The organism is Micromonospora sp. DT227 (assembly GCF_049841835.1).
Classification (GTDB): domain Bacteria; phylum Actinomycetota; class Actinomycetes; order Mycobacteriales; family Micromonosporaceae; genus Micromonospora.
Genome location: NZ_JBNCLA010000015.1, coordinates 1 through 57,671, shown reverse-complemented (window position 1 = coordinate 57,671; position 57,671 = coordinate 1). Strand labels below are relative to the sequence as shown.

The 57,671-nt window shown below is 72.4% G+C and carries 31 protein-coding genes and 1 pseudogene (1 of these 32 running past the window's edge); 14 read left to right on the top strand and 18 right to left on the bottom strand.

The features are described from left to right. From ACLQ2W_RS31740 to ACLQ2W_RS31730, 3 genes are all read right to left on the bottom strand, one after another. A protein-coding gene (locus tag ACLQ2W_RS31740) for an amino acid adenylation domain-containing protein (protein WP_425791359.1) crosses the window boundary here: on the bottom strand, positions 1-1,375 show its 5' portion. 1,250 nt of this gene lie to the left of the window's left edge; 1,375 of the gene's 2,625 nt are visible here — the first part of the coding sequence; the start codon lies at positions 1,373-1,375; its stop codon lies beyond the left edge, outside the window. A gap of 5 nt (positions 1,376-1,380) precedes the next feature. After that, positions 1,381-2,388 carry a class I SAM-dependent methyltransferase gene (locus ACLQ2W_RS31735; protein ID WP_425791314.1) on the bottom strand — a complete coding sequence of 336 codons (1,008 nt, stop codon included), beginning with the start codon at positions 2,386-2,388 and terminating at the stop codon, positions 1,381-1,383. A gap of 140 nt (positions 2,389-2,528) precedes the next feature. Next, positions 2,529-3,320, bottom strand: coding sequence for a thioesterase II family protein (locus ACLQ2W_RS31730; RefSeq protein WP_425791312.1), 792 nt, complete (start codon positions 3,318-3,320; stop codon positions 2,529-2,531). A gap of 100 nt (positions 3,321-3,420) precedes the next feature. On the opposite strand from ACLQ2W_RS31730, the gene ACLQ2W_RS31725 reads away from it, so the two are divergent. Further along, the gene (locus ACLQ2W_RS31725; RefSeq protein WP_425791310.1) at positions 3,421-4,224 is read left to right on the top strand and encodes a DUF1206 domain-containing protein; all 804 of its coding nucleotides are present in this window, start codon (positions 3,421-3,423) and stop codon (positions 4,222-4,224) included. 44 nt (positions 4,225-4,268) lie between these two features. Here ACLQ2W_RS31725 and ACLQ2W_RS31720 read toward each other — a convergent pair whose 3' ends face one another. Further along, positions 4,269-7,358: a discoidin domain-containing protein gene (locus ACLQ2W_RS31720; RefSeq protein WP_425791308.1), complete on the bottom strand. Its 3,090-nt coding sequence runs from the start codon at positions 7,356-7,358 to the stop codon at positions 4,269-4,271. A 209-nt stretch (positions 7,359-7,567) separates the two neighbouring features. On the opposite strand from ACLQ2W_RS31720, the pseudogene ACLQ2W_RS31715 reads away from it, so the two are divergent. Then, a pseudogene (locus ACLQ2W_RS31715) lies at positions 7,568-8,911 on the top strand (beta-1,3-glucanase family protein); the annotation flags it as partial. Between the two features lie 332 nt (positions 8,912-9,243). After that, positions 9,244-12,609 (top strand): CARDB domain-containing protein, encoded by a 3,366-nt coding sequence (locus ACLQ2W_RS31710; RefSeq protein ID WP_425791306.1) that lies wholly within the window; start codon positions 9,244-9,246, stop codon positions 12,607-12,609. 108 nt (positions 12,610-12,717) lie between these two features. On the opposite strand, the gene ACLQ2W_RS31705 is transcribed toward ACLQ2W_RS31710, so the two are convergent. After that, positions 12,718-13,542 carry a peptidoglycan-binding domain-containing protein gene (locus ACLQ2W_RS31705; RefSeq protein ID WP_425791304.1) on the bottom strand — a complete coding sequence of 275 codons (825 nt, stop codon included), beginning with the start codon at positions 13,540-13,542 and terminating at the stop codon, positions 12,718-12,720. A 107-nt stretch (positions 13,543-13,649) separates the two neighbouring features. Then, positions 13,650-14,966, bottom strand: a complete 1,317-nt coding sequence (locus ACLQ2W_RS31700) for a family 43 glycosylhydrolase (RefSeq protein WP_425791302.1) — start codon at positions 14,964-14,966, stop codon at positions 13,650-13,652. Between the two features lie 182 nt (positions 14,967-15,148). Between ACLQ2W_RS31700 and ACLQ2W_RS31695 the strand changes: the two genes are divergently transcribed. Beyond that, positions 15,149-17,284 (top strand): discoidin domain-containing protein, encoded by a 2,136-nt coding sequence (locus ACLQ2W_RS31695; protein ID WP_425791300.1) that lies wholly within the window; start codon positions 15,149-15,151, stop codon positions 17,282-17,284. A gap of 51 nt (positions 17,285-17,335) precedes the next feature. On the opposite strand, the gene ACLQ2W_RS31690 is transcribed toward ACLQ2W_RS31695, so the two are convergent. The 5 genes from ACLQ2W_RS31690 to ACLQ2W_RS31670 form a co-directional block, all read right to left on the bottom strand. Continuing rightward, positions 17,336-17,632, bottom strand: a complete 297-nt coding sequence (locus ACLQ2W_RS31690) for a hypothetical protein (protein WP_425791298.1) — start codon at positions 17,630-17,632, stop codon at positions 17,336-17,338. 215 nt (positions 17,633-17,847) lie between these two features. Beyond that, positions 17,848-17,982, bottom strand: coding sequence for a hypothetical protein (locus ACLQ2W_RS31685; protein ID WP_255562982.1), 135 nt, complete (start codon positions 17,980-17,982; stop codon positions 17,848-17,850). Then, a complete protein-coding gene (lanKC, locus tag ACLQ2W_RS31680) occupies positions 17,979-20,612 on the bottom strand; it encodes a class III lanthionine synthetase LanKC (RefSeq protein WP_425791296.1) in 2,634 nt (877 codons plus the stop codon). Before lanKC ends, ACLQ2W_RS31685 begins: the two co-directional genes overlap by 4 nt. A gap of 229 nt (positions 20,613-20,841) precedes the next feature. After that, the gene (locus tag ACLQ2W_RS31675) at positions 20,842-22,023 is read right to left on the bottom strand and encodes a carbohydrate-binding protein (protein WP_425791294.1); all 1,182 of its coding nucleotides are present in this window, start codon (positions 22,021-22,023) and stop codon (positions 20,842-20,844) included. Between the two features lie 19 nt (positions 22,024-22,042). Beyond that, positions 22,043-23,314 carry a chitinase gene (locus tag ACLQ2W_RS31670; RefSeq protein ID WP_425791292.1) on the bottom strand — a complete coding sequence of 424 codons (1,272 nt, stop codon included), beginning with the start codon at positions 23,312-23,314 and terminating at the stop codon, positions 22,043-22,045. Positions 23,315-23,592: 278 nt separating this feature from the next. On the opposite strand from ACLQ2W_RS31670, the gene ACLQ2W_RS31665 reads away from it, so the two are divergent. After that, entirely contained in the window at positions 23,593-24,885 is a 1,293-nt protein-coding gene (locus ACLQ2W_RS31665) for a cation:proton antiporter (RefSeq protein WP_425791290.1), read from the top strand. 100 nt (positions 24,886-24,985) lie between these two features. On the opposite strand, the gene ACLQ2W_RS31660 is transcribed toward ACLQ2W_RS31665, so the two are convergent. Then, positions 24,986-25,399 carry a hypothetical protein gene (locus ACLQ2W_RS31660; RefSeq protein ID WP_425791288.1) on the bottom strand — a complete coding sequence of 138 codons (414 nt, stop codon included), beginning with the start codon at positions 25,397-25,399 and terminating at the stop codon, positions 24,986-24,988. Positions 25,400-25,514: 115 nt separating this feature from the next. Between ACLQ2W_RS31660 and ACLQ2W_RS31655 the strand changes: the two genes are divergently transcribed. After that, the gene (locus ACLQ2W_RS31655) at positions 25,515-26,663 is read left to right on the top strand and encodes a glycosyltransferase (protein WP_425791286.1); all 1,149 of its coding nucleotides are present in this window, start codon (positions 25,515-25,517) and stop codon (positions 26,661-26,663) included. Here ACLQ2W_RS31655 and ACLQ2W_RS31650 read toward each other — a convergent pair. Further along, a complete protein-coding gene (locus tag ACLQ2W_RS31650) occupies positions 26,647-27,687 on the bottom strand; it encodes a ketoacyl-ACP synthase III family protein (protein WP_425791284.1) in 1,041 nt (346 codons plus the stop codon). The two genes, ACLQ2W_RS31655 and ACLQ2W_RS31650, sit on opposite strands and share 17 nt — an antisense overlap. A 127-nt stretch (positions 27,688-27,814) precedes the next feature. Here ACLQ2W_RS31650 and ACLQ2W_RS31645 point away from each other — a divergent pair, with 127 nt between their 5' ends. Next, positions 27,815-28,597 (top strand): thioesterase II family protein, encoded by a 783-nt coding sequence (locus ACLQ2W_RS31645; protein ID WP_405090198.1) that lies wholly within the window; start codon positions 27,815-27,817, stop codon positions 28,595-28,597. Here ACLQ2W_RS31645 and ACLQ2W_RS31640 read toward each other — a convergent pair. Genes ACLQ2W_RS31640 through ACLQ2W_RS31630 form a run of 3 tightly spaced genes read right to left on the bottom strand, consistent with a single transcriptional unit; the run spans position 28,567 to position 31,416 of the window. Then, on the bottom strand, positions 28,567-28,803 hold the full coding sequence (locus ACLQ2W_RS31640) for an acyl carrier protein (RefSeq protein ID WP_405090199.1): 237 nt from the start codon (positions 28,801-28,803) through the stop codon (positions 28,567-28,569). The genes ACLQ2W_RS31645 and ACLQ2W_RS31640 overlap by 31 nt on opposite strands. Continuing rightward, positions 28,800-30,677 carry an HAD-IIIC family phosphatase gene (locus ACLQ2W_RS31635; RefSeq protein WP_425791281.1) on the bottom strand — a complete coding sequence of 626 codons (1,878 nt, stop codon included), beginning with the start codon at positions 30,675-30,677 and terminating at the stop codon, positions 28,800-28,802. The genes ACLQ2W_RS31640 and ACLQ2W_RS31635 overlap by 4 nt, the downstream gene beginning before the upstream one ends. Beyond that, a complete protein-coding gene (locus ACLQ2W_RS31630) occupies positions 30,667-31,416 on the bottom strand; it encodes an O-methyltransferase (RefSeq protein WP_425791279.1) in 750 nt (249 codons plus the stop codon). The genes ACLQ2W_RS31635 and ACLQ2W_RS31630 overlap by 11 nt, the downstream gene beginning before the upstream one ends. Positions 31,417-31,693: 277 nt before the next feature. On the opposite strand from ACLQ2W_RS31630, the gene ACLQ2W_RS31625 reads away from it, so the two are divergent. From ACLQ2W_RS31625 to ACLQ2W_RS31605, 5 genes are read left to right on the top strand one after another with little or no spacing between them, the layout of a single operon-like run. Beyond that, positions 31,694-43,216 (top strand): amino acid adenylation domain-containing protein, encoded by an 11,523-nt coding sequence (locus tag ACLQ2W_RS31625; protein WP_425791277.1) that lies wholly within the window; start codon positions 31,694-31,696, stop codon positions 43,214-43,216. After that, entirely contained in the window at positions 43,213-43,431 is a 219-nt protein-coding gene (locus ACLQ2W_RS31620) for an MbtH family protein (protein WP_425791275.1), read from the top strand. The genes ACLQ2W_RS31625 and ACLQ2W_RS31620 overlap by 4 nt, the downstream gene beginning before the upstream one ends. A gap of 14 nt (positions 43,432-43,445) precedes the next feature. Further along, a complete protein-coding gene (locus ACLQ2W_RS31615) occupies positions 43,446-44,204 on the top strand; it encodes a thioesterase II family protein (protein ID WP_425791273.1) in 759 nt (252 codons plus the stop codon). Continuing rightward, positions 44,191-45,951, top strand: coding sequence for an amino acid adenylation domain-containing protein (locus tag ACLQ2W_RS31610; RefSeq protein WP_425791271.1), 1,761 nt, complete (start codon positions 44,191-44,193; stop codon positions 45,949-45,951). Before ACLQ2W_RS31615 ends, ACLQ2W_RS31610 begins: the two co-directional genes overlap by 14 nt. Positions 45,952-45,960: 9 nt before the next feature. Continuing rightward, complete coding sequence (locus ACLQ2W_RS31605) at positions 45,961-47,214, top strand: cytochrome P450 (RefSeq protein ID WP_425791269.1); 1,254 nt, start codon at positions 45,961-45,963, stop codon at positions 47,212-47,214. 1 nt (position 47,215) lies between these two features. Here the strand turns inward: ACLQ2W_RS31605 and ACLQ2W_RS31600 are convergent, their stop codons facing one another. Beyond that, positions 47,216-48,967: an AMP-binding protein gene (locus tag ACLQ2W_RS31600; RefSeq protein WP_425791267.1), complete on the bottom strand. Its 1,752-nt coding sequence runs from the start codon at positions 48,965-48,967 to the stop codon at positions 47,216-47,218. A 156-nt stretch (positions 48,968-49,123) separates the two neighbouring features. On the opposite strand from ACLQ2W_RS31600, the gene ACLQ2W_RS31595 reads away from it, so the two are divergent. After that, positions 49,124-50,488, top strand: coding sequence for an NAD(P)/FAD-dependent oxidoreductase (locus ACLQ2W_RS31595; protein WP_425791265.1), 1,365 nt, complete (start codon positions 49,124-49,126; stop codon positions 50,486-50,488). Positions 50,489-50,501: 13 nt separating this feature from the next. On the opposite strand, the gene ACLQ2W_RS31590 is transcribed toward ACLQ2W_RS31595, so the two are convergent. Further along, positions 50,502-51,650, bottom strand: coding sequence for an acyl-CoA dehydrogenase family protein (locus tag ACLQ2W_RS31590; protein WP_425791263.1), 1,149 nt, complete (start codon positions 51,648-51,650; stop codon positions 50,502-50,504). Between the two features lie 295 nt (positions 51,651-51,945). Here ACLQ2W_RS31590 and ACLQ2W_RS31585 point away from each other — a divergent pair. Continuing rightward, on the top strand, positions 51,946-57,671 hold a 5,726-nt coding region (locus ACLQ2W_RS31585), incomplete at its 3' end, for an amino acid adenylation domain-containing protein (RefSeq protein WP_425791261.1).

The following is a 57,671-nucleotide window of genomic DNA, read 5'->3' as shown; positions in this document are numbered from 1 at the left end:
CGACCGTCGGGGCGCGTCTCGGCCGGGGCACGACGTAGCCGACCAGGCGCGGCCCGGCGTCGGCGTCGGGCACGGTCACCACCACCGCGTCGTGCACCGCCGGATGCTCGCGCAGCACGGCCGCGACCTCGCCCGGTTCCACCCGCACGCCCCGGACCTTGACCTGGTCGTCGACCCGGCCCCGGAACTCCAGGAACCCCTGCGGCGCGACCCGCACCAGGTCGCCGGTGCGGTAGAGCCGGCCGCCCGGCCGCTCCGGGTCGGGCCGGAAGCGTTCCGCGGTGAGCGCGTCGTCGCCCAGATAGCCCAGGCCGACCGCCACCCCGCCGAGCCACAGCTCACCGGTGTCCCCGTCGGCGACCGGCCGGCCCTCCTCGTCGCGCACGTGGGCGACCACGCCGTCGACGAGCCGGCCGATCGGGGCGATGCTGCCCGCGTACGGCTCCGCGCAGTCCCAGTAGGACACGTTGATCGACGTCTCGCTCGGGCCGTACCCGTTGAACAGCCCGCACGGCAGCACCTCCCGCAGCCGCCGGACCAGCCGCATGTCAAGCGCCTCACCGCCGCACAGCACCCGCCGCAGCGTCCCGCAGCCGGCGAACTCCGGCTCGTCCAGCACGTGCCGCAGCATGGTCGGCACGAAGTGCGCGGTGGTGACCGCCTCCCGCCGGATCAGCCGGACCAGGCCGAGGCTGTCAAAGGGCAGCCCCGGACCGGCGACGACCACGACGCCGCCCGCGACCAGCGGGGAGAAGATCTCGTGCACCGACGCGTCGAACCCGATCGACGCCTTGTGCAGCACCCGGTCCTCGGCGGTGAAGCCGAACCGGTGGTGGCCCCAGGCCAGCCGGTTGACCAGCCCGGCGTGGTGCAGCACCACCCCCTTCGGCCGGCCGGTGGAACCCGAGGTGAACAACACCAGGGCGGCCTGTTCCGCGGGCGGCGCCCAGCCCGCGCGGTCCGGCGGGTCGAGGCCCACCCCCACCTCGGCGGTACGCACGTCGCGCCAGAGGGTGCCCGCCGGTGCGGCCACCGTCGCGGGCCGGTCCGCGTGGAGCACGACGCGCGGGGCGGCCAGGGCGAGCATCTGCTCGGCCCGGCCGGAGGGCAGCTCGGGATCGACCGGGACCGCGACCGCGCCCGCCCCGAGCGTCCCCAGCAGCGACGTCACGTAGTCGGCGGACCGGTGCAGGTGCAGGCCGACCCGGTCGCCCGGCCGGACGCCGGCCCGGCGCAGCAGCTCCGTCGTCGCGTCGGCCCGCTCCCACAGTCGCGCGTAGCTCAGCTCACCGTCGGGGGCGACGACCGCGATCCGGTCGGCGGCCGGGCCGGTGGGCCGGTGCACCAGATCGGGCAGGTAGCGCGGATCGGACATGGTGGTCACGCCGTCCTGGTCGCGGTCGCGACGATCGCCATCCGGGGCACCTCGGCGACGAACTGCCCGTCGGCCCGGTGGACCACCGGCCGGACCGGGATGCCGTCCCGACCACCGATCGCGGCCAGGTAGCCGGTGTGGTCGAAGTGGTGGGTGAGCAACCGCCACACCGCGTCGTCGCCGATCGTCGCGAAGAAGTCCCGGACGCCGTACATGTCGCCGACGTAGTCGCGCATCCCGGCGTACGCGGCCCGCTCGGTGTCGGCGCGCACGATCAGCGGGTCGTACAGGTCGACGACGCGCACCGGCAGGCCGGCGTCGGCGAACAGGCCGGCCAGCTCCGCGCGGGTGAAGTGCCGGTAGTCATGGCCGCCGGCGGCGTGCGGATGCACCACCTCGGCGAAGAACCCGGCCATCGGGCTGGACTCGTCGAAGTCGTGCAGCACGATCCGGCCGCCGGGGCGGACCACCCGGGCCGCCTCCGCCACCGCCGGTGGCCGCCGGTGCGCCGGGATGTGGTGGGTGCCGTACGCCAGCAGCACCGCGTCCACGCTGCCGTCGCGCAGGAAGAGGAAGTGTGCGGCCTGGCGGACGGCGGGCAGGCCGTGCGCGAGCGCCCGGTCGACCATGTGGCCGGACACGTCACCGGTGACGAACGTCAGTTTGGACTCGAAGCAGGCGGACTGGCTGCTCGCGGCGCGGGCCACGGTGCCGTCGCCGCCGAGCACGTCCAGGATCACGGTGACCGGCTCGGCGTCCGCCGGGATGGCCAGCTCCAGCAGGCGCCGCATCCCGGTCCAGCGCACCAGCGTGTCGCGTTGGGCCCGGCGGTACGAGTCGCCCCGGCCGGTGGAGTCGGTGTCGAACTCGCTCACCGTGGCGGCCAGTTCGGCCAGCGCCTCGGCCGCGCCCGGTCGTCCGAAGTCGAGCATCCCGCGCAGGTGGGGGTGGAGTGCCGCCACCGCGTGCAGGTAGTCGCGCAGGACCAGGGACGGCAGGTACGGCCGGCTCATCAGCACCTCGGCGCGCTACGGTGTGCCGCCTCGGCAGCGGCGTTCCTCGACGAAGGAATGGCGAACTCTAGCACCGCGTCTCGTCGGTCCACCATGTCCGCCGGCCGGCATCGTGGAAGCCCCCGCGCGCCGGTGGGTCCTTACCTGTCCTTTGTCGCGGAATGCGCCGGAGCGGTGTGACAGGTGACGATGCGTCGCATCAGGTCCAGGATCTCCGACCCGTGCTCGGCCAGGAAGAAGTGCCCCCCGGCGTACACGTGGACCCGCGGCGGGGCCGCGCAGTCCCGCGCCCACCCGGCCGCCCGGTCCGGGTCGACGTGCTCGTCGCGGTCGCCGAGCAGCACGTGCACCGGCAGCTCCAGCGGCGGTCCCGGACGGTAGGCGTACCGCTCGGACAGGGCGAAGTCGGCCCGGATCCCCGGCAGGATCAGCTCCATCAGCTCCCGGTCGGCCAGCAGCGCGGCCGACGTGACCCCGAAGTCGCGCAGCGCCTCGATCAGGTCGGTGTCGTCGAGCTCGTGGCAGCGCCGCGCGACCCGCCGGGTCTGCGGCCCCTCGGCGCCGCTGACCAGCAACGCCAGCGGATCGGGGCCGCCCCGGCGACGCAGCTCCCGGGTCACCTCGAACGCCACCAGCGCGCCCAGGCTGTGCCCGAACAGCAGGAACGGGCCCGACGCCCGCTCGGTGACCGCCGTCGTCAGCTCCGCCACCAGCTCGGTCAGATCGTCGACGGGCGGTTCGTGCAACCGGGCGCCCCGGGCCGGCAACTGCGCGACCCGCACCGACAGCTCCGGCGGGGCCGCCTCCTGCCAGGGCGTGAACGACGCGGCGATGCCACCGGCGTACGGGAAGACGAACACCTCGGCCCCGCCGGCCGTCCCGGTCGCCGACTCGAACCAGCGGTCCGCGCCGCCCGCGCTCCCCAGGGACATGACCACGAGCATAGACACGGCGTCACCGACACCGGGTACGCCGACGTGCGCCAGGGGTCGGCGAGGTTTCGCCGGAGCCGCCACGGGTGAATGTCGGCGCATGTCATCGCTGTCCTCGCGGGCTCGCGGCACCGTCTCCCGCGCCGCTGACAATCCCACGCTGGAGCGTCTCACCCGGGCCGGCTTCATCGGCTACGGCATCCTGCACCTGCTCTTCGCCTGGGTGATCGTCCGGGTGGCATCCGGCGGGCCGGCCGCCGACGGCGACCAGTCGGGCGCCATGCAGGAGATCGCCGACGAGCCGTTCGGCCTGGTGCTCGTCGTGGCGATCGTCGTCGGGCTGGTGGCCATGGCGGTCTGGCAGGTGCTGGAGATGCTCCGGGAGCGCCGGCCGACCGAGCGGCTGGCGTCGGCCGGCCGGGCCGCGTTCTACCTCTACCTCGCGTTCAGCGGGGTGAAGGTGGTGCGCGGCAAGAAGTCGTCAAGCGCCGACACCCAGCAGGACACCGCCGAGGGTCTGCTCGCGTCGAGCGGCGGACGGATCGCCGTCCTCGTGGCGGGCCTGGTCCTGGCCGGGCTCGGGGGCTGGTTGGCGTTCGTCGGAGTCACCGGGCGCTTCGAGAAGCACCTGCGGGTCGGCGAGATGGCGGCGGCGACCCGGCGGCTGGTGCGCCGGCTCGGCACGGCGGGTTTCGTGGCCAAGGGGCTGGCGTACGGGATCGCCGGGGTGCTGTTCGTCCTGGCGGCGTGGCGGTACGAGCCGGACCGGGCGCGCGGGCTCGACGCGGCGCTGCGGACGCTGGCCGGCGAGCCCTACGGCACCGCGCTGCTGCTCGTGGTCGCGGCCGGCTTCGCGGCGTACGGGCTGTTCGCGGTGACCGAGGCGCGCTTCCGCAAGGTGTGAGCCGGGGCGCGCGCCGACACCGGCGCGCGCCCCCGCCCGTGCGCTCAGAAGCCGGTCAGCCCGGCGCCGTAGGGGTAGAGCGGATTGCCGTACGTCGTCGCCGGGGGCTGGCCGGCGTCGATCGCGGCCCGGATCTGCCCCCGCTCGGTCGCGGTCGCGCCCAGGTCGTACGGCAGGTCCCACGACTCGACCGCGTCGGTCGGGGTGTCGGTGCCGCCCGGACGCAGCACGTCGGAGAGGTTGCGGGGCAGTTGCCAGGGCAGCTTGCCGCGCGGCTGGTAGTCGCCGAAGAGCAGGCCGGCCAGGGCCGGGCCCATCTCCTCGCCGCCCCGGTAGGTGACCACGACGGCGCTGGCCAGGTCCCGCCACTCGGTGATGACGTAGGGCCGGGGCAGCACCAGCGCCACCACCACCGGGATGCCCCGGGCGCGGAACTTCTGGATCACCGCGAGCTGGTCCGGCGGCAGGTACGGCTGTTCCTTGGGCCAGTTGGTGGCGTGGGTGTAGGAGGCCTCGCCGACCGCGACCACCGCCAGCTTCGGGTTCGGGCTGTCGTCCTGGTGCACGGTCACCCCGGCCTCGGCGGCCCGGTCCCGGATGGCGTCCAGGATGGTCCGCGAGCCGTACTCGGCGTGGAAGAAGCTGGTCCACACGCAGCAGGAGCCGCCGTCGGCCGCCCGTGGACCGGCGACCACGATGTCGTCACCGGCGGCGAGCCGCACCGGCAGCGTGCCGGCGTCGTTCTTCAGCAGGGTCATCGCCTCGCGGGCGGCCTGGCCGGCCAGCGCCGTGTACGCCGGCTGGTGGAAGCGGTACGGGCCGTTGACCGGGTCGCCGTACGGGGCCTCGAAGATGCCGAGCTGGAACTTCAGCCGTAGCACCCGCCGGACCGCGTCGTCGATGCGCGACGCCGGCACGTTGGCCACGAAGTCGGCGATCGAGAAGCCGGCCGCGCCCGGGTCGGCGCCGCCCATCACGTCGGAGCCGGCCTTCGCCGCGCCGATCCAGGAGCCCGACGGCAGCCAGTCGGTGGTGATCAGACCCTGGTAGCCCAGGTTCTGCCGCAGGTAGGCGAGGATCTTGGCGCTGTCGCCGGCGCCGGGGCCGCCCGGGTCGAGCAGTGAGCTGCCCGCGTATCCGGGCATGATGTTGACCGCGCCGGCCTCCATGGCCGCGCGGAACGGGATCATGTGGTATTTGATCGTCACGTTGTCGTAGACGATCAGGGCCTCGCCGCCGGCGCCCTCGCCGGGCCAGTGCTTGACCGTCGCCAGCACCGAGTGCGGGTTCAGCTCCGGGCCGCCCTGGAGGCCGGCCACCAGGGCGCGGACCTGGGCCGCGGCGACCTGCGCGTTCTCGCCGTTGCCCTCCTGGATCCGGGGGTAGATCACCTTGGTGCCGACCTCGGCCAGCGGACCGAGGACGCCGCGGGTGCCGACCTCCAACTGTTCCCGCCGCTGCACGTCGCCGAGTTGGTAGTCGAGGGGGTAGTTCCTCGCCGCGGCCAGCGCGCTCTGCATCGGGTACGTCGTCTGGTAGCCGTGGATGGTGTCGCCCGCCGAGACGAACGGGATGCCCAGCCGGGTGCCGGCCGAGGCGAGCAGTTGGCTGTGCAGGTCCGCCGCCTGCGCGGGACCGAAGTGCCAACCCGATCGGGGGTACGCCTGGGCGTTGTAGAACAGCTGGTACGCCTTCTCCTCGGGCGTCATCCGGGCGAGCAGGTCGTCCACCCGGCTCGACACCGGCAGCCGCCAGTTCTCGTACGGTTCGATGGCGCCGCTGCGGTTGAGGTCGCGGGCGCCGGCGACGACGCCGATCCCGTCGGCGACGTTCTCCAGCACCGGCAGGTAGACGCTGAAGCGCCGGATGGTCGAGGTGACAGGCGTGCCGCCGACGGTGGTGACGTACCACTGGTAGGTCCAGCGGTCCGGCAGGTCCCAGCTGGGCGTGTAGGTCGTGCCGGTCGGCTCGGCGACCTTGGTGTAGAGGTCGAGCAGGTTGCCGGCGGCGGTGAAGTCGTAGTCGGTGCGACTGATGTTGATCCACACCTGGTAGCGGATCGCGCCGGCGACCGCCGCCCAGCTCAGCGCGGGCCGGCGGGTGGTGGTGACCATCGCCGCGTCGGCCGGCGCGGTCAGCGCGAACTGGTCGCGGGTCGCCGGCGGGCGGGTGGGGCCGGAGAGCAGCGGCGCGGTGGTGGCGGTGTCGTCGACGCCGCCGTACGCCTGCACCTCCCACAGCGAGTAGCCGTAGCCGGTGGCCCGGGCGGTGCCGTAGAGACGCAGGTAACGACCGGTGCCGGTGACGGTGAGCTGTTCGGTGCCGCCCCGGCCGGTGGTGGTGGCGTAGATCGTGGTCCAGGTGGCACCGTCGGCGGACGTCTCCAGGCGGTAGCCGGTGGCGTAGGCGGCCTCCCAGACGAGCACCACCCGGTTGATGGTGGCGACGCCGCCGAAGTCGATGCTCAGCCACTGCGGGTCGCTGCCGAACTGGCTCGACCAGCGGGTGGTGCTCCGCCCGTCGAGCGCGGCGGCGGGCGCGTTGCCACCCTCCCACGAGGACGCGGCGACCTTCCGGAACTCCGAGATGGGCCGGCCGATGGGCGGCGGGGTGGTGCCGATGCTGCCGAAGACCCTGAACTCCCAGAGCGAGTAGCCGTAGCCGGTGGCCCGGGCGGTGCCGTACATCCGCACGTAGCGACCGGTGCCGGTGACCGTGAGGGTCTGCGTGCCGCCGGTGCCGGCGGTGGTGGTGTGCACGGTGGTCCACGGTCCGGTCGGCGCGGCGGCCACCTGGATCTGGAACGCGGTCGCGTAGGCCGCCTCCCAGACGAGCTGTACCTGGTCGATGGTGGCGGTGGCCCCGAGGTCGACCTGGAGCCACTGCGGGTCGGCGAACGCGCTGGACCAACGGGTGCCGGCGTCGCCGTCGGTGGCGGCGGCGGCCGGGGTGGCGGCGCCCTCGGACGACGAGGCGGTGGTGGGGCGTCCCTGCGAGATCAGCGGCCCGGCCGCGACGGCGGCCGGGCCGGGCACGACGAGGTACGTGGCGAGGAGGGCGAGCAGCGCCAGCGCCACGCCGGCCGGGCGGTGCCGGCGGCGTACGGGTGCGGGCAGCGGTGGTGTCGCGGGCATGCGTGGCTCCCAGACGGTGGTGGTGGGGACCTTGCGGAGAGAGCGCCCTCGCACCCAGCGTCATCGACACTCTTCACTGAGTCAACGATGCGCGGAAAGTCCGGAAAAGATCATGGAGCGCCGGTTGTTCCTTGACAGCGACCGCGATCCGGGTCCACCCTCGGTGACCGAGAGAGCGCCCTCCGTCGGATCCACCGAAGGAGGCGTTCATGTCCCCCACCCCACCCGTCCCGCACCGGCTCGTGCCGGCCCGGCCCGCCCCCGGCCGCCCCGGGCGGCGGCTGCTCGCCGCCGCCGTCACCGCGCTCACCCTGCTCGCCGGCGGCATGCTCGCCGCCGCCCCCTCGGCGGACGCGGCCCCGGGCCTCGCCGCCTGCGGCGGCAACGTGGCCGCCGGCCGCCCGGCGGTCGCCTCGTCCACCGAGAGCGCCGCCTTCCCGGCCTCGGCCGCCGTCGACGGCAACACCGGCACCCGGTGGTCGAGCGCCTTCGCCGACCCGCAGTGGCTACGCGTCGACCTCGGCGCCACCCGGACCATCTGCCAGGTCACGCTCCAATGGGAGGCCGCGTACGCGGTGGCCTTCCAAGTCCAGGTGGCCGCCGCACCGGACGGGCCGTGGACCACCGTCTCCTCGACCACCTCCGGCACCGGCGGCACGCAGACCCTCGCGGTCACCGGCACCGGCCGCTACCTGCGGATGTACGGCACGACCCGGGCCACGCCCTACGGCTACTCGCTCTGGGAGGTGGCGGTCGCCACCACCGACGGCTCGACGACGCCGCCGACCACCCCACCGCCGACCGGCGGGTTCTGGGGTGACACGACGAGCATTCCGCCGGCCCGCAACGTGCTCACCGTCAAGGTGCTCAACCGGACCAACGGCCGCTACCCCGACAGTCAGGTCTACTGGAGCTTCAACGGGCAGACCCACTCCATCGCCGAGCAGCCCTACCTGGACATGCCGGTCAACTCGGCCGGTCGGATGTACTTCCGGCTCGGCTCGCCGACCAGTCAGTACAGCGACTTCATCGAGTTCACGGTGGGTACGAACCAGTTCAACGGCAACACCACCCGGGTCGACGCGTTCGCGCTCAAGCTGGCGATGCGGCTGCACGCGCGCGACGGCTACGACGTCGCGGTCGGCGAGAACGAGGCGACCTTCGCCGAGGACCGTTCGGTGACGTTCCAGCGCTTCACCGACGCGGTGCCGGCGGAGTTCAAGCACTTGGCCAGCATCGAGGCGCCCTACCGGATCCCGGCGCCGGGCAGCTCGCCGCAGTTCCGGGCCGGCGGCCAGTACGCCGGCTACTTCACCGCGTACGCCACCTCGGTCGGGCTGCCGGCGGCCACGTCGGACATCTTCGGCTGCGCCGGCCGGTTCGCCGGTGACCCGACCGGCTGCGCCGCGCTGAACCGGCACACCGCGCAGCTCCCCCGGGCGCAGTGGGAGGACCCGACCCGCTTCTACCAGCAGTCGCCGGCCAACTGGTACGCGAAGTTCTGGCACGACCGCGCCATCAACGGCCGCGCCTACGGCTTCCCGTACGACGACGTCGCCGACCAGTCGTCGTTCGTCTCGCACGGCGACCCGCAGTGGTTGATCGTCGCCGTCGGCTGGTGAACGCGTGACGGTTCCGGAGCCGCCCGGGGCGGCTCCGGAACCGACGCGAACGACCCGGCGCCGATGGCGCCGCCGCTCCCGCTCCGTGGTCTTTCTTCCTCCGCCCCGTTGACGTGTCGGTCATCCGTCTGAAACATTGACGGCCATCCTTGCAAAAACTCGCTAGAGAGACGCAAGAACGTAACGGCACCACGGAAGAAGCCAAGAATCGCATCAGTGTGATGCGAGCGGCCCGCCCCCGCACCCACGGATCGAAGGACCCGATGACACCGAAGAATCACCGCCGACGGCTCGTCAGCGGGCTCACCGCAGCCCTGCTGACCGGCCTGTCGGCCCTGGCACCCACCCCGGCGGCGGCAGCCGGCGGCGCGAACCTCGCCGCCGGCAGGGCCGTGTCCACGAGCGGCTCGGTCGAGAGCTACGTCGGAGGCAACGTCACCGACGGCAACCAGCAGACGTACTGGGAGAGCCCCGCCCAGGCCTTCCCGCAGTGGGTGCAGGTCGACCTCGGCAGCAGCGTCGCGGTGGACCAGGTCAAACTCAAACTGCCGGCGTCGACGGCCTGGGCGACCCGGACCCAGACGCTGGCCGTGCAGGGCAGCGGCGACGGCAGCACCTTCAGCACCCTCTCCCCCTCGGCGGGACGGGTCTTCGACCCGGCCTCGGGGAACACGGTGACGATCGACTTCACCGCCGCGACCGTCCGCTACCTACGGTTGACCATCACCGGCAACACCGGATGGCCCGCCGCCCAGATCGCCGAGCTGGAGATCTACGGCGTCGCCGGGCAGGGCGGCGGCGACCCGGGCACACCGTCCGGCACCAACCTGTCCGCCGGCAAGCCCGTCGACGCGTCCTCCTCGGTGTTCACGTTCGTGGCCGCCAACGCCACCGACAACAGCCCCACCTCCTACTGGGAGTCGAACGGTCTCCCGGCGACCCTGACGGTCAAGCTGGGCGCCGACGCCGACGTCACCGGGATCGTGGTCAAGCTCAACCCGGACCCGGTCTGGGGCGCCCGCACCCAGACCATCGAGGTGCGGGGACGCGCCCAGGGCGCCACCACGTTCACCACCCTGAAGGCCGCCGCGGCCTACGGCTTCGACCCGTCCGGCAACCGGAACTCGGTGACCATCCCGGTCACCGCCCGGGTGGCCGAGGTGCAGCTCAGGTTCACCGGCAACACCGGAGCTCCCGGCGCGCAGGTCGCCGACCTCCAGGTCTTCGGCGGCTGGGCGCCGAACCCGGACCTGGTCGTGACCGCGGCGAGCTGGACCCCCACCGCACCGAGTGAGGCCACGCCGGTCAACCTGAGCGCGACGGTCCGGAACAGCGGCAGCGCGGCCGCGGCCGGCACCAAGGTCGACTTCAGGCTCAACGGCGGCGTCGTCGCCAGCGGCACGGTCGGCTCGCTGGCCGCCGGGGCCAGTGCCACCGTGTCGGCGACCGCGCCGGCGCAGGCGATCGGCAGCTACACCCTCGTCGTGGTCGTCGACCCGGCCGACACCGTCGCCGAGCAGAACAACGACAACAACAGCTTCACCGCGTCCGCGCCGCTTGTCGTCGGCCAGGCCCCCGGCCCGGACCTCCAGGTCGTCGCCATCACCAGCAACCCGCCGAGTCCCGCCGTCGGCGCCACCGTGACGTTCTCCGTCAGCGTCCGCAACCGTGGCACCAGCGCCGCCGCCGCCAGCGTCACCCGGCTCGTGGTCGGTGGCACCACCCTGAACACCGCCACCGGGGCACTGGCCGCCGGAGCGACCGCCACCGTGGCCGTGACCGGCAGTTGGACGGCGACCGCCGGCGGCGTGACGCTGACCGCGACCGCCGACGTCACCGGCGTCGTCACCGAGACCAACGAGACGAACAACTCGCTGTCGCAGTCCATGGTGGTGGGACGCGGCGCGGCGGTGCCGTGGACGGAGTACGAGGCCGAGGCGGCCCGCTACCAGGGCACCCTGCTGGAGGCCGACCCGCTGCGCACCTTCGGCCACACCAACTTCGCCACCGAGTCGTCCGGCCGCAAGTCGGTCCGGCTGACCAGCACCGGCCAGTTCGTCGAGGTCACCTCCACCAGCCCGGCCAACTCGATAGTCGTCCGCAACTCCATCCCCGACGCGCCCAACGGGGGCGGGCTGACCGCCAGCCTCAGCCTCTACGTCAACGACACGTTCGTCCAGAAGCTGACGCTCTCCTCCCGCAACAGCTGGCTGTACGGCACCACCGACGACACCGAGTCGCTCTCGAACACCCCGCAGGCGAACGCCCGGCGGCTGTTCGACGAGTCGCACGCCCTGCTCGTCCAGTCGTACCCCGCCGGCACCCGGTTCCGGCTGCAACGCGACGCGACCGACACCGCGTCGTTCTACGTCGTCGACCTGATCGACCTGGAGCAGGTGGCGCCGCCGGCGAGCAAGCCGGCGGAGTGCACCTCGATCACCGCCTACGGCGCCGTCCCCAACGACGGGATCGACGACACGGCCGCCATCCAGCGGGCCGTGACGGACGACCAGAACGGCGTCATCGGCTGCGTCTGGATCCCGGCCGGCCAGTGGCGGCAGGAACAGAAGATCCTCTCCCCCGACCCCAACCGGGGGCAGTACAACCAGCGAGGGATCCGCAACGCGACGATCCGGGGCGCGGGCATGTGGCACTCGCAGCTCTACACCGAGACCGAGCCGCAGAACGTGGTGGGCAACATCAACCACCCGCACGAGGGCAACGTCGGCTTCGACATCGACGACAACACCACCATCTCGGACCTGGCCATCTTCGGCATGACCACCAACCGCGCCAACCGCGGGCACGGCCTGAACGGACGGTTCGGGAAGAACACGAAGATCAGCAACGTCTGGATCGAGCACGTCAACGTGGGCGCCTGGGTGGGCCGCGACTACTCCGACACCCCCGCCTACTGGAACCCGGGCGACGGGCTGGAGTTCACCGGGATGCGCGTCCGCGACACCTACGCCGACGGGGTCAACTTCTCCAACGGCACCCGCAACTCACGGGTGTTCAACTCCTCCTTCCGCACCACCGGCGACGACTCGCTCGCGGTGTGGGCCAACCCCCGCGTCAAGGACGCCGCGGTGGACGTGGCACACGACAACCGCTTCCTCAACAACACCGTGCAACTGCCGTGGCGGGCGAACGGCGTCGCGATCTACGGCGGTTACGGGAACACGGTGGAGAACAACCTGATCTCCGACACCATGAACTACCCCGGGATCATGCTGGCGACCGACCACAGTCCGCTGCCGTTCTCCGGCACGACGCTGGTGGCCAACAACGGCCTCTACCGGTGCGGTGGCGTGTTCTGGAACGAGGACCAGGAGTTCGGGGCGATCACCCTGTTCCCCGCCAGCGGCGACATCACCGGCGTCACCATCCGCGACACCGACGTCATCGACTCCACCTACGACGGCATCCAGTTCAAGAACGGCGGCGGCAGCATGCCGAACGTCACGATCAGCAACGTCCGCATCGACCGGTCGAACAACGGCGCGGGCATCCTCGCCATGAGCGGCGCCCGGGGCAACGCCACGCTGACGAACGTCACCATCAGCAACTCCGCCGACGGTGACATCGTCCGGCAGCCCGGCACCACGTTCACCATCACCGGCGGCTGACGCCTGTCGCACCGCCGACGGGCGGCGGGGTGGTCCGGGCGCCGGTCGGCGCCCGGGCCACCCCCGTTCCGTACCCCGTCAGGTCGGGGTCGGCCGGCGCCCCGCGGCTCAGCGCGCCCGCTGGTACTCCTCCCAGGTGCGCTTCGGGCTGACCACCGGGCCGTCGTCGGGTCCCCGGTTGGCCAGTCCGTTACGGCCCAGGTAGTAGTCGCCGGCCTGGTTCTGGGCACCGGTCGACTGGTCGGTGTCGGCCAACGCGATCGCGTGGATGTGGTATCCCCAGTCGCCCTGGTCCGGGGTCCGGTACCAGGCGGCGAAGCCCACCGTGCGCAGCCGGCGCAGCACGTCGGTCCGGGTCGCCGACGACAGCCCGCTGACCGAGATGTCCAGCGCCCCGCCGCCGTCGTGGGTGCCGGCGGAGGCGCCGACGCCCGTGTTGTAGGAGCCCTGGGTGAGGCCGAGCTGACGCCCGAGCAGACGTTCCGCCTCCAGCAGCATCGACCGGGTGCGGGTGTTGACCTGCACCCCGCGCATCGTCACGATGCTGCCGGGTGAGATCGACCGGACCACGGTGTAGCGTCCGTCCCCCAGCGACCGCAGCGAGGACGGGCCCGGCAGGCCGGTCGCGTCGAGGCCGGTGTAGCCGAGCGAGCGCTGGTACGCCGCGTACGCGGCGACGGTGCTGGTGCCGAAGTGCCCGTCCACGTACGTCGCGGCCAGCAGCCCCCGGGCCTGCAACGCGCGCTCCACCAGCAGGACGCTGTCCCGGGCACCCTCGGTGAGCGCGGTGTCCGCCCGGCGCGGATCGATCTGCGCTGCCTTGATCAGGGCTTCCATGTCGACCTCGGGCAGTGCGGCGCCGGCACGCAGCGGTGTGCCGGCGCCGACCGCCACCGCCGCCGCCGAGACGAGCAGGCTCCTTCTCGTGATCACGTGGCCTCCGTACGGTGTCGGGATCGGGCCGCCCGGCCGGGCGGCCCGGAAGGCACGGCGAAACCCGAGGGCTCCCGCCCCACGAACGGCTTCACCCGCGCCGACGATCAGGCGATCTCCAGGTAGTCGAGTTCCGCCCAGCGGCTGCGCCGGGTCAGGCGCAGCGTGTTCCACCCGGCGTTCAGCGCCACGTCCGCGCGGACCTGTCGCCACGTCTCCCACCCGGTGTCCGGGTACGCGAGCACCTGCGCGCCACCGCCGTTGACGGTCAGCGTGTGCTCGGCGTCGCCGTAGCCGGCGGAGTAGCCGACGTACGCGGTGTAGCCGCCGGCGCGCGGCGCGAAGACGCTGACCTCGACCCAGCTGTCGGCGTAGTCGAGGTAGGCCGCCACCTGTCCCTGCGAGGCGGTCGTGGTGCTGCGGACGCCGCAGTGGTTGAGCGTGCCCCGCTCGGCCTCGTAGCGCACCCGGCTGCCCCGCACCACCGGGTTGTCCCCGGCCCAGCCGAGGTCGGCGACGTACATGCCGCGCGCCGAGTAGTCGTTCACCCAGCCGTGGAAGACCAGCCGGTCGCCGCCGGCCTCGCGCACCACGTCCGCGCCGCCCGGCCCGCGTACGGCGCCGTCGAGGCTGGCGGTGGTCAGCAGCGACCGGTACGCCTTGGTGTACGGGCCGGCCAGCGACGTGGCGCTGGCGTAGCTGGTCTGGTAGCCGTCGCCGCCGTACCCGCCGAGGGAGTAGAAGAGCACGTAGTACGCGCCCACCCGGGTCAGCACCGGCGCCTCGATGACGCCCGCCTCCTCGGCGCGGCCGCTGCGCAGCAGTTCCACCCGGCCGCCCTGGAGCGTCACCCCGTCGGCGGCGACCGCCTGCGCCCACAGGCTCGTCGGCTGCCCGATCGCGTTACCGTCGTCCTTGTAGAGCAGGTAGCGCCGGCCGTCGGTGTCGACGAAGCTGGACGGGTCGATGTCACCGCCCTCGGCGGCGTCGCAGACCAGCGGGCCGGAGCCGACCGGGGCGAAGGGGCCGAGCGGCGAGGTCGAGGTGGCCGCGCCGATGCACTGGCGGCCGGCGGCACGGCTGCGTGCGGTGTAGTAGAGCAGGTAGGTGCCGTCGGCCCGGCGGGACACGTCCGGCGCCCAGGTCAGGCCGCCGGAGGCCCAGGCGCCGAGCGTCGGCAGCGCGTCGGCGCGTCGGGTCCACGGGCCGGTGAGCGCCGACGCGGTGGCGACCGGCACGTTGCCGTTGCCGTTGTTCGTCGAGTAGGCGTGGTAGGTGCCGCCGACCTTGAGGATGTCGGGGTCCGGGAAGTCGGTGCCGAGCACCAGGGACGGCGCGGTGGTCGCCGCGCTCGCCGGCGTGGCGACGAGCACGCACGACGCGGCGACGAGCACGGCCAGCAGGTGGGCGAGAGTGCGACGCATGTCCACATGCAACCACAGATGTCGATGCCGTGGCGCGGTGGCGGTGTGGTTCCGGAACTGCCGGATTTCCTTGACACCCGCCTGTCGCGCGCCGAACCTGGTCACCAGGGAGCGCTCTCCATCGCTGGTCACGGCCGATCAGCGAGCCATTCTCCGGCCACCGCCCGCTCCTGGAGACGCCCATGCAACCCGTCCGCACCGTCGACCCGCCGACGCGTACCCGTCGCCGCCTCACCGCCGCCGCCCTCGCGGCGACGCTCGTCGCCACCCTGACCGGCCTCGCCGCCGGCCCGGCCCAGGGCGCCGACCCGCTGCTGTCCCAGGGCCGCCCGGTCACGGCCTCGTCCACGCAGAGCGCCGCCTTCCCCGCCTCGGCGGCGGTGGACGGCGACTCCGGCACCCGGTGGTCCAGCGCCGCCGCCGACCCGCAGTGGCTCAGCGTCGACCTGGGCGCCGCCGCGACCGTCAGCCAGGTGGTGCTCGCCTGGGAGGCCGCCTACGCCACCGCCTACCAGGTGCAGGTCTCCGCCGACGGCGCGACCTGGACGACGCTGCGCGCCGTCACCGGCGGCGACGGCGGCGTCGACACGCTCGCGGTCGCCGGCACCGGACGGTACGTGCGGGTCACCACCACCGCCCGGGGCACCGCGTACGGGGTCTCGCTCTGGGAGTTCCAGGTGTTCGGCACGCGCGCCGCCACCGGGTGCGACACCACCGGCAACGCCGCGTTGAACCGCCCGGCCACCGCCTCGACGACCGAGAACGCCGCGCTGCCCGCCTCGGCGGCGGTGGACGGCAATCCCGGCACCCGCTGGTCCAGCGCCGCCGCCGACCCGCAGTGGCTGCGCGTCGACCTCGGCGTCGAGCGCGCCGTCTGCCGGGTCGACCTCACCTGGGAGGCGGCCTACGCGACGGCGTACCAGGTCCAGCTCTCCACCGACGGCGCCACCTGGACCACCGTCCACGCCACCACCACCGGCGCCGGCGGCGGCCAACAGCTCACCGTGACCGGTACCGGCCGCTACCTGCGGGTCCTCGGCACCGCGCGGGCCACGGCGTACGGCTACTCGCTCTGGGAACTCGCGGTCCGCACCACCGGGGCGACCCCGACAACGCCGACGACACCGCCACCGTCCGGCGGCGACGTGCTGCTGTCCTACGGCAAGCCGGCGGTCGCCTCGTCCTACCAGGACGACGGCGCCTGCTGGCAGTGCTCGCCGGCGCGGGCGTTCGACCTGGACCCGGCCTCGCGCTGGGCGACGAGCCCCACCACCGGCTGGGTGGACCCGGGTTGGATCTACGTCGACCTCGGGGCCACCGCGACCGTGCACCGGGTGGTCCTCCAATGGGATCCGGCCTACGCCAGCGCGTACCAGATCCAGACCTCGACGGACGCGACCACCTGGACCACCGTCTACCGCACCACGACCAACCCGGGCTTCCGGCAGGACCTCACCGTTACCGGCACCGGTCGCTACGTGCGGATGTACGGCACCGCGCGCAGCAACGGCTACGGGTACTCGCTGTGGGAGTTCCAGGTGTACGGCACCGGAGGCGCCCCGACCGCTCCCCCGGCCCGACCCGCCGACCCCACGTTCCCGGCCACCACCCTCGTCTTCGCCGACGAGTTCGACGGACCGGCCGGCGCCCGGCCGGACGCGGCGAAGTGGACCGTCGACCCGGGCACCGGGCAGAACAACGAGTCGCAGTACTACACCGACAACGCCAACGCGGCGATGAACGGCGCCGGCCAACTCGTCATGGAGGCCCGGCGGGAGAACGCCGGCGGACGCGCCTACACCTCGCACCGGATGAACACCGGCGCCAGGTTCCAGGTGCAGTACGGCCGGATCGAGGCGCGGATCCGGGTGCCCAAAGGCAACGGCCTCTGGCCGGCGTTCTGGATGATGGGCGGGGACTTCCTCACCGGCCGGCCGTGGCCGTACAACGGCGAGATCGACATCATGGAGATTCTCGGCCGCGACACCTACCGCAGCTACACCACGCTGCACGCGCCCGCCTACAACGGCGGGGGCGGCTACGGCCAGGAGCACGTCTGGACGGTCGACCTGTCCGCCGACTTCCACGTCTACGCGGTCGAGTGGGACAGCCGGGGCATGCGGTTCCTCGTCGACGGCACGCAGGTGTTCTACGCCAGCAAGGAGACGGTGGAGACGACCCGCGGCCCGTGGGTGTTCGACCACCCCTTCTATCTGATCCTCAACCTGGCCGTGGGCGGCGACTGGCCCGGCCCGCCGGACGCGTCGACGCCGTTCCCGGCGCGGATGCTCGTCGACTACGTGCGCGTGTACAAGTGACCTGCGGGGGCGCGGGCCGGTCCGGCCGGCCCGCGCCCCGTCCCGTCGCGGCTAGGCGTGGGCCGGCTGGACGGCGACGTGGAAGTTGAACACCGCGCCGTTGCGGGTGAGGACGAGATTCCACTTCCCGCCGTTGCAGCCGGCGTTGAACCGGTAGCTGGTGTCCCGGTTCCACCGGCCACAGCCGAGCATCGTGACCGTGACCGGGCCGGACTGCTGGAAGGCCAACTGCGGGACCGGAGGATCGGCGACGACCACGTCGGGTGGCGTCTCCAGGGACGGGAACGGCACCGCCACCGTCTCGATGACGGCCTGCGACGCCCAGTTGAAGTCGACCTCGAACGGCATGTCCGTCTCCCTGTCCGGAGTGCCACGCCCGCCGGCCCGTCGCGGCGGCACGTCGGCGGGCCCATCATCGACCGGCCCGGACGCCGGAACGCGCGCACTGTCCGTGCCCGGACACTGGCGGTCAGGCGACAGCGACGGCAACGGCTCCCGGGGGTGACCCGTGCGACGGTCGTCCCCGGGAGCCGGTCAGCCGGGCGTGGACCCGGACGAGGCGGCTAGTCGCCGCAGCCGACCCACACGCTGTACGTGCTGTAGTCCCGGCAGTAGAAGTAACTGAAGGTGCTGGTGGGCGCCTCGGGCGCGGGCTCCTGCTCGACAGTGACGCCCTGCAGGTTCAACAGAAAGTTCATCTCATCACCCCCCTCCGCTCTCGTCGCGGCACCGTCCCGCCGAGAAACGGCAGGACGGGGACAGGTTCACGCTGCGCGGCGGCCCAGAGCACGAGGAGGACGCCCGCCGCGCCGGTGGCCAGATCGGTGGACAGCCGTTCGAGCTGGTCCCCGGGGAAGGCGAGACCACCGCGATAGGCCACGGCGTGCCAGGAGAACGCGGCCACGTGCCGACGTACGAGGTCGGCGACGGTCATGCCGCCGCCGTCCGCGGCGACGACGGGAACGTCGGACCGGTCCAGGCCGAGCAACAGGGCGAGCAGTCCGGCCCGCCCGTTGAACAGGCCGGACTGGACCGTGAACTCGGCACACGCCGCGCGGGTCAGCTCGCCGAGCACCGTCCCCAGCTCGTCACTCGGACGATGCCGAAGGAACTCCCGCAGCACCATCGCCATGCCGGCGCTGCCGGCGGCGAGGTAGGGCAACACGCGCCACCCGTCGTCCACCTGACGCGACCCGTCCGGCATCAGGACGCAGCGGCCCAGGTCGTGCCGCAACCAGCGCTCCGCCGACTCCAGGTGGGCGCGGTCACCGGTCGCCTCGAACAACCTGACCGACAACAGCGCGACGCCGCTGGCTCCCCGCAGGAGGCCGGCGGCCGGACGGTTGCCGGCGGCGGCCCGGCCCGCGTCGCGGTCGTCGAGCCGCGACGCGATGTCCAGCGCGGCGGTCGTCCAGCTCCGGTCACCGGTCGTGGTGGCGAAGTGCAGATAGTTGAGACCGATGCCGGCGAGCCCGTCGAACAGGTGACTGGACAGCAGGTCCAGCCCACCGGCCCGGGGCGTGCGGTCGAGCAGGGTCAACGCCTCCTCGTGCCGGCCCAGCCCGTCGAGGGCGTGGCACACGCCGTGCAGACCGTCGTAGAAGCCCGGTGGCAGCGCGCTCCGCTCGTCCCGCACCCGGCGGACGAGCCACTCCTCGTGCTCGGGGAACCGTCCGACCCCCGTCCGGTGCAGGACGTGCAGCACACCCGCCGCGCCGTAGGCCAGTCCGAGACCGCCGACCTGGAACTGCTCGATGTCCCCCGGGAACAGCCGGTCCGGCCGCCCGGGGGTGGCGGTGGCGAGAATGCCCGTCGCCAGGGCGGCGCGGACGCGGGTGACCGGCGCCTCCGGCGTGTCCAGGTCACCGGGGAGCATCTCCGGCGACGCGGCGGACACCGCGCCCTGGTCGTCCCCGGCCGGGCCGAGGTTGGCCATCACCTCGGGCCCGAACCCGGCGGGAAGGCCGAAGCGCCGCATCGCCGCGGTGACGAGTTGCGCGGCCTTGCCCGGCGCGAGCGGCAACACGGCGGTCAGCGGAAGGAACATCGACAGTTGCAGGCACCCCAGCGCGTACCGGTCCGCGGCGACTCCGGTGCGACCGTCCGCGGCGACGTAGCCGGGCGCGCCCATCGCGGGCCGGGCGCCGTCGTCCACCCCGGTGGCGAGCTCGAAGTCGATGAGCCGGACCGCGCCGTCCGGTTGCACCATGACGTTGTGCGGATGCAGGTCGCCGAAGACGACCCCGCGACCGTGCAGGTCCGCGAGGACGTCACCCACCTTGCCCAGCACGTCGAGCGCCCACCGGACGTAGTCCCGGATCTCGTCCTGACCGGCGCCCGCCCGGGTGAGCGGGTACCGCGCGCTGAACTCGCGACCGAGCGTCCGCCCCTCGATGAACTCCTCGGCGAGGAACACGTGCTCCCAGCAGGTGAACTTCTCGTACAGGGCCGGGACGCAGGGCAGCCCGCGCAGCCGGGCCAACATGTCGGCCTCGCAGTCGAGTCGGTGCACCGCGTCCCGGCCGAGCCCGTCGATGCCGGCGTGCGGTCGGCCCTCCCGCAGCACGACCACCCGGTCCGTTCTGACGTCCCGGGCCCGGTAGACGCCGCCGCCGTTGGAGAAGTGCAGCACACCCTCGATCTCGTACGGGAACTCCTCGGGTCGCGTCTCCTGCCGGCCGCGCTCGTCCACCGCCGGCCGGAGGAAGGCCGGGACGTCGACCCAGGCGGGCACCGAGAAGGCGGGTTCCCGCCGGTCGGGCACGAGCGTGCCGTCCGGCTGCCGCACCGCGAGAACCCGCGAGCCGTCGGCCGTCGTGACGCGGCGGGGCGCGAACCCGCCGAAGCGCACGAACAGTGGGCCCCGGTCCCACCGCAGATCGCTGAGGATGTACGGGCCGGGTTCCCCGTCGAGCCGCGCGCCGAGCCCGCGGAGCGCGGCCTCCAGCTCGTCGGTGTCCTCGGGATAGATCGTGATGAACTTGCCGCTGGCCGCCCGGTCCGCGTACTTCGAGTTGCGCAGGGTCAGGTCGAGCTCGGTGCTGAGAAATTTGTACGCGAGTTGCGCCCGCTGGCAGTACGTCCAGACGGTGTCGAGAATCCGTGCGGCGTTGTCCAGCGTCGCGGACACGTGGATCTTCCACCCCTGCGTCGCGACGAGGCCCCGTGGCGGTGTCACCATCGTCCACCCGTCACGGGTCGACAGGTTCCATCCCGGCCCGGTCCGCAGGTCCGTCCCGAAGCGGTCCCGCCGGGGGGCGCCGTCCGCACCGGGTCGGTCGTAGAAAGTCGGATCGGCGATGCGGTAGTACTGATACCGGTTGTCCATCGGCCCTTCACTACGTCAGCCACGGCTCGCACCAGCATCGTGAGCCCTACGCGGCGCCTGAGCGGGTTCGACAGCGATCGTGGCACACGGTCACATGCTTCGATACCCCAGAAAGTGACGCCGCTGGTCGGAAGCGGTGGTCCCCGCACCGGGGTCCGCGACCGGCGGGTGAGGTCTCCGGTTTCGGGTTCCGCCTGGTCGCGGAACCGTCCACCGGAGACCTCCGGGCCTAGAAGCCGGCGGAGATGCGGCTGAACTCCCAGTCGCTCTGGGCGATGCCGCTGCAGGTGGAGACCACGCCCCCGCCGGCGCAGCCGCGATCGCGGTTCACCGCCCAGAAGGTGAACCGGGCGAGGCCGCTGCTCCTGGCGTAGTCACGGATCCGCGTCCAGGTCTCCGGGGTGGTGACCTCCTGCTGGTCGGACAGACCGTTCATGCCGGAGATGCCCATGTGGGCGTAGGCGGTCTGGTCGTTCCAGCCGAACGTGGACTTCAGTTGGTTCTTCAGGCCCTCCGCGGCGTTGCGGGTGCTGGTGTACATGTCGCTGCCGCCGCCGAAGTCGAACGGCATGATGGTGAAGACGTCCACGTTGGCGTTCAGCGCCCGGGCCTGGTTGATCAGCCGGACGCCGTGCGCGTTGGGGCCACTCGTGGTCGTCCCGAAGGTGAGGATCGTGGTGACGCCCGGGTTGTTGCGCTTGATGATGCCCAGCGCGCTCACGATGCGGTCGGCGACCACGTAGTTCTCGAACTCGTCGTAGTTCTCGATGTCGATGTCGATGGCCTTCAGACCGAAGGTGTTGATGACCTTCTGGTACGCCCCGGCGAGGGCCTCCGGGGTGGCGCAGTTCGGGCCGAGCTTGTTGCCCTGCCAGCCGCCGATCGACGGGACGATCGTCGCGCCGGCCGCCTTGGCCTGGTTGATCCAGGACTCGTGGACGCCGCCGGTCAGGCCGCCCTCACCGTCCCAGACCGGGTTGCAGCCGTTGGCCAGCACGAACGCGACGGTGAACGCGCGGACGCCCTGAGCGGTGATGGTCGAGGGCGCCGGCGGGTTGCCCCAGCCGGGGTAGACGTAGGGCGACGCGGCCATCTTGCCGGCCGGCGGCGGGTTGGTCGGGCCGGTGGGTGGCGGGGTGGTCGGGGTGGTGCCGCCGCCGCACGCGCCCTGGTTGGCCCAGACGTCCCACTGCCCGCTGTGCGTGGCCGGGTTCTCGTTCTGGGTCCACCACTTGGCCTGGTAGTTCACGCCCTGGTAGGACGCCTGACCGCCGCTGACGTACACGGCGGACGACGACCAGGCCGGGTAGCAGGCCACGGCCGCGCTCGACGTGGACATGGGGACGATCGCGATCGCGGTGGCGGTGACCGTGACGGCGGCCAGAGCCAGGATCTTCTGCCTGAGTTTCATGACACGCTCCTGCGGGGGTTCAGGGCAAGGTGGTGAGGTGCGGGCGGACGGTGTTGGCGAATCCGTTGCCGTTGGTGACGTCCCAGTTGATCGACCACGTCATGGCGCCACGGATTCCGGGGTAGGTGCGCGGCGGCTTGACGGAGCCGCAGTTGGTGCCGCGGGCGAGGCAGTCGAGGGCCTGGTTGACCACGGAGGGGTTGACGTAGCCGCCACCGGCCGCGCTCGGCGCGGCCGGCAACCCGAGGGACACCTGGTCCGGCCGGAGCCCGTTCTCGAGCTGGATGCAGGCGAGCGCCACGAGGAAGTTGACCGACCCCTGGCTGTACGCGGCGGTGTTGTCGCAGCCGAGCATCGCGCCGGAGTTGTAGAACTGGGTGTGGACGACGGTCAGGATGTCCTTGATGTTCAGCGCCAGCTGGAAGTACTGGCCGCCGGTGCTCTGCATGTCGATCGTCTGCGGCGCCATCGTGATGATCAGGTTGGCGCTCGTCCGGTTGCGGATGTCGCGCAGCGCCTGGGCCATGTACGTCGCGTTGACGCCGTTCTCCAGGTCGATGTCGACGCCGTCGAAGCCGTAGGTTCCGATGAGGCCGACGATCGAGTTGGCGAAGTTCGTGGCGGCGCTGGAACTGGCGACCGAGATGGTGCCGCGCTCGCCGCCGACCGAGATGACGACCTTCTTGCCCCGCGCGTGCAGGGTGGCGACGTCGTTCTTGAAGTCGGCGTTGGTGTAGCCACCGAGCGAGGCGCTCAGGCCCGCGTCGATGCCGAAGGACACCGCGCCCGGTGTGCTCGTCGCGTCGGCGAACGCGACCGCCACCAGGTCGTAGGAGGCCGGCACGTCACGGAGCCGGATCTCCTGGGCCGGGTTGTCGAAGTTCTGCCAGTACCCGGTGAGGAAGTGCTTCGGTAGCTGACCGTTGCCGGTCGGCGGAGGCGTGGTGGGTGGCGGGGTGGTCGTGGGCGGCGGGGTGGTCGGGGGTCGCGTGGTGGGCGGCGGCGTCGTGGTCGGGGGTGACGTGGTCGGCGGCGTGGTGCCGCCGCAGGCGCCCTGGTTGGCCCAGACGTCCCACTGCCCGCTGTGCGTGGCCGGGTTCTCGTTCTGGGTCCACCACTTGGCCTGGTAGTTGACGCCCTGGTAGGACGCCTGACCGCCGCCGACGTACACGGCGGACGACGACCAGGTGGGGTAGCACGCGGCGGCCGCGGAGGCGGACGACGCCAGATAGGCGGTGGCGGCGCCGGCGGCCAGGACGGCGGCCAGGGCGAGGACGACGGGGCGGCGCATGGGGTGGGCCTTCCGGAGGGGACGGAACCGAGGACCCAATTATTAGGAGTGTTAACAGTAAAGGTCCAGAGTTAGACCACCTTGAATTTTTCGTCGAGAGGTGCCAAGGCCCGTCGGCACGCTGGCCGCCGCCCGCACACCCCTCCCGCGAGCCTTCCCGATCCGGTGGTCCGACGCCTTGAGTGATCTCCACGAATTTGGGAAGGTCGATGCGTCGGTGACCGCTCCGCCGCGGCGTTTCCCGTCCGCGTCCGCGCGGCGCATCGAAAGGACTCCTGGTGGCCATACCGGTCGCACCTCTCGGCACCCATTCGCTGCTGATCTTCCTGCTCCAGGTGGGCATCCTGCTGGCCGCCGCCGTCGCGCTCGGGCGCCTCGCGGTACGCGCGGGCATGCCCTCGCTGGTTGGTGAACTGACCGCAGGCGTGGTGCTCGGTCCGTCGATTCTCGGCGCGGCCGTGCCCGACCTGTCCCGATGGATGTTCCCCGCGCAGTCCGAGCAACTGCACCTGCTCGACGCGGTCGGTCAACTCGGCGTGCTTCTCCTGGTCGGCCTCACCGGCATGCACCTGGACCTCGGGCAGCTACGCCGCGGCGGTGGCGTGGCCGCCAGGGTCAGCATCGGAGGGCTCGTCGTCCCCCTGGCGCTCGGCGTCGGCCTGGGCCTGCTCCTCCCCTCCAGCGTGCTCCCGGCCGGCACCGACCGCCCGGTCTTCGCTCTCTTCCTCGCGGTGGCGATGTGTGTCAGTGCCATCCCGGTCATCGCCAAGACCCTGTGGGAGATGCGACTGCTGCACCGCGACATCGGTCACCTGATCATGAGCGCGGCCATCGTGGACGACGTTGTCGGCTGGCTGCTGCTCTCGGTCGTGGCCGCGATGGCAGCCGGCAGTCTCGGCGGCCTCGACGTCGCCCTCGCGGTCGGCACCGTGGTCCTCGTCGTCGTGGTCGCCCGGTGGCTCGCCCGGCCGCTCGTCGGCGCGCTGCTGCGGCGGGTACGAGCCGGTGGAGAGCCTGGCCCCACCGTCGCGTCGGTGGTGGTGATCCTGCTGCTGTTCGCCGCCGCCACCCACGCGCTGCACCTGGAGCCGGTCTTCGGCGCCTTCGTCGGCGGTCTGGTGATCAACGGCTGCGCCAGCCTGGACCGTGCGGCGCTTGCCCCGTTGCGGCTGGTCGTGATGAGCGTGCTGGCGCCGCTGTTCTTCGCCACCGTCGGCCTCCGTAGCGATCTGACCGCGCTGGCCCGGCCCGCCGTGCTCGGTGTCGCCCTGCTGGTGCTGGCCGTGGCGGTCGTCGGCAAGTTCGTCGGCGCGTACGTCGGGGCCCGGGCCGCCCGCCTGGGCCACTGGGAGGGCCTCGCCCTCGGCGCCGGCCTCAACGCCCGAGGCGTCATCGAGATCATCGTCGCCACGGTCGGGCTGCGCCTCGGCATCCTCGACACCGCCATGTTCACGGTCATCGTGCTGGTCGCCATCGTCACCTCGGTGATGGCACCGCCCGGCCTGCGCTACGCGGCCGCCCGGCTGCCCGCGTCGGCGCGGGAACACCGTCGGGCCGAGGCGTTGAGCTGATCTCCGCCCGTCACGCCGTGGAAGCCCGGCCGTGGGCACCACTGTCGGCGCGCCGTCACCTCCCGACGTCGCCGGCGATCCGGGGCGGCGCGCCTCCGGGTTACGGAGCTTGGGTCCTGGCGCGCAGTCGGTCGACGGCGGCGCGGATCATCACGCTGTACGGGTCGTCGCCCAGCGCCGACCGGGTGGCGTCGGCGTGGTCGAGGTGACGGCGGGCGGCGGGGAGGTCGCCCAGGCGCAGGTGCGAGGCAGCGAGGTTGAGGTGCAGCGAGGGATAGAACGGGGCGGCCGACGGGGACGGGGCGGTGTCCGCGTCGGCCAGGGCGCGCTCGTCCCAGGCCAGTTCGTCGGCCGGGTCGGGGCTGAGGTCGGCGATGTGGTGGGCCAGGACGCAGCGGGTCAGCGGATCCGACGACGCGGCCCACTCGCTGATCAGGCGGTCGCGGGAGACGTCACCGCCGCCGACCAGAGCGGCCGCCCGGGCCAGCTCGGTCCTCACGTCCGCCTGGTGCACACGGTGACTCTAGCCGGGACGCCGGGCGGTGGCAGTGAGCCACCGGCTTCGGTACAGTGACGCTCATCCAATCCAGCGAAGGCCGTCTATGCAGATCTGGATCACGAGTCACGCGATGACGTCCCATGTCCGGCCGCTGCTGCCGGTGGCCGACGCGGCGCGACGGGCCGGACACGACGTCACGGTCGCGGTGCCGGCAGCGGCGGAGCCGCTGGCTCGACGGCAGGGGTTCGCCACGGCCGCGGTCGGGGACGACTGGCTGGCGCAGCTCACCGGCGAGGACGGTCGGTCGGCTGTCGTGCCGCTGGCGGAGCTTGCGGACGGGGCGCGCACCGTGGCGCAGCAGATGGCGGGAGGGCCGGCCGGACGAACCGCCGCTGACCTGCTGGCACTGGCCGAGCGGAAGGCGCCGGATCTCATTGTCCGGGCGTCGACCGAGTTCGGCGGCGCGCTGGCGGCGGAGGTGCTCGGCGTGCCGCACGTCTCGGTGTCGACCGGGGGCGCGACGGCGCTGACGTACGGGCCCGATCGGCTGGCGGCCTCGCTGGCGCCGCACCGGGAGGCGCTCGGCCTTGCGCCGGACCCGGAAGGGCTGGCGAGTTACCGCTATCGGCACGCCTCCTTCCTGCCGCCCGGCTATGACCGGGCCGAGGAGTCGCTGCCGAACACGCGTTGCTACCGGCACGCCGATCCACTGACCGCCGGCGAGTCGTTGCCGGAGTGGCTGGAGCAGCGGCCTTCCGGACGCCCGCTGGTGTTCGCGAGCCTCGGCACCCTGGTGCCGCACGTGACCGGCTACGGGCCCGCGCTGGTCCGGATGCTGGTCACGGCGCTGGACGGGCTCGAGGTCGACGCGATCGTGTCGACGGCAGGCGTGCTGCCCGCAGGTGTGGCGCCGGGGCGGCCGCACGTGGTGCTGGTCGACACGGTCCCGCAGCCGTTGCTGCTGGCCCACTGCGACGTGTTCGTCACGCACGCCGGGCAGAACAGCGTGCGCGAGGCGCTGGGGGCCGGCGTTCCCATGGTGACGATGCCGATCATGGGAGATCAACTGTACAACGCCGCCCGCTGCGTCGATGCCGGCGTCGCGGCGACGGCGCCGGCCGCCGAGGCGACGATCGCGCGGCTGCGGCGGGAGATCCGGGGAGTGCTGAGCGAGCCGGCCTACCGCGAGCGGGCGGACACGGTACGCCGGCAGATGGCGGCGCTGCCGTCGGTGGACGATCTGGTCGCCGAGTTCCCCGCGCTCACCGGGGTGCGGTAGGCAGGATCTCCCACACCGCGACCGTCCAGCCGAAGCCGGCACCGGAGCCGATGGCCACGACGTGACGCCCGGCTCGGACCAGGCCGTTGACGAGCAGGTGATGGAGCTGGACGAACTGGTCCGCGGCGCCGAGGTGCCCGATGTCCCGGCCCCAGTCGTAGAGGGTCGCCGTGGCCGGAATGCCCAGGCGCTCGCCATAGGTGTACGCCACGACCGTCTCGCCGATGACGGGGTGGACGAACAGGTCCACCCCGTCGACGGTGATGCCCGCGTCGGCCAGGGCGTTGTCCAGGGCGGTGCGCAGGCCGGCCTGCGTCTGCTCGATCGCCTCGTCGTAGCGTTCCGGGCTGAGCAACAGGTACTCCCGTTTGCGGCCGCGCAGGTCCACCGGGCCGCCGCCGGCCATCGGCGCCGCCGCCCACTCGGACGCGCCGCGGTAGATCGGCTCGAGGCCCGAGTCGGTGACGGTGGCGGTCGCGACCAGGCGGGCCAGGCCGGGCTCGCGGGTGAGCACCAGGGCGCCGGCGCCGTCGCCGTACACCTGTTGGTTCTCGCTACGCCACCGGTCGACGTACGGCAGGGCGAACGCGTCGGCCGCGGTGATGACGGCTGCCGTGACGGAGGGCATCGCGGTCAGGTAGGCGGCGGCGGTCTCGATCGCGGCCATCCCACCGTTGGAGCTGTGCCGGATCTCGAAGGTCGGGCCGTCACCGCCGATCGTCTCGCGGCGGATGTAGTGCGCCGGCGTCCAGAAGTCCAGGCCCTGGTGGCCGAGGCTGGCGTGGATCACCAGGGTCGGCCCACCGTCGGCGGGGCGGCCCGCCCGGTCGAGCGCCTGCCGCACGGCGGCGACGGCCATCACGGCCGGCGGCTCGTCGGGGCCGGCGACGCGGACGGCGCGGATGCCGTTGGCGGTGTTCTCGGCGGCGTCGTAGCGGCCCGTCGCGACGGCCCGCCGCGCGGACTCGCGACGCTCGGGCAGATACGCACCGGTCCCGGCGAGATAGACGTCGGCCCAGCGCACGGTGTTCCCTTCGGTCGGCGGGTCCGGCCCGCAAGCCGGTCAACGCATAGACTAACGTGAAATTCAGTGGGGACGTCGCATGGCGGCACCGGTCGACGGTGACGTCCGGCGAGGGTGAGGAGGCGAGATGACGCAAGCCGACCCGCTCTGGTTCCGGTGGCATCGGCGGGTGCCGGCCCCCACCGCGCGGCTGGTGTGCTTCCCGCACGCCGGCGGCGCGGCAAGCTTCTTCCGCGGCTGGCCGGGCGCGCTGCCGCCCGGCGTCGAGGTGCTCGCGGTGCGCTACCCGGGCCGCGAGGACCGCATCCGGGAGCCGTTCATCGAGGCGATGGCGCCCATGGCCGACGCGATCAGCAAGGCGACGGCGACACTCGTCGGACCGCCGCTGGCGTTCTTCGGCCACAGTCTGGGGGCATCGGTGGCCCACGAGGTCGCGGTGCGCCTGGAGCGCGACCTCGGCCCGGTGCTGCGCATGCTGTTCGTCTCCGCGCGACCCGCGCCCCATCGCCTGTCGCGCAATGATCTGCACATCCGCGGGGACGCCGCGCTGATCGACGACATCCGCCGGCTCGACCGTCACACCGCACACGTCTTCGACGATCCGGAGCTGCGCACGATGCTGCTGCCGATGGTGCGGGCCGACTACCGGTTGGTGGAGACGTACTACCCGGATCACGTCGATCGGGTGGACGTGCCGATCGTCGGCTACAGCGCCGACACCGATCCGGAGGTGTCCGTCGACGACGTCGCCGCGTGGCGGGACGTGACCCGGGGCCGGTTCGAGCTGCGGACGTGGTCCGGTGACCATTTCTTCCTGACGCCGCAGGAACGTGCGGTGGTCGAGGACGTGGGCCGGCGGTTGCTCGCGGCGGTGCCGGGTCAGTCCGGCGCCGCGGTCGCGCGGCGGTAGATGCCACGCAGGGTCCGCTGGGTCAGCAGGGCGCCGACGGGCACCCGGTGGCCGGTGCGCCTCTCCATGGCCACCACCAGCCGCAGCACATGGATCGAGTCCCAGCCGGGGACCGCGTCGAGGTCCACGTCGAGGTCACCGGTGTCGGCCACCGGCAGGCTCAGCTCGTCGCGGACGAGCCGGAGGAACTCCGCCTCATTGATCATGACGCCGCCTCCGTCGGGGCAAGGTCGTTCTCGACCGCGAGGTGCTCCGGCTGCTCCGGCACGGCCCGCAGGTCGTGGCGGAAGCCGCCGGCGGCGGGCGCGAAGCCGAGCGCCGGGTAGAACCGCGCCGCACCGGCGTTGCGGCCGGTCGGACGGTAACGGCCGATCACCTGGTCGCATCCGGTGTCGCGGGCGTGGTGCAGCATGCTGATCACCGCTGCCTCGGCGATGTCCCGGCCGAAGACCCGGCAGCTGAGCACGACGTTGGTGAGGTCGAGCGTGTCGCCGTCGCGGCAGGCGAAGACGGCGCCGACGATGCCGTAGCGGCCGTAGCGGTCGGTGACCTCCACGGCGACCACGAGATCGTCCAGCCGCCGTTGGACACCGGCCGGCTGCACCCGCTCGCCGGTGAGGTTGAACTGGTTGGTGCGCAACGTCAACTGCGAGATCCGGCCGATCTCGTGCGGGCGCGGCCGGGCCAGGCGCACCACAGTGCCGAGGCTTCGCAGGTACGCCGCGGTCGAGCCGGCCTGATCGCGCAGCTCGGTGCGGGCGGCGTCGGCGTGGTAGCCGGCGGTGCGGGTGCGGTCCTGATCGGTCAGGTCGAGCACGTCGAACCAGCCGTCGGCGAGCAGTCGCGACACGTGGGACGCCGGCTCGTCGTCGAGCTCGACCACGGCGATCTCCGGTCGGGCGGCGGCGATCAGGCCGGCTTCGTAACGCGAGTCGTCGGCGAAGACGAGACTGTCCGCGCCGACGTTCAGCCCGGCGGCGAGATCGTCCAGGTTGACGTCCTTGGGGTGCCAGTTGGCATTGAGGCGCGCGAAGTCCGCCTCGCGCAGCACCATGTCCGGGTGCTCGCGCAGCACGGCGCGTACCGCGTCGATGTCGTTCTTACTGCTCACGGCAAGGAGCACCCCCTGCCCGGACAGGTGTTTGAGGAGCTGTTGGACGGCGCGGAACGCCTCCCCGCGCAGCGTTCCCGCGGCGGCGATCCCGGCCGGACCGTCCTCGCCCAGGATGCCGTCCCACAGGGTGCCGTCGAGATCGACCACGAGCACCTTGCGGGTGAGCCCGGCCGCCGCGGCGGCGAGGTGGCCGACCTCGCGGGCGTACGCGGCGAACAGCTCGTCGCTGAGGTGCACCCCCGCGTACCCGGCCATGCGCTCGTCGCTGACGGGTCCGGTGGCGTTCGCCAGCGGTTCGAGGTCGATGACCACGACGCGTGGATCGCGCGTGCTCAGCCGGAGCAGGGCCGCGTTGAACTCGCGCCACAACGCGCCGACCTCGGCCCGGGTCCGCAGGTCGCGCGCCTGGTGGCTGAGCGCGCGGACCAGCGGCGTCGTGTTGAGCACCAGCAGCCCGGTGGTGGTGGCGAGAACCTCGCTGACGACCGCGCCGATCTCGTCGCCGACGGCGGCGAGCACGGCGGCGAGATCCGGTGCCCGCCAGCCGGGTGGCAGCCGCGAGGTGACCATCGGCGGGGCCAGCAGCCAGAGCGTGAGATCGGGCCGGGCCGCCTCGACGGCGCCGCCCCGGCGCAGCGCGAGCGCGTGCGGGTCCTGTTCGGTCACGTGGGGCCGCACCAGCAGACCGTGTCGCGCGCACTCGGCGGTCAGCGGCGCCAGCAACGGCCGTACGGTGGTGGCGCTGGTGATCGCGACCGTGAGCAGACCGCGCCGGTCCTGCCGGGGCACGTCGGCCGGGTCCATGCGGGTCAGTAGCTGGCCGGCCCGGATCAGGTTGGCGGCGGCGTCGGGAGCGCGGGCCAGCTGGTTCAGCAGTGGCGGCACGCGACGGAACCCGGTGGCCAGCGCGCCGGCGGCGTGCAGCGACCGCAACGCCTCCAACGGCGGCTGTCCGTCAACGGGCATGTCGGATCAGCGTCATGCCGTCCCGCACCGTCAGCAACACGTTCTCCACCCGTGGATCAGCCGTGACCGAGGCGTTGAACGCGGCCAGGTGCCGCGCCCAGTCGCCGCGCATGGCGCGCAACCACTCGTCGGCGTCGGTGGTGCGGTCGAGTTCGACGCCGGAGGCCGGCGGCGGGTCGGTGACCGCCCCGCCCCACAGGGTGTTGTCGAAAATGAGTAATCCGTGCGGGGAAAGCAACCGCCGTTGCAAGATGCGGTCGAAATACCGTTGGTAGTTCGGTTTGTCGGCGTCGACGAAGATGATGTCGAAGGGCCCGTTCACCTCGCCGAGAACGTCAAGCGCGTCCCCTTCCACCAGCCGGATCTTGTGACCGTGCGGACTGGCGTCGAATGCCGACTTGGCGACCGCGCGGGCCTGCTCGTCGGCGACGAAGCTGTCGACGGTGATCACCTTGCCGTCGGCGGGGAGCGCGGACGCCATCGCGACCGCGCCATGACCGGTGAAGGTGCCGACCTCCAGCACGTTCCGGGCCTGCGCCAGGGATACCAGCATGCCGAGGAAGACCGCCTGGATGGAGGTGGACGCGATGTCCGCCCACTGTGGGCACTCCCGTTGCGTACGCTGCTGTATCTGGTGCAGTTCTGCGGCGACCGGCGAGGTGTGCGCGGTGGCATACTCTTCGATTCCGGGCCGGAAGATGGGCGGCTTTGTGAAGACGATGTCCTTGCGATGGAGCACGAAGCCTCCCCCTGCATGACCGCCCCGGCCCGGTGCGTGGCGATGTCAAGCGCCGAGGTGCACTGATCGTTTCGCGAACAGTCGATGATGATCAAGGCATTTATTGACTTCTATATCGCTACCAGAGGCCCCGGACGAGGTCAAGCCTTGACTGCCATCGATGCGCGCTCTAGCTTCGAGGCATTCCAGGAGGCTGCTCGCCGGGACAATTTTCGACCATCGCAGGGGGATTCGAGCGGCATCGCTGCCGACGCGATCGGCGAGCTTGAGGAGCGCTATGACGGACACCGCGACGGAGCGCGCCCAGCACTCGGGGCGGACCAGCGCGACGTTGCCGCAGATGTTCGAGGCACAGGTGATCCGTACGCCCGGCGCGGAAGCCGTGGCGGCTGGCCACGACCGCCTGACCTACGGCCGGCTCGACGAGCGCGCCAACCGGCTCGCCCGCCTGCTTGTCGAACACGGCGCGGCGCCCGGCCGCATCGTCGCCCTGGCGCTGCCGCGCTCGGCGGACCTGGTCGTCGCCGTCATCGCGGTGCTCAAGACCGGCGCCGCGTACCTCCCGCTCGACCCGGACTACCCACCGGATCGCCTGACGTTCTTCGTCTCCGACGCGCGGCCGGCGTGTGTGGTGACGACCGGGGCGAGCGGTGTGGGCCTGCCCGCCACCGCGACGGTCATCGAGCTCGACCACCCGGAGACGGTGGCACGTCTGGCCGAACTTCCCGCCGACGCGCTGAGCGTCGACGAGATCGGCGGCAGCCTCACCCCCGAGCACACCGCCTACGTCATCTACACCTCCGGGTCGACCGGCCGCCCCAAGGGCGTCGCCGTCGCGCACCGCAACGTCATCCGGCTGTTCGCCACCGACGCACCGTGGCCCGGTCTCGGTGACGACCAGGTGTGGACGCTGTTCCAGTCGTACTCGTTCGACTTCTCCGTGTGGGAGATGTGGGGACCGCTGTTGCACGGCGGCCGGCTGGTGATCGCCAGCCGCTCGGACACCCGCTCCCCGCTGGACTTCCTACGACTGCTCGCCGCCGAGGGCGTGACCGTGCTCAGCCAGACGCCGTCGGCCTTCGCCGAGCTGTTGGCCACCCGCACCGTCGCCGCCGAGCTGTGGGCGTCACTGGCCCTGCACACCGTCGTTCTCGGCGGCGAGGCGCTGCCCGCCCAGACCGTCCGGGACCTCCACGAGACCCGGCCGGACTGCCGCATCCTCAACATCTACGGCCCGACCGAGACGACGGTGCACGCGACCACCTGCTTCGTCGAGCCGGAGATGGGCGTGCCGCCGATCGGGCGGCCGGTCAACGGCGCCCGCGTCTACGTGCTCGACCCGGCGCTGCGGCCGGTGCCACCGGGGGTCGACGGCGAGCTCTACATCGCCGGCGCCGGGGTGGCGCTCGGTTACCTGAACAGACCGGCGTTCACGGCGGAGCGGTTCGTGGCCGATCCGTACCATCCGGGCGGCGGCCGGATGTATCGCACCGGCGACATCGTCCGATGGCGGCCCGACGGCGTGCTCGATTTCGTCGGCCGCGCCGACGGGCAGGTGAAGGTACGCGGCTTCCGCATCGAGCTCGGCGAGGTCGAGGCGGCGCTGGCCGCCCACCCCGGCGTCGCACAGGCCGCGGTGACCGTGCACGAGGTCCAACCCGGCGACCAGCGCCTCGTCGGGTACGTGGTGCCGGCCACCGACGCCGCCGGCACCCAGGAGGTCGCGGCGGAACTGGTCGACGAGTGGCGCGACGTCTACGACGATCTCTACTCCGGTCTGTCCACCGCGCCGGCGCCGCTCGACGACGACTTCAGCGGCTGGAACAGCAGTTACGACGACGCGCCGATTCCGCTGGAGGCGATGCGGGAGTGGCGCGACGAGACCGTCACGCGGATCCGTGCGCTGCGACCCCGCCGCGTGCTCGAGATCGGAGTCGGCAGCGGCCTGCTGCTGGGGCCGCTGGCGCCGCACACCGAGGAGTACGTGGCGACCGACTTCTCGGGTCCGGCCGTCACCGCGTTGCGGACCCGGACGGCCGCCGATCCGACGCTGGCGGGCCGGGTGCGGGTACGCGAGCAGGCCGCCGACGATCCGACCGGCCTGCCGGAGGCCCACTTCGACGCCGTGGTGGTGAACTCCGTCGTCCAGTACTTCCCGAGCGCCGACTACCTGGTCGACGTGGTCAACATCGCGCTCCGGTCGGTCCGGCCGGGCGGTGCGGTGTTCCTGGGCGATCTGCGCAACCTCGCGCTGGTGCGCTGCTTCCACGCCGGTGTCCGGCTGGTCGACACCCCGGCGTTCGCCGACGTCGACCAGGTCCGGCAGCGGCTCGACCACGATATCGACCTCGAGCGGGAACTGCTTGTCGACCCACGGATGTTCACCGACGCCGCAGCCGCGTTCCCCCTGCTGGGCGCGGTCGACGTGCGGCTCAAGCGGGGACGCCACGACACCGAGCTGAACCGCTACCGCTATGACGCCGTGCTCTACCGCGCCGGTGGGCCGGAGCCGGCGGCGCCGGCCGAGATCACCTGGCGCTGGGACGTCGACGTCTCGTCGGTGGCGGCCGTGGCGCAGCGACTGGCCGACGTCAGCGCAGCGGTACGCGTCACGGGTGTCCCCAACGCGCGCGTCGCCGCCGACGCCGCCGTGGCGCGTGTCGTGGACGCCGGACGGGTCTGGGTCGACGCCGTCGCCGCCGCGTACGACGCGGGCGGCGTGGACCCGCAGGACGCGCTCGACGCCGTGCACCGGGCCGGGCGCGTGGCGGCCGCCCGATGGTCGGCGGAGGACGTCGACCGGTTCGACCTCGACATCGCCGCCGGCACGACGGTGGACAGTCCGCCCGGCACCGGCCTGGCGGTGGCCGTCGCGCCGGCCACGCCCGGTGGCCGGCACGCGGCGGCCGCGTTCACCAACCGCCCGCTCGGGGGTGATCCCGGCCGCCTGCTCGTCGGCGCGCTGCGCCAGCATCTCCGCCATCGGTTGCCGGAGTTCATGGTGCCGGTCGTGATGGTGGTGGAGTCGTTGCCGCTGACCCCGAACGGCAAGCTCGACCGGGCGGCGCTACCGGCACCCGAATTCGGTGTCACCGGCGGCGCCGAGGCGCGCACACCGCAGGAGGAGGTGTTGTGCGGCCTGTTCGCGGAAGTGCTCGGGTTGTCCTCGGTGGGCACCCGGGACAACTTCTTCGACCTGGGCGGGCACTCACTGCTGGCGACCCGCCTGGTGAGCCGGGTGCGGTCCACCCTCGGGGTGGAGCTGGAGGTGCGGACGCTGTTCGAGACGCCGACGGTAGCGGGGTTGGCGTCGCGGCTGGACGCCAGCCGGCTGTTGCGCCCGGCCCTCACACCGCGGGCACGGCCACGCGTGGTGCCGCTGTCGTTCGCGCAGCGCCGGCTGTGGTTCCTGCACCGCCTCGAAGGCCCCAGCCCCACCTACAACATCCTGTTGCCGTTGCGGATCACCGGCACGTTCGACCGCGCCGCGCTGCGGGCCGCGTTGACCGACGTGGTCGCCCGCCACGAGAGCCTGCGCACGCTCTACCCGGAGGTCGACGGCACACCGTCCCAGTTGGTCCGGCCGCCGGACCATGCCGGTGTGGACCTCACCGTCACGCCGGTGACGTCGGAGACGATGGAAGCGGTGTTGCAGCGGGCGGCCCGCTACTCGTTCCACCTCGCCTCGGAGCCACCCGTGCGGGCCGACCTGCTGGTGCTCGCGCCAGATGACCACGTGCTGCTCCTCAACGTGCACCACATCGCCGCCGACGGCTGGTCGATGGCGCCGCTGGCCCGCGACCTGTTCACCGCGTACGCCAGCCGGACGCAGGGGCGTGCGCCCGGCTGGTGGCCGCTACCGGTGCAGTACGCCGACTACACGCTCTGGCAGCAGGAACTGCTCGGCGCCGAGCACGACCCGGACAGCCTGGCCGCCCAGCAGACCGACTACTGGCAGCGGGCGCTGGCCGGCCTGCCCGACCGCATCGCGCTGCCCACCGACCGGCCCGTCTCGGCGCTCTCGTCCTACGCGGGCGACCTGCTCGACTTCAGTGTCGACGCGCGGCTGCACGAGCGGATCGTCGAGGTGGCCCGGTCGTCCGGCGCGACCGTGTTCATGGTGCTGGTGGCCGGCCTGGCCGGGCTGCTCTCGCGGCTGGGCGCGGGCCGGGACGTGCCCATCGGCACCCCCGTCGCCGGGCGGCTCGACGAGGCGCTCGACGACCTGGTCGGCTTCTTCGTCAACACACTCGTCATGCGGGTCGACCTCAGCGGGGACCCGTCGTTCGCGGACCTGCTCGAGCGCGTCCGCGGCACGGCGCTGGCCGCGTACGCCCACCAGGACGTGCCGTTCGAGCGTCTGGTCGAGGTGATCAACCCGGTCCGGTCGCTGGCCCACCACCCGCTGTTCCAGGTCATGCTCGCCCTGCAGAACGCGCCGGAGGCCGGCTTCGAGCTGCCCGGCGCGCACGTCACGTTCCAGCCCGTCGGCACCGCGACGTCCCGCTTCGAGCTGTTCTGGAACGTGGTCGAACGCCACGACGCCACCGGGCGGCCGACCGGCATGGACGGCATCATCGAGTACCGCAGCGACCTGTTCGACCGGGCCACGGTGGGCGTCCTCGCGCGGCGTTGGATCCGGTTGCTGGCCGCGGCGGTCGCCGATCCCGACCGTCGGCTCGGCGCGCTCGACCTCCTCGAACCGACCGAGCGGGCGGACCTTGCCACGTGGAACGACACGGTACGGCCGGTGCCTGCCGAGTTGCTGTACCAGCGGGTGGAGGCGCAGGTGACGCGGGCGCCCGAGCGGATCGCGGTCGAGGCCGGCGGCGAGCGGGTGACCTACGCCGACCTCAACGCGCGCGCCAACCGGCTGGCCCGCCTGCTCGTCGCACACGGCGCCGGCCCGGAACGCCTCGTCGGGCTGTTGCTGCCACGGTCGGTCGACCTGATCGTGGCACTGCTGGCGGTGAACAAGACCGGCGCGGCCTACCTGCCGGCGGACCCCGGCTTCCCGGCCGAACGCGTCGACTTCATGTTCGACGACGGGCAGGTCGCCGCCGTGCTCACCGTCACCGCGCTGGCGGGCGGTGTGGACCACGACGTCGCACCGGTGATCGTGGTGGACGCCGACGAGGTCCGCGACCGGCTGCGCACCGTCCCCGCGGGCGACCTGGCCGACGCCGAACGCACCGGCCGGCCGCATCCACTCAACCCGGTCTTCGTGCTCTACACCTCCGGCACCACCGGCCGGCCCAAGGGCGTCGTCATGCCGACGACCGTCATCGCCAACATGCTGCGCTGGCACGACGCGCACATCGGCGCCGACCCCGACGCCCGGGTGGCCCAGTTCACCACCGTCACGTTCGACGTGGCCACGCAGGAGGTCTTCTCGGCGCTCACCACCGGCAAGACGCTCGTGTTGCCGGCCGAGACCGTCCGCCGGGACGCGGGTGCGCTGGCCGAATGGCTGGCGCACCACCGCATCCGGGAGTTCTACAGCCCGACGCTGGTCATCGAGGCGGTCTGCGAGGCGGCGAACGAGCACGACACGGATCTGCCGACGCTGCGCGAGGTGTCGCAGTCCGGGGAGGCGCTGCTGCTCAGCAGGCAGATCCGTGACTTCATGCGCCGCGGTCCGCAACGCCGCCTGCACAACCACTACGGCCCGATCGAGGCGCACGTCGTCACCGCGTGCGAACTGCCACCGGGGGTGGACGACTGGCCACCGGCGGCCCCGATCGGCCGGCCCATCACGAACCAGCAGGTGCATGTGCTGGACCCGTGGCTGAACCCGGTGCCGCCGGGGACCACAGGTGAGCTGTACATCGCCGGTCGTGGCGCCGCTCGCGGGTACCTGCGACGCCGCGGGCTGACCGCCGAACGCTTCGTCGCCGACCCGTTCGGCGCGGCCGGTGGCCGCATGTACCGCACCGGGGACCTGGTGCGGTGGCGGCGCGACGGCACGCTGGAGTACCTGGGCCGCGTCGACCACCAGGTGAAGATCCGCGGTCATCGCGTCGAGCTGTCCGAGGTCGAGGCCGTCGTCACCGAGCACCCCGACGTCAACCAGGTCGCCGTCGTCGCGCACGACCGGCCGGGCGTCACCCAGATCGTCGCGTACGTCGTGCCCGCGCCCCACGCCGGGCTCGTCGAGTCCCGCCTGCGTGACTGGATCAGGGACCGGTTGCCGGAGTTCATGGTGCCGGTCGTGATGCTGCTGGAATCCCTGCCGACGACCCCGAACGGCAAGCTCGACCGCTCGGCGTTGCCGGTGCCCGAGTCCGGTGCCACCAACGCGGTGGCAGCGGCCCGCACACCGCAGGAGGAAGTGCTGTGCGGCCTGTTCGCGGAGGTGCTGGGCGTCTCGGCGGTGGGCGTCCACGACAGCTTCTTCGATCTGGGCGGCCATTCGCTTCTGGCGACCCGGCTGGTCAGTCGCGTGCGCTCCACGCTGGGAGTCGAGCTGGAGGTGCGCAAGCTCTTCGACGCGCCCACGGTGGCCGGACTGGCGACGGCGCTGGACCCGCACCGCTCGCTGCGCCCGGCCCTGACGCCGATCGCCCGGCCGGACGTGGTGCCGCTGTCCTTCGCGCAGCGCCGGTTGTGGTTCCTGCACCGCCTCGAAGGTCCCAGTCCCACCTACAACGTGCCGGTGCCGATCCGCCTCGACGGGGCCGTGGACGAGGCCGCCCTGCGGGCCGCCTACCGAGACGTGCTCGAACGCCACGAGTCGCTCCGTACCGTCATCACGGACACCGACGGCGTACCGTCGCAGCGGGTGCTCCCGATCGGCGAGGTGGTGGCCCACGTCGAGACCGTCGGGGTGCCCGCCGCCGGCCTGGCGGCCGCGCTCGTCGAGGCCGCCGGTCACCGGTTCGACCTGGCCGCCGAGCCACCCGTGCGGGCGTGGCTGTTCACCGTCGACGAGCACTCCTCGGTACTGCTGATCCTGATGCACCACATCGCGGGCGACGGCTGGTCCATGGCGCCCCTGACCCGCGACCTGCACACGGCCTACGCCGCCCGCGGCCTCGGGCAACCGCCGGCCTGGACACCGCTGCCCGTGCAGTACGCCGACTACACGATGTGGCAGCACGAACTGCTGGGCGCCGAGGGCGATCCCGACAGCGTCTACACGCAGCAGGTGAGCTACTGGCGGGACGCGCTCCGGGGCCTACCGGACCAGCTCGTGCTGCCGGCCGACCGACCGCGACCACCGGTCGCCGCGTACCACGGTGACGTGGTCGCCTTCACGCTCGACGCCGACCTGCACGCCGCGCTCGCCGCCACCGCCCGTGGTCACGGCGCCACCATGTTCATGGCGCTGCTGGCGGGACTGGCCGGGCTGCTGTCGCGGCTGGGCGGGGGCTGCGACGTGCCCATCGGCACCCCGGTGGCCGGCCGGCTGGACGAGGCGCTTGACGAACTGGTCGGGTTCTTCGTCAACACGCTGGTCCTGCGCATGGACACCAGCAGTGACCCGACCTTCGCCGACCTCCTCACCCGAGCCCGGTCGACGGCGCTGGCCGCGTACAGCCATCAGGACGTGCCGTTCGAGCATCTCGTCGAGGTGCTCAACCCGACCCGGTCCCTGGCGCACCAGCCGCTGTTCCAGGTCATGTTCGCCCTCCAGAACGCACCGGGCGGGCAGTTCAGGTCGGCTGACCTCGCGGCCGGCGCGCACGGGCCCCGCGTCGGCGCCTCCCGGTTCGACCTGTTCGTCAACGTCGCGGAGGAACGCGACGAGACCGGCGCGCCGGCCGGCATCTCGGGCATGGTGGAGTTCAACACGGACCTGTTCGACCGGGCCACCGTCGAGGCTCTCGCCGACCGCTACCGCCGCCTCCTCGCCGCCGCCGTCGCCGACCCCGGCATCCGGCTGGGCGCGATAGATCTGCTGACGCCCGCCGAACACGCCACGTCGCCCGACCCGGACGCCGCTCGAACCGTCGAGGTGGACGACGTGCTCGCGGCGCGGGCGCGGGCGCTGGCCACCGCACTGCGGATCGGCCCCGACGCCCGCGTCGCGCACGAGGCGACCGCCGAGCCCGCCGTGGCGCGAGCGCTGGCGCTCCTGGCCGCCGAAACCGGCGCGTCGCTGCTACCCGTGCCGACCGACTCGGCCGATCTCGACGGCTGGCTGCACACCGGACGCGTCAGTCACCTCATCACCACCCCGACCCGCCTCAGCGACCTCGACCCGGACGCGGCGCCCGCCGGCCTCGACGGCATCGCCGTCACCGGGGAGAACTGCCCGCCCGCGATGGTGACGGACTGGGCCGTCGGCCGGCGGTTCGTCAACGTGTACGGCACCGCCACGCACCCCTGGCTCACGATCAGCGACCCGCTCGAACCCGCCGCGGGCACCGCCGCGATCGATCCGCTGCCGATCGGGCGACCCGCTGCCGGTGAACGCCTCCACCTGCTCGACGCCTGGCGGCGGCCCGTGCCGCCGGGCGTCGCCGGCGACATCCACGTGCCCGACGGCACCGGCCTGGTCGCGACCGGTGACCGTGGCCGGTTGCGCCCGGACGGGCAGCTCGACCTCTACGGCCCGACCGAACAGGTCGACGGCCTCGAACCGGGTCTGCTCCCCTGCCGTGTCGAGGCGGCCGTCGCGGACTACCCGGCGGTCCGGCGCGGCGTCGTCGTCCGCTCCGGCGAGGAGACGCCGCCACGGTTCGTCGCCTACGTCGCCGGGCACGCCGGACACCACGTCGACGCCGCCGCACTACGCCGGCACGTGCCCGCCCACCTGCTGCCGTCGGCCACCGTCGTCCTCGACGATCTCCCGCGGACGCCGTACGGGACGGTGGATCGGGCCGCCCTTCCGGCCCCCGCCGCCACCCCGCCACGCGTCACCCGCGCGCCCGGCACGCCGCAGGAGGAGATCCTGTGCGACCTGTTCGCCGAGGTGCTGGGCCAGCCCGCCGTCGGCGCGGAGGAGAACTTCTTCACCCTGGGCGGGCACTCGTTGCTGGCCACCCGGTTGGCCGCGCGCATCCGGGCCGTGCTCGGCGTCGAGATACCGGTGGGACAGATCTTCGTGGCCCCGACCCCGGCCATGCTCGCCGAGCACCTCACCGACGCGGTCGCCACCACCCGGCCCGCGGTCCGGCCGATGCCCCGCCCCGCCGTCGTGCCGCTGTCGTACGCGCAGCGGCGGCTGTGGTTCGTGGAACGTCTCGGCGTGGCCGACGCCGCCTACAACGTGCCCATCGGGCTGCGGCTGCGCGGCGAACTCGACGTGCCGGCGCTACGGGCCGCGCTGACCGACGTGGTCGGCCGGCACGAGTCGCTGCGCACCACCTTCCCGGAGACCGCCGGCCACCCGGTGCAGCAGGTCCAGCCGGTCGACGGCCTCGCCGTGCCGATGAGCGTGACACCCGCCGACGAGGCCGGCCTGGCGGAGGCGCTGGCCGTGGCCGCTGCCTACCGCTTCGACCTGGCCGCCGAGCTGCCGGTACGGGCGTGGCTGTTCACCATCGACGCCCAGACGTCGGTCCTGCTGGTGCTGATACACCACATCGCGGGCGACGGCTGGTCCATGGCGCCGCTGACCCGCGACCTGCTCACCGCATACACCGCCCGCAGCGACGGGCGGCCACCGGCCTGGTCGCCACTGCCGGTCCAGTACATCGACTACACGCTGTGGCAGCGGGAACTGCTCGGGGCCGAGGACGACCCCCACAGCCTCTACGCGGACCAGGTGGCCTTCTGGCGGGAAACCCTGCGTGGCCTGCCCGAACAACTCGTGCTGCCGGCCGACCGGGCACGGCCACCGGTCGCGTCCTATCGCGGTGGGGTCGTCACCTTCACCTTCGACGCCGACCTGCACGGCGCGCTCGTGGCCACCGCCCGCACCGTCGACGCCACGACGTTCATGGTGCTGCTGGCCAGCCTCGCCGGGCTGCTCTCCCGGCTCGGCGCCGGTGACGACATACCCATCGGCACACCGGTCGCCGGCCGCCTCGACGAAGCCCTCGACGACCTGGTGGGGTTCTTCGTCAACACACTCGTCCTGCGCGTGGACACCAGCGACGATCCGAGCTTCGCCGGCCTCGTCGAGCGGGCCCGGTCGACGGCGCTCGCCGCGTACGGTCACCAGGACGTGCCGTTCGAACACCTGGTGGAAGCCCTCAACCCGACCCGGTCCCTGGCCCACCAGCCGCTGTTCCAGGTTCTGCTCGCGTTGCAGAACGTGCCGTTCACCGGCTTCGGGTTGCCCGGTGTCACGGTGGGCGCGGAGCCGGTCCCGACGGCCAGCGCCAAGTTCGACCTGTCCTTCCAGCTCATCGAGCGCAAGGCGGCCGACGGCACGCTGCTCGGGATGGACGGCATCGCCGAGTTCCGCACCGACATGTTCGACCGCGCCACCGTCGAGGCCCTGGTCGGCCGCTGGCGCCACCTGCTCACCGCCGCCCTGGCGGATCCGGAGCGGTCCCTGTCGCGGTGCGACGGGGCCCCTGTGGTGGCGGCCGAGGCCGTCACACCCCTGGATCTCGGTCAGGTGCGCGCCGCGTTGCGCGGCGAGGCCGGTGTCCGCGACGTGGATCTCGCCCTGCACGGCGACGGCAGAGCCACGCAGGGGCTGTCGGCCTATCTGGTGGCCGATCCGGGCGCGACTCTGGACGTGGCGGCGCTTGGCGATCGACTGCGGACCCGGCTGCCCGCCCACCTGGTGCCCGCCGACATCACTGTCGTCCCCGCCGACGAGCCCGCGCCGGCGCCCGTGACCGGGGTCGGGGGTGCCGCCGGAACCCCCCGCGAGGAACTGCTGTGCGCGCTGTTCGCAGAAGTGCTCGACCGGCCGCACATCGGCCCGAACGACGACTTCTTCGCCGCGGGCGGGCACTCGCTGCTGGCCCCCACGTTGCTGCGACGGATCGAGGAGACGCTCGGCACGCGGCTCAGCCTGCTGCACCTGTTCGAGACGCCGACCGTGGCCGACCTGGCCCGGCGGCTCGACGACGGCGACGGGCACCTCGATCCGTTCGCGACCCTGCTGCCGCTGCGGCCCAGCGGCACGCTCCCACCGCTGTACTGCCTGCCGCCGGGCGCCGGTGTCGGCTGGTCGTACGCCAGACTCGCCCGGTTCCTCGAACCGGACCGGCCGCTGTACGCGCTGCAGTCACCAGGTCTGCACGGCGACCCGGCTCCGACCGACATGCCGGCGCTTGTCGACAGGTGGCTGGCCGAGATCCGCGCGGTGCAGCCCGAAGGCCCGTACCACCTGCTCGGCTGGTCGTTCGGTGGCATCGCCGCGCACGCGCTCGCGACCACCCTGCAGGCGGCCGGCGACACCGTCGAGCTGCTGGCGATCCTCGACACCTATCCACAGAGCGCGTTCTCGACGCCACCGGCCGTGCCGTCCCGCGAGGAGATCCTGGCCGGCTTCCTCATGTTCGTCGGCGCCGATCCCGGCGACCTCGAGGAGATCACGGTGGCCGCCACGGTACGCCGGCTCCATGCCTCCGGTGGTGCGTTGTCCGGGGTGGACGAGGCCGGTATCGAGGCGGTGCTCGGCACGTTCGAGAACAACATCCGCCTCCAGTTCGACTACCGACCGCATCGGTTCGACGGCGACGTGTTGCTGGTCGTCACGACCGCCAACCCGGTGGACGACTGGCCCGACCCGACAAGCTGGCAGCCCTACGTCAACGGGGCGGTCCGCACGGTCGAGGTCGACTCCACCCATCCACGGCTGCTCGAACCGGACGCGGTCGCCGCATTCGGGCCGGCGCTGGCCCGGGCGCTCACCACCGATCCGCACACCACGTCAAGGAGCCGAGAATGACCAACCCCTTCGAAGATCCCGACGGCCGCTTCGTCGTGCTCGTCAACGACGAGGACCAGCACTCACTGTGGCCGACGTTCGCCGACGTGCCCGCCGGGTGGCGGGTGGTGCACGGTGAGGACACCCGCGAGGCCTGCCTGGCCTACGTCGAGGAGCACTGGACCGACATGCGGCCACGCAGCCTGGTCGAGGCGATGGCCGAGACCGACACCTGACCGGAGCCGCCCGCATGGACGTCACGGCCACCCGCCGACCATGGCTGCTGCGCAAGCCCACGGCCGACAGCACGTACCGCCTGTTCCTGCTGCCGTACTCCGGAGTCGGCGCGTCCATGTACGCGCGCTGGCCGGCCCGGCTCGGCCCGGCCGAGGTGTGCCTGGTGCAGCCGCCGGGGCGCGAGAACCGGTTCCGCGAGCCGCACTACGGCCGGTACGAGGACTACGCCGCCGCCCTGGTGGACGACATCCGGCCGCTGCTGGACCGGCCGTTCGCGTTCTTCGGGCACTGCAGTTCGGCGCTGGCGGGGTTCGCCACCGCGCTGCATCTGCAGCGGCTCGGACTTCCGGTGCCGGACCGGCTTTTCGTGTCGTCGGAGGTGGCCCCCCACGACGGCCCGTACGGTCGGTTCCTCGAGATGGACGACGAAGCCCTGGGCGTCGAACTGGCCGGGTTGATCCGGGCGATGGGCGGCCGGCCGCAGCCCGACGCCATCGAGGTCGGGCTGGGCGTGCTGCGAGCCGACCTGGCGGCCAACCGCCGGTACGTCTTCCCGGAACCGGTCCGGCTGGCGACGGCCATCACCGTGATCGGCTGGACCGACGACCGGGAGATCCGGCCCGAGCAGATGGTCGGCTGGCGCGACTACTCCAGGGATGTGCGTTTCGTGACGCTGCGCGGCGACCATCACGCGTTCCTGGCCGCACCGCCGGCACTGCGCGGCGAGATCATGCGCGACCTCGAAAGGACGGCCCGCGATGCCGACACCTGAGTCCGCCGGCACCGTCCTCGACATGATCGCCGAGCAGGTCGCCACCCGCCCGGACGCGGTCGCGGTGAGCTGGCGCGACGAGCGGCTGACCTATCGGGACCTCGACGCCGCCGCGAACCGCCTCGGCCATCGCCTGATCGCGGCAGGTGTCCGGCCGGACACCCCGGTGGGGGTCGGCGTGCCGGCGTCGGTGTGGCTTCCGGTCGCGCTGCTCGGCATCCTCAGGGCCGGCGCCGCCTACCTCGGCGTCAACCCGGCGCAGCCACCGGACTACCGGCGTGCGCTGCTCGACGACGCCGGCGTGCGGATCGTGGTCACCGCCGGCGACGACAGCGCGGCGGACGGCCGTACCGCCGTCCCGGTCGACGGTGACGGCCCCGATGCCCCCACGCCCCGACGGCCGCATCCGGACAGCACCGCCTACGTCGCGTACACCTCCGGGTCGACCGGCCGTCCCAAGGGCGTCCGGATACCCCATCGCGCCGTCACCAGGCTCGTCGCCGCACCGGACTACGTCGAGGTGACCGCGGCGGACACGGTGCTGCACGCGGCGCCCGTCGCGTTCGACGCGTCCACGTTCGAGCTGTGGACGCCGCTGTGCCACGGCGCGCGGGTGGCCGTGCGGCCACATGACGCCGTCGAGCCGCGCGACCTGCTCGACGTCATCGCCCACGAGCGGGTCACCGTGCTGTGGCTGACCGCGGGTCTGTTCCACCACATGGCCGCCGGGCCGCTCGACGCGTTCGGCGGGGTTCGCACGCTCCTCGTCGGCGGTGACGTGATCGACCCGGCGGCGGTCAACCGCGTGCTGGCGGCCGTGCCGGGGTTGCGCGTGGTGAACGGTTACGGGCCGACGGAGAACACCACGTTCAGCCTGTGCCACCCGGTGCGCACGCCGGTCGACGGGCCGGCGGTCCCCATCGGCCGGCCGGTGCCGGGCAGCGGCGGGCACATCCTCGACGCCAGGCTTCGCCCGGTGCCCGACGGCGAGACCGGTGAGCTGTACGTCGACGGAGCCGGGCTGGCGCGTGGCTACCACGCGCAGCCGGCCCGCACCGCGGAGCGTTTCGTGGCCAACCCGTTCGTGGCGGGCGCCCGCATGTACCGCACCGGCGACCTGGCGCGCCGCCGCCCGGACGGAGCGGTGGACTTCCTCGGCCGCGTGGACGACCAGGTGAAGATCAGCGGTTACCGCGTCGAACCGGGCGAGGTGGAGGCGGCGCTGCGCCGCTGTCCGCCGGTGCGGTCCGCGGCCGTGGTGGCACAGGGCGCCCCGGACGGCGGTCAGCGCCTGGTCGCCTTCGTGGCGGGTGATCCCGCGGAGCCTCCGCTGTCGACGCTGTCGATCCGCCGCCACCTGGCCGCGTCGCTGCCCCGATACGCGGTGCCGGCCGCGATCACCGTCGTGGAGGACCTGCCGCTGACGCCCCACAGCAAGGTGGACCGGACGGCCCTGGCCGCCTGGGCCGGCCGGGACCGGCCCGAGGTCAACGCCGAGTTCCAACCGCCGGGCACCCCGACGGAGCAGGCCGTCGCCGCGGTCTGGGCCGATGTGCTGGGCCTGCTCACCGTCGGCGTGCACGACGACTTCTTCGAGCTCGGCGGCTACTCACTGGCGGGTATGCGGATCACCGGCGAACTCGAGGCGAACTTCGGCGTCTCGCTGCCGGCCAGGACGTTCTACGAGAACTCGACGGTGGCGGAGCTGGCCCGGATCGTCGACGCGCATCTCGGCACCGGGAGCTGAGGAGCTGGCATGCGGATAACCGTGCCCACCGCGGACGCCGAGGTCGACCTGAGCCGGGTCGACCTGTTCGACCCCGAGCTGTATGCCACGGGTGACCCGCACCCGATCTGGCACGCGCTGCGCCGGCATGCGCCCGCGCACCACCAACGGCTGGCGGACGGCCGCGAGTTCTGGTCGGTGACGCGGCACGCCGACGCCTGCCGGGTGCTGGCCGACCACACCGAGTTCACGTCGCAACGGGGCACGTTGCTCAACGCGCTGGGCCGCGGTGACCCGGCCGGTGGCCAGATGATGGCCGCGACCGATCCGCCGCGGCACACGTCGATGCGCGAGCCGCTGGCCCGGGAGCTGTCGCCGCACCGGCTGAACCAGCGCCGGCACCTGCTGACGCGCGCGGTGCGCCAGGCTCTGGAGCCCGCCCGCGACGGGGACGTGTGGGACCTGGCGGTCGCGGCGGCCGGTTTCCCGATGTCGTTCACCGGTGCGTTGATGGGCGTCCCGGAGGCCGACTGGCCCCGGTTGACGCGCGCGACGACGATGGCGATCGCGCCCGACGACACCGAGTTCCAGGAGGGGGACAGCCACATCACGCTCGTCGGCGTCCACCACGAGCTCTTCGACTATTTCTCCAGCGAGGTCAGCCGCCGCCTCGCCGAGCCGTCCGACGACCTGATCGGCTTCCTGACGCGGATGCGGCCGGACGGCGGGCCGCTGCGGCACGACGCGATCGTCTACAACTGCTACAGCCTGCTGCTCGGCGCCAATGTCACGACGCCGCACGTGCTCACGGCACTGATCTGCGCGTTTCTCGAGCACCCCGACGAGTTCCGGCGGCTCAAGGCCGACCCCGGTCTGATCGCGCCGGCGGTCGAGGAGGGCCTCCGGTGGTCGTCGCCGGCCAACCACTTCATGCGGTACGCCCGCACGGATGTGACCATCGCGGATCAGCGGATCCGGCGTGGCACCGCGGTCGCGGTGTGGCTCGGCTCGGCCAACCGCGACGAGACGGTCTTCGCCGACCCGTACCGCTTCGACATCGGCCACCGGACCGAGCGTCATCTCGCCTTCGGGTACGGCCCGCACTTCTGCGTCGGCGCCTCGCTGGCCCGCATCGCACTGCGGATGCTGCTCACCGAGTTCGTGGCGCTGGTCGACGACATCGAGCCGGCCGGGCCGGTGCGCCACCTGAAGTCCAACTTCGTGGCGGGCATCAGCCACCTCCCGATCCGGACCCGCCACGCCGGGCGGCCGGCGGCGAGCTGACTCAGCGGGTCGCGGCACCCCAGCGCGGCAGGCCGCTGAACTCGTCCTCGCGGAACTCGACGCGCTCGCCGCCCTGCCGCTGCCACGCCTGCACCTCACCGCGCTGCACCTTGCCCGTGCTGGTGCGCGGAAGCTGCACGAACTCCAGCCGCCGCACCCGCTGGTACGGCGAGAGCCGGGTCGCGATGAACCGGAACAGCTCACCGGCCGCGTCGGTGTCCGGTGGGGTACCGGGTGTCAGCTCGACGAACGCCTTCGGGACCGTGAACCGGACCGGGTCGGCCGCCGGCACCACGACGACGTCGGTCACGGTGTCGTGCTCGCGCAGCGCCCGCTCCAGTTCGAAGGGGGAGATGCGGTAACCGGACGACTTGAACAGGTCGTCCGCCCGGCCGACGTACCCGAAGTGCCCGTCGCCGTCGAGGCGCGCGATGTCGCCGGTGTGGTAGAAGCCGTCCCGAATGACCCGGTCGGTGGCGGCCGGGTCGCCAAGGTATCCCGCCATCAGGCCGATCGGGTCCGACGCGAGATCCAGGCAGATCTCGCCCTCGTCGGCGAGCGCGCCGCGGCTGTCCCGCAACACCAGCGGCAACCCCGGCAGCGGCCTGCCCATCGACCCGGGCCGTACGGTGACGCCGGGTGAGTTCGCGATCAGGCCCGGAATCTCGGTCTGGCCGTAGCCGTCGCGGACCGTGACGCCGAATTCGGCACGCACGCCGTCGAGCAGCGCCGCGTCGAGGGGTTCACCGGCCGACGTCGCGGCGTCCAGCCGCAGCCGGGTGCGGGCGGTCGCGCGCGGCAGGAGCTGGCGCCACACCGTCGGCGGCGCGCAGAACGTGGTGACCTCGCCCCGGCGTAGCGTCTCGAGGGTCACGTCCGGGTCGAACCTGCCGGCGCGCAGCGCCACCACGCACGCCTCGGCCGACCACGGCGCGAACAGGTTGCTGCACACGTGTTTGGCCCAGCCCGGCGACGCCACCGCCAGGTGCCGGTCGTCGCGCCGCAGCCCGATCCAGTACATCGTCGACAGTTGTCCGACCGGCAGCGACGAGTGGGTGTGACTGACCAGCTTGGCGTGCGAGGTGGTGCCGGAGGTGAAGTACAGCATGAGCGGGTCCTGGGCACGCGTCGGACCGGACGGGGTGAACGTCGTGGCCGCCGTGACGGCGTCCTCGAGGTCGAGCCACCCGGGGGGCACCGGCTGGCCGGGCTCGTCCCGGCTGGCGATGAACGTGACGTCGCCGCGCCCGGCCGTGTCGAACACCGGCGCGCTCGCCACCGTCGCGATCACATGCCGGACACCGCCCCGGAGCATCCGGTCGGCGATCCCGTCGACGCCGGTCATCGGGCTGGCCGGCACGATCACGGCGCCGAGCTTCATCACGGCCAGGATGGTCTCCCACAGCGCCACCCGGTTGTCGAGCATCACCAGCACGGCATCACCGCGGGCCACCCCGTGCCCGAGAAGCCAGTTGGCCAGCTGACTGGAGCGGGCGGAGAGCTGCGCGTACGTCAGCGTGGTCTCGCACCGCGGACTGCCGGTGCTGGTCTCCCACAGCTGCAACGCCGGTCGGTCGCGGCGATCCGGTCGCTCCGCCAGGTGGTCGAACCAGTCGAGCGCCCAGTTGAACGACGGCAGCCTCGGCCAACTGAAGGCGGCGGTGGCGGCGGCGTAGTCGTCGCGGTGTCTCTGCAGCAGGTCACGCGCGGCCCGGAAGAGATCGCTGGCGGGAGCCGACGAGGATGCGGACACGGTAAACCTCCGGACACGGTGCACGGCCACGCGACAATCGGTCAGCTTATCGATCGTTATCGTTTCACGCGGACGACCGCAGCGGCAAACCCGGACGATCACAGTCGCGGACCACAAGCACGCGAACCCTTTTCGTGGACCCCGGTCGATGCAATAGTGGGTAGCGACGGGTGTCGATCTATGTGGGGAGTGGACATCGTGTCCGAGACAATCCGGGAAGAAGTCGACGCCATCGTGATCGGAGGCGGCCCGGCCGGCTCCTCGGCCGCGCGGCTCGTCGCGGCGAGCGGGCACTCGACAGTTCTGCTGGAGCGCGCGCAGTTCCCCCGGTTTCACATCGGAGAGTCGATGCTTACCTACACCGCCGCGTTGCTGGACCGCCTGGGCGTCCGGGAGGAGGTCGACGCGACCGACTTCCCGGTCAAGACGGGGGCCGAGTTCTGCGACGTCGACGGCGGCTACACCCGGGTGGACTTCACCGACCAGGGCGCGGGGCGTGAGCTGACCACCTACCAGGTCGAGCGGTCCGCCTTCGACGACATGCTGTTGCGGCACGCCGCCAAGGCCGGCGTCGACGTGCGTTTCGGCGCACGGGTCACCAGGTTCGAGAGCGCGGGCGAGCGCCTCACCGGCGTGACCTACACCCAGGACGGCGTGACGCGTCACCTGTCCGCGCGCCGCATCATCGATGCCAGCGGCCGGGCCGGCGTGATCAGCACCGGCGTGCTGCGCAGCCGTCGCACCCCGGACCGGCTGCGTATGGTCGCCGCGTTCCGCCACTACGACGGGGTGCGGGAGGCCACCAATCCCGGCGTGTCGGGCGACATCCAGATCGGCAGCCACGCCGACGGCTGGGTGTGGGCGATCCCGATCCGGCCCGAGCGGATCAGCGTCGGCGCGGTCACCCGACCCGAGATCCTGCAACGGATGGGCGCCGATCGGGTGTTCGACGAGTTCACGCGGCGGATACCGCGGGTGCATCAGCGGATCGCGGATCTCACCGAGCACAGCGAGACGCGGGTGGAGAGCGACTTCACCTACTTCTCCGACCAGGTCGCCGGTCCGGGTTACCTGATGGCCGGCGACGCGGGCTGTTTCGTTGATCCGATCTTCTCGGCCGGGGTCTACCTGGCGCTCACCTCGGGAATCCGGGCCGGCGAGACGACGGTGGCGATCCTCGACGGCGCGCAGGACGAGACGGCGGCGACCGAGCTCTACTCGCGGTTCTACAAGACCGGTTACGACACGTACTTCCGGCTGATCTACGCGTTCTACGAGCACGACTTCCGGCTCGGCCGGTTTCTCAAGAGCACCGGCGCGCGGGTGGCGCCGATCTGGATCGCGCGGCTGCTCGGCGGCGACTTCTGGAGCCAGAAGAACCCGCTGGCCCGACACCTGCGCACGATCGAGGCGTACCGGAGCTTCGCGCCGTACGAGCCGCTGTACGGCTGCCCGGTCTATCCGGAACTCGAAGCCGCCGAGCGCGACCACGTCGCTCTCGGCGAGCCCGCCAACGCGTAGCGCCGCGCGAGGTTCACAGGGTCCCGGCGATGAGTTCCTTCATCACCTCGTTGGCTCCGCCGTAGATGCGCTGCGCGCGGGCGTCGACGTAGAGCTGGCCGATCGGGTAGTCGCGGGTGTAGCCGTTGGCGCCGTGCAGTTGCAGGCACCGGTCGAGCACCTGGCACTGCACGTCGGAGAGCCAGAACTTCGCCATCGACGCGGTGCGCGCGTCGAGCGTGCCGTCCAGGTGCCGGGCGACGCAGTGGTCGACGAAGACCCGGCCGACCTGCGCCAACGTCGCGCACTCGGCCAGCTCCATGCGCACGTGCTGCAGGGCGAACAGCTCGTCGTCGTACACCATGCGCTGATGGGCATAGGCCACCGTCAGCTCGACCGCGCGCTCCGTGACGGCGGCGGCCATGACCCCGACCAGCAGGCGCTCCCACGACAACTGATCGAGCAGCATCGCGTAGCCGGCGTTCTCCCGGCCCAGCAACGCCTCCGCCGGCAGCCGGACGTCCTCGAGGGTGATGTCCGACGTGTCGGCCGACTCCTGGCCGATCTTGTCGAGCACCCGGCCACGTACCACCCCGGGCTGATCTCCCACCGGCACCAGGAACAGCGATATGCCCCGCGCCCCGGCGGACGCGTTCGTCTTCGCCGCCACGACGAGCAGATCGGCCGAGCCGCCGTTGGTGACGAACGACTTGGCGCCGCTCACCCGCCAGCCGTCGCCGTCGCGCTCGGCGCGCGTGCGGATCGCCTTCAGATCCGATCCCGCCTCCGGCTCGGTCAGCGCGATCCCGGCGATCACGTCACCGCTCGCCATCGGCGGCAACCAGCGGCGCTTCTGCCCGTCGGTGCCGTAGCTGACCAGATACCGGGCCACGACACCGCTGTGCACCGCGTTCCCGAAGCCGAACTCCCCCGCGCGCGCCTGCTCGGCGATGACGACGAGATCGTGGCGGGCGTCGCCGCCACCGCCGCCGTACTCGGCCGGCACGCCGGCGCACAGCAGGCCGAGTTTTGCCGCCTGGCGCCAGAAGACCCGGTCGACGTGCCGCTGCGCCGCCCACTCGGCGCGCCGCGGCGCGGCCTCGGTGGTGAAGAAGCGGCGGCTCAGGCTGGCCAGCTCGGCGACGTCGTCGACCTGCCACGGCGATCGGTAGGTGTCGTCCACCACCTCACCTTAACCACTGCCGACGGCCACTCGCATCGACTCACATCGTTCACCTTCGGTGCCGGCGGCCACCCCGCTCCCCCGCGCATAAAAACGATCACTAAGACCTTTACATCGAAGCGAACCGAAGTGTTGACAGCGTTCCGGGCATCATGAAAGCCTGACCAAACATTTATGCACTTCGAATTAAGTGCACCGCGGGGCAAGGGACCTGCGTCTGTTTTGTGCGGCAACCACAGCAACACCGATCGCGCCGCCGATCGGTGTGCCGGTCAGACTCGACGAGGGGAGTGCCGTGTCCGTAGCGTCACCCACGCGGTACCCGTTGCTGGCGGCCCAGACCGGCGTCTGGCTCGGGCAGGAGATGGACCCGGACGCGTCGCTCTATCTCTGGGGCAACTACCTCGAGATCCACGGGGCGGTCGACGTGGGGGCGCTGGTGCGGGCCATCACCCTGGCGGTGGCCGAGGCAGAGGCGCTGCACGTGCGGTTCGCCCGCTCGGCCGACGGGCCGGTGCAGGTGCTGCACCCACCGGCGCCCGTCGCGCCCCGCGTCATCGATCTCGACACCGGCCAGGACGCGATCGTGGCCGTCGACGCGTACGCCCGCGCCGACCTCGCCCGGCCGGTCGATCTCACCACGGACGCGCCATTCGCCCATGTCGTGTTCACCGCCGGACCGGACCGGGTCTTCTGGTACCAGCGCTACCACCACATCGCGGTCGACGCCTACGGCGCGAGCCTGATCACCCGCCGCGTCGCGGCCCTCTACACGGCACTCGTCTCGGGCCGGACCCCACCACCGACCCCGTTCGGATCACTGGCGGCGCTCGTCGACGAAGAAGCCGCCTACCACAGCTCGGGAACCCGCGCGGCCGACCGCGCCTTCTGGCACGAGCGGTTCGCCGACCGGCCCGAGCGCATCAGCCTCAACCCCGTGGACACGTCGATCAGCTCCACCTTCGTCCGCAGTCGTCACGACCTGCCCGCCGGCACCGTCGACGAACTGCTGGCGGCCGAACGGCGTACCGGCGTGCGCTGGTCCCGGCTGCTCATCGCCACCACAGCCGTGTACCTGCACCGCATGGCCGGCGCCGACGACATCGTGCTGGGTCTGCCCGTCGCGGGCCGGAGCGCACCCCACGCGGGCCGCACCCCGGCGATGACGACGAACGTCGTGCCGCTACGCCTGACCGTGCGTCCCACGACCACCGTGGCCGACCTCGTCGGGCAGGTCGACGGCGAACTGCGCGCCGCGCTCGCGCATCAGCGTTACCGCGGCGAGGACCTGCACCGCGAACTGCGACTGGGCGGGCCCGACCGGCGCTTCTTCGGCCCGATGGTCAACGTGATGCGGTTCGAGGAGCTCCGGTTCGGCGAGCACCGCACGATCATGCACAACCCGGCCGCGCCGCTGCTGGAAGACCTCTCCGTGGTCGCCTACGACCGCGCCGGCGCCGGACCCCGCGTCGACCTGAACGGGCATCCCGCGCTCTACACCCCGTCCGATCTCGATGGCCACGCCACCCGCCTGCTCGCGTTGCTGGCCGCCGCCGCCCGCCGCATCGACCGGCCGGTCGGCGGCCTGAGCATGGGCGTGGGCGTGGGCACCGGAGCCGGCGTCGCCCCCGCCACCGCATCCGCCACCGCCGACACCACCCTCGTCGACCTGGTGCGCCGGCAGGTCATCGCCACGCCCGGCGCTCCGGCGGTCACCGACGGGTCCCGCACCCTCAGCTACGGCGACCTCGAGTCGGGCTCGACGCGCCTGGCCACGCTGTTGCACCGGCACGGCGTCCGGCCCGAGCAACGCGTGGCGCTGGTGTTGCCCCGCTCCGCGGAACTGGTCACCGCGATGCTGGCCGTGACCCGGCTGGGGGCCGCCTACGCGCCGATCGATCCGGACCACCCCGCCGACCGCGTCGCCTACCTGCTGGCCGACACCACACCCGCCGCCGTGGTGACCACGAGCGCGCTTCGGCCCCTGCTGCCGCCACTCGACATCCCGGTGCTGACCGTCGACGGGGGCGACGACACCGGTGTGCCCGAGGCCGCCGAGCCGGTGGCCGGTCCCACCGCGGACAGCGCGGCGTACGTCATCCACACCTCCGGCTCCACCGGCGCACCGAAGGGTGTCGTCGTCACCCACCGCAACGTCGAACGGCTGCTGGCGAACACACTCGTCGACCTGGACGTGGGCCCGGCCGACGTCTGGACCATGTTCCACTCCCACGCGTTCGACTTCTCCGTCTGGGAGATCTGGGGCGCGCTCACCACCGGCGGCAGGGTCGTCATCGTGCCCCGCGACGTCGCTCGCGCACCCGACGCCTTCCGGCGGCTGCTCGCCCGCGAACGCGTCACCGTCCTGAGTCAGACGCCCTCCGCGTTCGCCGCGCTCGACCGCGCCGACGTCACGGCGCCTGACGACCTCAGCCTGCGCTACGTCGTCTTCGGCGGCGAACGCCTCGCCCCGGACCGTCTCGGCGGCTGGTTCGACCGGCACGGCGCCGACCGCCCGCGGCTGGTCAACATGTACGGCATCACCGAGACGACGGTCCACGTGACCCGCTACGACGTCACCCCCGGCGATGTCGGTCGTCCGGTCAGCCCGATCGGCACGCCGCTGCCACATCTCGCCGCCTACGTACTCGACGGCAGCCTGCACCCGGTGCCGGCCGGCGCGGCCGGGGAACTCTACGTCGCCGGTGCCGGTGTCGCCCGCGGCTACCTCGGCCGACTCGGCCTCACGGCCACCCGGTTCGTCGCCGATCCGTTCGGGCCGCCCGGCGCGCGCATGTACCGCACCGGTGACCGGGTCCGGTGGACGGGGCATGCCCTGGAGTTCCTCGGCCGCACCGACGACCAGGTCAAGGTCCGCGGCTTCCGGGTCGAGCCGGGCGAGATCGCCGCCGTGCTGGCCCGGGACACCCGCGTCGCCGAGGCCGTGGTGGTGCCACGGGAGAGCGACGGTGGCGAGATCAGTCTCGTCGCCTACGTGGTCCCCGCCCCGGACACCACGCTCGACCCGGCCGCCCTGCGCCACGACCTGGCCCGGACGCTGCCTGATCACCTGGTGCCGGCGGCGCTGGTGACCGTGGACGCGTTGCCGCTGACCGCCAACGGCAAGCTGGACCGCGCCGCGCTACCGGCACCGGCATCGCCCGGCGTCAGCGGGGGCGTGCACCACGAACCGTACGCCCAGATCCTCGCGGAGCTGTTCGCCGACGCGCTCGGCGTCCGCGCGGTCGGCGCCGAGGACAACTTCTTCGACCTCGGCGGCCATTCGCTGCTCGCGACCCGGCTGATCGGCCGGATCCGGTCCACGCTGGCCACCGATCTGGAGATGGCCGACTTCTTCGCCCGGCCCACCGTCACCGGAGTGCTCGCCCACGTGGCACCCGGTCGCGCCGCCCGCCCGGCGTTGCGCCCCGCCGGTCGACCGGATCTCGTCCCGCTCTCCCCCGCCCAGCGACGGCTGTGGTTCCTCGACCGGCTCGGCAGCCGGGACACCTACCACGTCCCGCTGGCGGTACGGCTGCGCGGACCGCTCGACCGGGACGCGTTGCGCGCCGCCCTCAACGACCTCGCCACGCGCCACGAGTCGCTGCGTACGGTGTACCCGGAGGTGGACGGCGACCCGCACCAGGCCGTCCTCGACGCCGCCGGCCTCGACATCGCGCTGGACGAACGTTCGGTACCCGCTGACGATCTCGGGCCCGCACTGCGACGCGCCGTGGCAGCGCCGTTCGACCTCACCCGCGACCTACCCGTGCGGTGTCACCTGTACGCCGTGGACGACTCGACGGCGGTACTGCTGATCGTTCTGCACCACATCGCCGCCGACGGCGCCTCCATGGGCCCGCTCGTGCGCGACCTGGGCACCGCCTACCGGGCCCGGCTCGCCGGCACGACACCGGCGTGGCCACCGCTGCCCGTGCAGTACGCCGACTACACACTCTGGCAGGAGGAGTACCTCGGCTCGCCGGACGAGCCCGACAGCCGCCTCGCCCGCCAGACCGGCTACTGGCGGTCGGTGCTCGCGGGACTGCTCGAGATCGTCACGGTGCCACTGGCCCGGCCACGGCCGGCGGCCGCCTCCTTCCGCGGGGACACCTACCGCTTCACGTTCGACGCCGACGTGCACGCGGGCCTCGTCCGGCTGGCCCGGGAGACCGGTACGACGGTGTACATGGTGTTGCTGGCTGGTCTGGGTGGGTTGTTGAGCCGGTTGGGTGCGGGGGTGGACATTCCGATCGGTTCTCCGGTGGCGGGTCGGTTGGACGAGCGGCTGGACGATCTGGTCGGCTTCTTCGTCAACACGCTGGTGATGCGGGTGGACACCTCGGGCGACCCGACGTTCACCGAACTGCTGGGCCGGGTGCGTCACACCACCCTCGACGCCTACGCCCACCAGGACGTCCCCTTCGACCACCTGGTGGAGGTGCTCAACCCCACCCGCTCACTGGCCGCGCACCCGTTGGTCCAGATCCTGCTCGCGATCGAGGACGACATCCTCGAGACCGCCTTCGACCTGCCCGGTCTCGACGCGGATGTCCTGCCGGTCGGCCGCGACAGCGCGCGCCTCGACCTCAGCGTCATCGTCCGCCAGCACCGCGGTCCGGACGGCCGTCCGTCCGGGATGGATGGGGTGGTGGAGTTCTCGTTGGATCTGTTCGACCGGGCGGTGGTGACCGAACTGGTCGACCGGTGGCTCCGAATCCTGACCGCACTGGCCGCCGGAGGCGTCGAAGCCCGACTCTCGCAATGGGACGTCGTGTCCGCAGCCGAGCGTGCCGATCTGCTGCGCTGGGGCGACGGCGGCGACAGCCAACCCGTACTGTCCCTGGCCCAGATGGTCGCCGTACAAGTCAGCGCCCAACCGGACGCCCCCGCCGTCACCGCCGGCGACCTGACCCTGACCTACCGGCAACTGTGGCAACGCGCCGGCGCCCTGAACACCCAACTCACCGCCGCCGGCGTCGGCCCCGAAACAGTGGTCGGACTCCTCCTCCCACGCGGCATCGACCTCGTCACCGCAGCACTCGCCGTCTCCCAAACCGGCGGCGTGTTCACCCCCCTGGACCCCACACTGCCCACCCCACGCCTACACACCATGATCACCCAAGCCGACGTCCACATCGCGATCACCGACCACACCACAACGGAACTGGCCGCCACCCTCAACCTCACCGCGATACCCGCCGATACCCCCGGCGAGCCCGTCGACCCGCCCCACCTCGTCGCCCCCGCCACACCACACGCCAGCGCCTACGTGATCTTCACATCCGGATCCACCGGCCAACCCAAAGGCGTACGCGTCCCCCACACCGGACTCACCTCACTGACACACACCTTCCACACCCGACTCGCCCTCGGACCCGACGCCCGCGTCCTGCAACTCTCCACACCCAGCTTCGACGCCTGGGTCATGGAACTGCTCATGTCACTACCCCACGGCGCCACCCTCATCATCGCCCCACCCGGAATCGTCGCCGGACACGACCTCAGCGACCTCCTGCACCACACCCGTATCACCCACACCCTCATCCCACCCACACTCCTGGCCACCCTCACCCCCACCCCCCTACCCCACCTCCGGTGCCTCCTCGTCGGCGCCGAAGCCTGCCCCGGCGACCTCGTCCACCACTGGTCCCCCAACCGACTCATGATCAACGCCTACGGACCCACCGAAACCACCATCGCCGCCACACTCTCCGACCCCCTCACCAGCAACACCACCCCACCCATCGGCCGACCCGTCACCGCCACCCACCTCTACGTCCTCGACGAGCACCTCAACCCCGTAGCACCCGGCGTCGCCGGAGAGCTCTACATCGCCGGAGCCGGCACCGCCCACGGCTACACCAACCAACCAGCCCTCACCGCAACACGATTCATCGCCGACCCCCACAGCACCACCGGCGCCAGAATGTACCGAACCGGCGACATCACCCGATGGCGCCCAGACGGACAACTCGAATACCTCGGCCGCACCGACAACCAAATAAAAATCCGCGGCTA

What these genes read in the sequence shown, in the direction of transcription:
- ACLQ2W_RS31735 (WP_425791314.1), bottom strand. Translation starts at nt 2,388, where the DNA reads ATGAGCCGGCCGTACCTGCCGTCCCTGGTCCTGCGCGACTACCTGCAC.
- ACLQ2W_RS31730 (WP_425791312.1), bottom strand. Translation starts at nt 3,320, where the DNA reads ATGTCCCTGGGGAGCGCGGGCGGCGCGGACCGCTGGTTCGAGTCGGCG.
- ACLQ2W_RS31725 (WP_425791310.1), top strand. Translation starts at nt 3,421, where the DNA reads ATGTCATCGCTGTCCTCGCGGGCTCGCGGCACCGTCTCCCGCGCCGCT.
- ACLQ2W_RS31720 (WP_425791308.1), bottom strand. Translation starts at nt 7,358, where the DNA reads ATGCCCGCGACACCACCGCTGCCCGCACCCGTACGCCGCCGGCACCGC.
- ACLQ2W_RS31710 (WP_425791306.1), top strand. Translation starts at nt 9,244, where the DNA reads ATGACACCGAAGAATCACCGCCGACGGCTCGTCAGCGGGCTCACCGCA.
- ACLQ2W_RS31700 (WP_425791302.1), bottom strand. Translation starts at nt 14,966, where the DNA reads ATGCGTCGCACTCTCGCCCACCTGCTGGCCGTGCTCGTCGCCGCGTCG.
- ACLQ2W_RS31695 (WP_425791300.1), top strand. Translation starts at nt 15,149, where the DNA reads ATGCAACCCGTCCGCACCGTCGACCCGCCGACGCGTACCCGTCGCCGC.
- ACLQ2W_RS31690 (WP_425791298.1), bottom strand. Translation starts at nt 17,632, where the DNA reads ATGCCGTTCGAGGTCGACTTCAACTGGGCGTCGCAGGCCGTCATCGAG.
- ACLQ2W_RS31685 (WP_255562982.1), bottom strand. Translation starts at nt 17,982, where the DNA reads ATGAACTTTCTGTTGAACCTGCAGGGCGTCACTGTCGAGCAGGAGCCC.
- lanKC (WP_425791296.1), bottom strand. Translation starts at nt 20,612, where the DNA reads ATGGACAACCGGTATCAGTACTACCGCATCGCCGATCCGACTTTCTAC.
- ACLQ2W_RS31675 (WP_425791294.1), bottom strand. Translation starts at nt 22,023, where the DNA reads ATGAAACTCAGGCAGAAGATCCTGGCTCTGGCCGCCGTCACGGTCACC.
- ACLQ2W_RS31670 (WP_425791292.1), bottom strand. Translation starts at nt 23,314, where the DNA reads ATGCGCCGCCCCGTCGTCCTCGCCCTGGCCGCCGTCCTGGCCGCCGGC.
- ACLQ2W_RS31655 (WP_425791286.1), top strand. Translation starts at nt 25,515, where the DNA reads ATGACGTCCCATGTCCGGCCGCTGCTGCCGGTGGCCGACGCGGCGCGA.
- ACLQ2W_RS31645 (WP_405090198.1), top strand. Translation starts at nt 27,815, where the DNA reads ATGACGCAAGCCGACCCGCTCTGGTTCCGGTGGCATCGGCGGGTGCCG.
- ACLQ2W_RS31640 (WP_405090199.1), bottom strand. Translation starts at nt 28,803, where the DNA reads ATGATCAATGAGGCGGAGTTCCTCCGGCTCGTCCGCGACGAGCTGAGC.
- ACLQ2W_RS31635 (WP_425791281.1), bottom strand. Translation starts at nt 30,677, where the DNA reads ATGCCCGTTGACGGACAGCCGCCGTTGGAGGCGTTGCGGTCGCTGCAC.
- ACLQ2W_RS31625 (WP_425791277.1), top strand. Translation starts at nt 31,694, where the DNA reads ATGACGGACACCGCGACGGAGCGCGCCCAGCACTCGGGGCGGACCAGC.
- ACLQ2W_RS31620 (WP_425791275.1), top strand. Translation starts at nt 43,213, where the DNA reads ATGACCAACCCCTTCGAAGATCCCGACGGCCGCTTCGTCGTGCTCGTC.
- ACLQ2W_RS31615 (WP_425791273.1), top strand. Translation starts at nt 43,446, where the DNA reads ATGGACGTCACGGCCACCCGCCGACCATGGCTGCTGCGCAAGCCCACG.
- ACLQ2W_RS31610 (WP_425791271.1), top strand. Translation starts at nt 44,191, where the DNA reads ATGCCGACACCTGAGTCCGCCGGCACCGTCCTCGACATGATCGCCGAG.
- ACLQ2W_RS31605 (WP_425791269.1), top strand. Translation starts at nt 45,961, where the DNA reads ATGCGGATAACCGTGCCCACCGCGGACGCCGAGGTCGACCTGAGCCGG.